This is a genomic window from Shewanella donghaensis (genome assembly GCF_007567505.1).
In the GTDB taxonomy this organism is placed as follows: domain Bacteria; phylum Pseudomonadota; class Gammaproteobacteria; order Enterobacterales; family Shewanellaceae; genus Shewanella; species Shewanella donghaensis.
In genome coordinates this window covers 4,844,398-4,902,068 of sequence record NZ_CP041783.1, presented here as the reverse complement: position 1 = coordinate 4,902,068, position 57,671 = coordinate 4,844,398, and the positions used below count along the sequence as shown (strand labels likewise).

General features: G+C 40.0%; 42 protein-coding genes (2 of these 42 only partly in view). 18 read left to right on the top strand and 24 right to left on the bottom strand.

Annotation, left to right across the window (positions count from 1 at the left end):
- The 14 genes from FPK91_RS20850 to fabB all read right to left on the bottom strand — a co-directional run.
- Nucleotides 1-476, bottom strand: partial view of a calcium:proton antiporter gene (locus tag FPK91_RS20850; protein ID WP_144214009.1) — the start only. It extends 616 nt beyond the left edge of the window; the window shows 476 of its 1,092 coding nt (coding positions 1-476); its start codon is at nt 474-476; its stop codon lies beyond the left edge, outside the window.
- Nucleotides 473-1,378, bottom strand: coding sequence for a protein translocase subunit SecF (gene secF / locus FPK91_RS20845; RefSeq protein WP_193559174.1), 906 nt, complete (start codon nt 1,376-1,378; stop codon nt 473-475). The genes FPK91_RS20850 and secF overlap by 4 nt, the downstream gene beginning before the upstream one ends.
- The gene (gene secD, locus FPK91_RS20840) at nt 1,378-3,183 is read right to left on the bottom strand and encodes a protein translocase subunit SecD (RefSeq protein ID WP_144214005.1); all 1,806 of its coding nucleotides are present in this window, start codon (nt 3,181-3,183) and stop codon (nt 1,378-1,380) included. The genes secF and secD overlap by 1 nt, the downstream gene beginning before the upstream one ends.
- Nucleotides 3,184-3,331: 148 nt before the next feature.
- Nucleotides 3,332-3,799, bottom strand: a complete 468-nt coding sequence (locus FPK91_RS20835; RefSeq protein ID WP_158638107.1) for a hypothetical protein — start codon at nt 3,797-3,799, stop codon at nt 3,332-3,334.
- 241 nt (nt 3,800-4,040) lie between these two features.
- Complete coding sequence (locus FPK91_RS20830) at nt 4,041-6,071, bottom strand: DNA topoisomerase III (RefSeq protein WP_144214001.1); 2,031 nt, start codon at nt 6,069-6,071, stop codon at nt 4,041-4,043.
- Nucleotides 6,072-6,271: 200 nt separating this feature from the next.
- Nucleotides 6,272-7,783 carry an amidophosphoribosyltransferase gene (purF, locus tag FPK91_RS20825; protein WP_144213999.1) on the bottom strand — a complete coding sequence of 504 codons (1,512 nt, stop codon included), beginning with the start codon at nt 7,781-7,783 and terminating at the stop codon, nt 6,272-6,274.
- 33 nt (nt 7,784-7,816) lie between these two features.
- Complete coding sequence (locus tag FPK91_RS20820; protein ID WP_144213997.1) at nt 7,817-8,305, bottom strand: CvpA family protein; 489 nt, start codon at nt 8,303-8,305, stop codon at nt 7,817-7,819.
- 115 nt (nt 8,306-8,420) lie between these two features.
- Nucleotides 8,421-9,011, bottom strand: a complete 591-nt coding sequence (locus FPK91_RS20815) for an SPOR domain-containing protein (RefSeq protein ID WP_144213995.1) — start codon at nt 9,009-9,011, stop codon at nt 8,421-8,423.
- Between the two features lie 4 nt (nt 9,012-9,015).
- Nucleotides 9,016-10,329: a bifunctional tetrahydrofolate synthase/dihydrofolate synthase gene (folC, locus tag FPK91_RS20810; RefSeq protein ID WP_227006643.1), complete on the bottom strand. Its 1,314-nt coding sequence runs from the start codon at nt 10,327-10,329 to the stop codon at nt 9,016-9,018.
- A gap of 96 nt (nt 10,330-10,425) precedes the next feature.
- Nucleotides 10,426-11,211, bottom strand: a complete 786-nt coding sequence (gene truA, locus FPK91_RS20805; protein WP_144213993.1) for a tRNA pseudouridine(38-40) synthase TruA — start codon at nt 11,209-11,211, stop codon at nt 10,426-10,428.
- 168 nt (nt 11,212-11,379) lie between these two features.
- The gene (locus tag FPK91_RS20800; protein ID WP_144213991.1) at nt 11,380-14,802 is read right to left on the bottom strand and encodes a FimV/HubP family polar landmark protein; all 3,423 of its coding nucleotides are present in this window, start codon (nt 14,800-14,802) and stop codon (nt 11,380-11,382) included.
- A gap of 194 nt (nt 14,803-14,996) precedes the next feature.
- The gene (locus tag FPK91_RS20795) at nt 14,997-16,013 is read right to left on the bottom strand and encodes an aspartate-semialdehyde dehydrogenase (protein WP_144213989.1); all 1,017 of its coding nucleotides are present in this window, start codon (nt 16,011-16,013) and stop codon (nt 14,997-14,999) included.
- A gap of 2 nt (nt 16,014-16,015) precedes the next feature.
- Nucleotides 16,016-17,149: a 4-phosphoerythronate dehydrogenase gene (locus FPK91_RS20790; RefSeq protein WP_144213987.1), complete on the bottom strand. Its 1,134-nt coding sequence runs from the start codon at nt 17,147-17,149 to the stop codon at nt 16,016-16,018.
- Nucleotides 17,150-17,383: 234 nt separating this feature from the next.
- On the bottom strand, nt 17,384-18,595 hold the full coding sequence (gene fabB, locus FPK91_RS20785) for a beta-ketoacyl-ACP synthase I (protein WP_144213985.1): 1,212 nt from the start codon (nt 18,593-18,595) through the stop codon (nt 17,384-17,386).
- Between the two features lie 136 nt (nt 18,596-18,731).
- On the opposite strand from fabB, the gene mnmC reads away from it, so the two are divergent.
- Entirely contained in the window at nt 18,732-20,846 is a 2,115-nt protein-coding gene (mnmC, locus tag FPK91_RS20780) for an FAD-dependent 5-carboxymethylaminomethyl-2-thiouridine(34) oxidoreductase MnmC (protein WP_227006642.1), read from the top strand.
- Nucleotides 20,847-20,938: 92 nt separating this feature from the next.
- Nucleotides 20,939-21,421, top strand: a complete 483-nt coding sequence (locus tag FPK91_RS20775) for a hypothetical protein (protein ID WP_144213983.1) — start codon at nt 20,939-20,941, stop codon at nt 21,419-21,421.
- Nucleotides 21,422-21,572: 151 nt separating this feature from the next.
- Here FPK91_RS20775 and FPK91_RS20770 read toward each other — a convergent pair whose 3' ends face one another.
- Genes FPK91_RS20770 through prmB form a run of 6 tightly spaced genes read right to left on the bottom strand, consistent with a single transcriptional unit; the run spans nt 21,573 to nt 26,789 of the window.
- The gene (locus FPK91_RS20770) at nt 21,573-22,115 is read right to left on the bottom strand and encodes an RNA methyltransferase (protein ID WP_405127376.1); all 543 of its coding nucleotides are present in this window, start codon (nt 22,113-22,115) and stop codon (nt 21,573-21,575) included.
- Entirely contained in the window at nt 22,112-22,387 is a 276-nt protein-coding gene (locus FPK91_RS20765) for a YfcL family protein (RefSeq protein ID WP_144213979.1), read from the bottom strand. The genes FPK91_RS20770 and FPK91_RS20765 overlap by 4 nt, the downstream gene beginning before the upstream one ends.
- Before the next feature lie 3 nt (nt 22,388-22,390).
- Nucleotides 22,391-23,530 (bottom strand): ATP-NAD kinase family protein, encoded by a 1,140-nt coding sequence (locus FPK91_RS20760; RefSeq protein ID WP_144213977.1) that lies wholly within the window; start codon nt 23,528-23,530, stop codon nt 22,391-22,393.
- Nucleotides 23,527-24,693 (bottom strand): MFS transporter, encoded by a 1,167-nt coding sequence (locus tag FPK91_RS20755; RefSeq protein ID WP_144213975.1) that lies wholly within the window; start codon nt 24,691-24,693, stop codon nt 23,527-23,529. Before FPK91_RS20755 ends, FPK91_RS20760 begins: the two co-directional genes overlap by 4 nt.
- Complete coding sequence (gene aroC, locus FPK91_RS20750) at nt 24,693-25,787, bottom strand: chorismate synthase (protein WP_144213973.1); 1,095 nt, start codon at nt 25,785-25,787, stop codon at nt 24,693-24,695. The genes FPK91_RS20755 and aroC overlap by 1 nt, the downstream gene beginning before the upstream one ends.
- Before the next feature lie 57 nt (nt 25,788-25,844).
- A complete protein-coding gene (gene prmB / locus FPK91_RS20745; protein WP_144213971.1) occupies nt 25,845-26,789 on the bottom strand; it encodes a 50S ribosomal protein L3 N(5)-glutamine methyltransferase in 945 nt (314 codons plus the stop codon).
- Nucleotides 26,790-26,869: 80 nt separating this feature from the next.
- Here prmB and smrB point away from each other — a divergent pair, with 80 nt between their 5' ends.
- A complete protein-coding gene (gene smrB, locus FPK91_RS20740; protein WP_144213969.1) occupies nt 26,870-27,397 on the top strand; it encodes an endonuclease SmrB in 528 nt (175 codons plus the stop codon).
- Nucleotides 27,398-27,518: 121 nt separating this feature from the next.
- Here the strand turns inward: smrB and sixA are convergent, their stop codons facing one another.
- Nucleotides 27,519-27,992 carry a phosphohistidine phosphatase SixA gene (gene sixA / locus FPK91_RS20735; RefSeq protein ID WP_144213967.1) on the bottom strand — a complete coding sequence of 158 codons (474 nt, stop codon included), beginning with the start codon at nt 27,990-27,992 and terminating at the stop codon, nt 27,519-27,521.
- A 313-nt stretch (nt 27,993-28,305) separates the two neighbouring features.
- Here sixA and FPK91_RS20730 point away from each other — a divergent pair, with 313 nt between their 5' ends.
- From FPK91_RS20730 to FPK91_RS21155, 3 genes are all read left to right on the top strand, one after another.
- Nucleotides 28,306-31,086: an insulinase family protein gene (locus FPK91_RS20730; RefSeq protein WP_144214644.1), complete on the top strand. Its 2,781-nt coding sequence runs from the start codon at nt 28,306-28,308 to the stop codon at nt 31,084-31,086.
- Nucleotides 31,087-31,394: 308 nt separating this feature from the next.
- Nucleotides 31,395-35,681 (top strand): EAL domain-containing protein, encoded by a 4,287-nt coding sequence (locus FPK91_RS20725; protein ID WP_144213965.1) that lies wholly within the window; start codon nt 31,395-31,397, stop codon nt 35,679-35,681.
- Nucleotides 35,682-35,783: 102 nt separating this feature from the next.
- Nucleotides 35,784-37,025, top strand: coding sequence for a hypothetical protein (locus tag FPK91_RS21155; protein ID WP_227006641.1), 1,242 nt, complete (start codon nt 35,784-35,786; stop codon nt 37,023-37,025).
- Between the two features lie 653 nt (nt 37,026-37,678).
- On the opposite strand, the gene fadJ is transcribed toward FPK91_RS21155, so the two are convergent.
- Both fadJ and fadI read right to left on the bottom strand, forming a co-directional pair.
- Nucleotides 37,679-39,799 carry a fatty acid oxidation complex subunit alpha FadJ gene (gene fadJ / locus FPK91_RS20700; RefSeq protein ID WP_144213959.1) on the bottom strand — a complete coding sequence of 707 codons (2,121 nt, stop codon included), beginning with the start codon at nt 39,797-39,799 and terminating at the stop codon, nt 37,679-37,681.
- A 5-nt stretch (nt 39,800-39,804) separates the two neighbouring features.
- The gene (gene fadI / locus FPK91_RS20695) at nt 39,805-41,115 is read right to left on the bottom strand and encodes an acetyl-CoA C-acyltransferase FadI (RefSeq protein ID WP_144213957.1); all 1,311 of its coding nucleotides are present in this window, start codon (nt 41,113-41,115) and stop codon (nt 39,805-39,807) included.
- A gap of 409 nt (nt 41,116-41,524) precedes the next feature.
- Between fadI and FPK91_RS20690 the strand changes: the two genes are divergently transcribed.
- The 10 genes from FPK91_RS20690 to FPK91_RS20645 all read left to right on the top strand — a co-directional run bounded on the left by FPK91_RS20690 (nt 41,525) and on the right by FPK91_RS20645 (nt 53,191).
- Nucleotides 41,525-42,481, top strand: a complete 957-nt coding sequence (locus FPK91_RS20690) for an AAA family ATPase (RefSeq protein ID WP_144213955.1) — start codon at nt 41,525-41,527, stop codon at nt 42,479-42,481.
- Nucleotides 42,482-42,499: 18 nt separating this feature from the next.
- A complete protein-coding gene (locus FPK91_RS20685; RefSeq protein ID WP_227006640.1) occupies nt 42,500-43,447 on the top strand; it encodes a DUF58 domain-containing protein in 948 nt (315 codons plus the stop codon).
- On the top strand, nt 43,448-43,987 hold the full coding sequence (locus FPK91_RS20680; RefSeq protein WP_144213953.1) for a DUF4381 domain-containing protein: 540 nt from the start codon (nt 43,448-43,450) through the stop codon (nt 43,985-43,987).
- Nucleotides 43,975-44,973, top strand: coding sequence for a vWA domain-containing protein (locus FPK91_RS20675; protein ID WP_144213951.1), 999 nt, complete (start codon nt 43,975-43,977; stop codon nt 44,971-44,973). The genes FPK91_RS20680 and FPK91_RS20675 overlap by 13 nt, the downstream gene beginning before the upstream one ends.
- Complete coding sequence (locus tag FPK91_RS20670; protein WP_144213949.1) at nt 44,973-46,976, top strand: vWA domain-containing protein; 2,004 nt, start codon at nt 44,973-44,975, stop codon at nt 46,974-46,976. Before FPK91_RS20675 ends, FPK91_RS20670 begins: the two co-directional genes overlap by 1 nt.
- The gene (locus FPK91_RS20665) at nt 46,970-48,592 is read left to right on the top strand and encodes a BatD family protein (RefSeq protein ID WP_144213947.1); all 1,623 of its coding nucleotides are present in this window, start codon (nt 46,970-46,972) and stop codon (nt 48,590-48,592) included. The genes FPK91_RS20670 and FPK91_RS20665 overlap by 7 nt, the downstream gene beginning before the upstream one ends.
- A gap of 106 nt (nt 48,593-48,698) precedes the next feature.
- On the top strand, nt 48,699-49,262 hold the full coding sequence (locus FPK91_RS20660) for a sigma-70 family RNA polymerase sigma factor (RefSeq protein ID WP_144213945.1): 564 nt from the start codon (nt 48,699-48,701) through the stop codon (nt 49,260-49,262).
- Nucleotides 49,255-49,959, top strand: coding sequence for a DUF3379 domain-containing protein (locus tag FPK91_RS20655; RefSeq protein WP_144213943.1), 705 nt, complete (start codon nt 49,255-49,257; stop codon nt 49,957-49,959). The genes FPK91_RS20660 and FPK91_RS20655 overlap by 8 nt, the downstream gene beginning before the upstream one ends.
- Before the next feature lie 153 nt (nt 49,960-50,112).
- Nucleotides 50,113-51,564 carry a sodium/proline symporter PutP gene (gene putP, locus FPK91_RS20650; RefSeq protein WP_144213941.1) on the top strand — a complete coding sequence of 484 codons (1,452 nt, stop codon included), beginning with the start codon at nt 50,113-50,115 and terminating at the stop codon, nt 51,562-51,564.
- Between the two features lie 370 nt (nt 51,565-51,934).
- Complete coding sequence (locus tag FPK91_RS20645) at nt 51,935-53,191, top strand: OmpP1/FadL family transporter (RefSeq protein ID WP_144214637.1); 1,257 nt, start codon at nt 51,935-51,937, stop codon at nt 53,189-53,191.
- 198 nt (nt 53,192-53,389) lie between these two features.
- Here FPK91_RS20645 and FPK91_RS20960 read toward each other — a convergent pair whose 3' ends face one another.
- Nucleotides 53,390-53,533, bottom strand: a complete 144-nt coding sequence (locus tag FPK91_RS20960; protein WP_158638106.1) for a pentapeptide repeat-containing protein — start codon at nt 53,531-53,533, stop codon at nt 53,390-53,392.
- A gap of 34 nt (nt 53,534-53,567) precedes the next feature.
- On the opposite strand from FPK91_RS20960, the gene FPK91_RS20640 reads away from it, so the two are divergent.
- Together FPK91_RS20640 and FPK91_RS20635 are read left to right on the top strand one after the other, a co-directional pair.
- A complete protein-coding gene (locus FPK91_RS20640) occupies nt 53,568-54,590 on the top strand; it encodes an efflux RND transporter periplasmic adaptor subunit (protein WP_144213939.1) in 1,023 nt (340 codons plus the stop codon).
- Between the two features lie 2 nt (nt 54,591-54,592).
- Nucleotides 54,593-57,671, top strand: partial view of an efflux RND transporter permease subunit gene (locus FPK91_RS20635; protein ID WP_144213937.1) — the 5' portion only. The gene runs 149 nt beyond the window's last position; the window shows 3,079 of its 3,228 coding nt (coding positions 1-3,079); the start codon lies at nt 54,593-54,595; the stop codon falls past the right edge of the window.

Below are 57,671 nucleotides of genomic sequence, written 5' to 3'. Positions count from 1 at the left end.
AAGCTTGGTAACACCAAACACAACATAGCAAGCGGAATAATGCCGATAATATATGACTTCAACCCATCAATATTATACTTTTGAGTCTGATATTTAATGCCGCCGATCAGTAATGTAATACCTACGAGGCCATTAAGCACTGTCATGATCACCGCAAACATGGTGTCTCTTGCTAATACAGGATTAGATTCCCCCGTGAGCATGATTGAAGAGATCATCACCACTTCTAAGGTGATTACCGAAAGCGTTAATATCAGGGTGCCATAAGGATCACCCAGTTTTATCGCCAATGCATCAGAGTGGCGAACAACAGCAAAGATAGTCGATAACACCACCACGAATAGTAACAATGAAGCAGCTAATCCAGCGGGTGACATCAAATCATGTTGTAACGTTTGATTTAAATTACCTTTGAAAAGCACCACACTAACAATACCAACTAACAGTAGCCACTCGCGTTTTAAAAACTTGATCATGAATAGGTTTCCTCTACATCAATGGGGGTAACGATGTAATCAGCTGGTTTTAAACCAAATAGTTGAGGCAGCGTCACCCCTAAAGCAACTGATGAGCATGTGCCGCAAACTATCCCGACACACAGCGCAATCGAAAAACCTTGTAAGCTTGCACCGCCCAGTAACCATAAACTAGAGACTGTTACTAGGGTCGTTCCTGATGTCACTAAAGTTCGTGAAAAAGTGGCTTTAACAGCATCATTAATAATCGTTTCCGTTTCGCCTTTTGGTTTTAACCGCATTACCTCACGTACTCTATCTGCAATAATGATAGAGTCATTAAGCGAGTAACCCAGCACCGCTAATAAAGCCGCTAAAACGGTTAAATTAAATTCCAATTGAAATACCGCAAATACACCTAGCACAATGATAATGTCAGTGAATAAGGCCAATATAGCTCCAGAAGCTAACCGCCAATCAAATCGTACGCTTAAATAGCACATAATCAATAACATACAGACGAGAACAGCCAAACCACCTTGTTCAACCATTTCTTGACCGACTTGTGGTCCCACAATGCTACTGCTTAAAATGTTCACAGTTTCACTTATTGGTGTTAAATAATCAGCAATACTGGTGTCACTGACCCCCTCATGATTATATCTAATTGTCCATTGGCCACTTTCCATCGACTTAATTAATTGAACATCTTGCCCAAGGGCTTGATCTAAATGCGACTTAATTTGACCATCAGCCAACTCCGTATCTAACTGTACTTCAGCAACAACACCACCAGTAAAATCAAGCCCCCAATTAAAACCTTTGAAACCAATAAATAGCACTGACATCATCAAGATTACAATTGAAAAAGCTGATAGTCCGAAACGCAATTGAGTGAATTTTTCATTTGATAAATGTTTCATTATATTTTCACCATACGACGCTTATCACGTCCCCAAACTAAGTTAATGATGGCTCTAGAAAGAAAAATGCCGGTGAACATACTTGTCAGCAAGCCTAGGCCTAAAGTTAATGCGAAACCCTGAATAGGACCATTACCAATTGAATATAATGCGATAGCGACAATCATGGTTGTGAGGTTTGCATCCAAAATAGAGGAGAAGGCACTGTCAAAACCAGTGTTTATCGATTGTGCAAAACTATACCCTTGCTTCATCTTATCTTTGACTCGCTCAAAAATAAGTACGTTAGTGTCTACTGCCATCCCAACTGTCAATACCAAACCTGCAATACCCGGCATGGTGAGCACAGCCCCGGGAATTAATGCCACTAAACCGAGCAACATCACCAAATTAAAACACAGTGCAGTATTAGCAACCCAACCAAGACGGCGGTACCAAAGTGCGATAAAACTTAAGGTGAATGCTAAACCCAACGCCAGTGCCGCAAAACCATTTTTAACGTTTTCAGCACCGAGTGATGGCCCGATGGTGCGTTCTTCAACGATTGTGACTGGGGCAGTTAACGAACCTGCACTCAATAATAATGCAAGCTCTTGAGCCTCAGCCAAATTGCCCGTACCAGTAATACGAAAACGACTGCCTAACTGAGCTTGAATCGTTGCAACACTGATAACTTTGCTTTCTTGAATACTAGCGCCATTATTTCCTTGAATGTATTCGTTATAAACCGTCGCCATTGGTTGGCCGATATTTGCTCTAGAAAACTGTGACATTTTACGGCCACCAACGGAGTCTAGCGATAGGTTAACCTCTGCCATCCCCATCTCATCTAAGCTCGCTCTGGCATCAATAATATGCTCGCCGCCAAGAATGGCCCTTCTATCTATCGATACAGGTACCCCATTATCGTCAGCAATGGTTTGTGATACAGCAGAACGAGTATCAACTAAACCATGAAAAGAGAGCGAGGCTGTTGCACCAATAACATGCTTAGCTGCAGCAGGATCTTGCACACCTGGCAACTCGATGCGAATACGGTTCTGACCTTGTCTTTGAACTGACGCTTCTGTGATCCCTAAATGTTCAATTCGACTGCGCATTATTTGTAAATTTTGTTGTACCGTAGTACTGCGAAGTGATTCAAGTTCATCTGAGTGTTGATTAAGTACCAGTGTGTTGCCATTCTTACTCATCTGCCAATCAGCAAAACGATCTTTTACAAAGGCCTCAGCTTTTTGTAAACCTTGGGTATCTCTAAAGGTGATTTGAACTTGCTGATCAACTTGTCTGCCTCTAGAACCTCTCACCTCTTGACCAATTTCATCAATGATCATTTGTCGATGCGCCTTGTATACTGGCTCCATATCAACATCGAGTAAGAACTGAACCCCACCGCGCAAATCCAACCCCAGTTTAATTGGCATAAGACCCATGGCGGTTAACCATTGCGGCGCAGCCGAATCCATAGCAAGAGCCACAGTAGAATCACTACCCAGTGCAGCTTCAACAATTGATTTTGCAGCGGACTGTTGAGTGGCATCTTCAAGTACCACAACGATATTGGCATCCGTTTGTGAAACACTTAATGTCTGAATGTCTGCGGTATGCAGCTGTTTAGCGACGACAGTGGCATCAATGACTGTATTAATAGAATCTGCATTACGATGATTAATGTGCAGTGCGGCATGTTCACCGTATAAAGACGGTAAGGCACTCAAACTCATAATCATCAGCGTGATAATTAGAATCGCATACTTCCAAGGAGCATAACGATTAATAGGGGCTGTACTTGGTGTTTTTTTCATATAATAAATCTCTGTAATCACTCATTACAGTGCTTAGATTTAATCAACAAACGACCACTAAAACCTTAATAGGTTAGTAAAATCGAAAATATTGAATCAAAGGCACTAAAAGTCTCCGAACAAGATCGGAAAAGCGAAAAACGAGCTTTTATACGAAGCGGGTGTGGTGGTGACTGTAAAGGCTATTGCCGTCTTTCCAGCCGGAAACGCGAGAAATAGAACTTGAGATCTGACTTGTCCAATGGTCAACAAACTTTGGAGTATCGACTGAAGTTGTAAATGAATGAAGAAAAACAGGTTCCATAAAAGCAACCAACAAGAAGTAGTTAGGTGTTCTACCAACACCTGCACGGTTATCACTGCTCACAACCCGTCTTGCATCATTTACAAAATTGAAATTATCAATTTGTTCTACTAGAGGTTGCTCTGTTTGCGGGGCTGCTATTGCTGAGTCGCCGCCATCAAGGGCTAACAACACTAATCTTTCCGATGCAATTTGGCTATCTTGTATCCCAACGTTTTGATTAAAAATAACCGACTGCTCATCCGCCATCACTGAGTATGAACTCAACGACAGAAGCAATAGCATCATTATTTTTAAGCTGCGAAGAAACAAAATTAATACCCTGCATTCAAAAGAGGTAATATTATAAACATAAATGAGGCCAACCTTTACATCTATAATTTACACCTCTCGTAAAAAGTAAAATAAAAACAGTTTAAAACGAATCAATTCAGTAACTTAAGTGGTATATTAATCTTTATTTAACTTGATGTTATTGGCTTATTTTTACGTGGTTTATTTTGTATAAATTTGATTAGTTTAGTTATGATTAACCTAGCCCAGTTAACTTTAGCTACTTTTTACCAGCAGTACGTTTTACCTTACCTGCACTCTTTGTAGCGTTATTACTTGTCGAGCTTTTAGCTGCTGAATTTTTAGTTGAGGTAGCTTTGCGCTTGTAACCATTATTAGCCGCACCGCGGCTCTTCTTATACTTACTTTTATATCCAGGCCCTGCGATCCCTTGTAAAGCAGTAGGCAATTGGTTGGAGGCTTGCTCAATCAATTGATGTAACTGAGTCAATAATGGCTCCATGAAGGCATCATATCTGAGCTGCTTTTGGCTTATCGCATCCAGACTACTTTCCCATAATGCCGTCATATCAGGTGTAGTAGCGCTCTCAGGTAAAGAATTAATCAATCCAACGCCTACTGGGGTGGCGATAATCGATTTACCCTGCCTCAATAAATACCCGCGATTAAAGAGTAATTCAATAATACCTGCCCGAGTGGCCTCGGTACCAAGGCCGTCGGTGTCTTTTAAAATTTTCTTCACTTCACTATTGGTAACATAGCGATTAATCCCTGTCATTGCGCCGAGCAAAGTCGCATCAGTAAAATGCTTTGGTGGTTGGGTTATTTTTTCAAGTAATTGCCCACGTTCACAATGCAGAATTTGGCCCTTAGCCAGTGGTGGTAATGTCGCTAGCTCATCATTTTCAGTTTCTTGTTTATCTGCATTTTTTGAAAACAGCACTTTCCAACCTAATGACAGTTCGACCTTGGCTTTAGTGGTAAATAGCCCACCAGCAATAGTGACTTCTACAACCGTCTCATCGTAAATATAAGCAGGATAAAACTGGGCTAGGTATTGTCTTGCAACATGAGAATATATTTGCGCTTCTCTGGTTGACAGATTTGAAAGGTTTGTTACTTTTTCCGTTGGAATTATTGCATGGTGGGCATCAACTTTTTTATCATTCCACGCTTTAGATTTAAGCTTAGCATTAGGCGAATCAGCCTTAGAAGTTAAGCCAGCATCATTGCTTAACACAGCACGAATAACTTGTGGTGCAAGGCCATGTTGTTCTGCAGGTAAGTAACGACTATCCGAACGAGGGTAGGTAATTAATTTATGTCTTTCATATAAGCTCTGACAGGTATCAAGCACTTCTTTGGCGCTCATACCAAACCGTTTTGCGGCATCAATTTGAAGACTTGATAAACTATAAGGCAACGGTGGGTTTTGACGTTTATTCTTTGATTCTAGCTTAGTGACTTCACCCGGTTTATTGGCAATACGCCCAACTACGTTTTCTGCTAAGCCTTTGGCTAATACTCTGCCTTCTTCATCCATATATGGCTGACAGGCTTCACTGGGTTTCCACTTAGCGGTAAAAGTTTGTTGTTTGTCTGTGAGTAAATGAGCCAAGACTTCATAGAATGCTTTAGGTTGAAAATGAGCAATCTCTTCATCTCGTCTCACTACCAACCCTAACACTGGCGTTTGCACGCGGCCAACTGACAGTACACCTTGATAACCTACTTTTTTACCTTGGATAGTATAAGCACGGGTCATATTCATACCGTAGAGCCAATCAGCGCGACTACGAGCTAAAGCTGATGTCGATAGAGGTACAAACTCTTTATTGGTTCGCATCTGCCCTAAGGCGCGTTTAACGGCTGATGGGTTAAGGTCACTAATCAGTAAACGTTGAGTTTGAGCAAGCTTGTCTGCCTTGACACCAGCATGGGATATCACTTCATCAACCAGTAACTGCCCTTCTCTATCAGGATCGCCTGCGTTAACTAAACTCGATGCCTGTTTGATGAGTTTTTTTAACGTACTGAGCTGAGTCCGAGTATTGGTTTTGGGTTTTAGCTTCCACTTAGCAGGCACGATAGGTAAATGGGCTAGTTGCCATGATTTATAAGCGGGATCGTAGGCATCTGGTTCAGCCTGCTCTAATAAATGTCCAATACACCAAGAAACACAATCACCATTTGCACTCATTATAAAACCATCACCTTTTTTATGAGGTTTTGGTAATACGTCAGCAATCGCGCGGCCTAAACTCGGTTTTTCAGCAATGTAGAGGATCATAAATTTATTATACTTTTAAAGCACTGTATGAAATTACAGTACAATTTAGCCCAGACCTTAATTAACTGCAACCGTTTTACTTTAACGCGAGAAGATATTTGGGTAAAAAATGGTAATTTATTAAGAACGACCAAAAGCTCAAAATGCAAAAAAGCCAGCAAACTGCTGGCTTTTCATCAAAAATCTAGCCTAGAAAACGTTTAAGGATGACACACGTTATGCATTTCTAAGTTAGTACCAATATCTTTACTATTGGCTTTTGCATCATCATTACGTAACTGAGTAAGGTGATCTAAGTAAGCTTGATCAACATCGTTGGTAATGTACTGCCCATCAAATACAGACGTTTCAAAACGCTTAATTTCAGGGTTTTCCATACCGACAGCATCAACCAAGTCCGTTAAGTCTTGGAAAATAATACCATCCGCGCCAATGATTTTAGCAATTTCATCTGCGTCACGACCGTGAGCAATTAGCTCATTGGTGGTTGGCATATCAATACCATAAACATTTGGGAAACGAATTTCAGGTGCAGCAGAAGCAAAGTAAACTTTCTTTGCGCCAGCATCACGTGCCATTTCAATGATTTGTTCAGAAGTGGTACCACGAACAATTGAATCATCCACAAGCAACACGTTTTTGCCTTCAAATTCAGTTTTGATTGCGTTAAGTTTGCGACGAACAGATTTCTTACGCTCTTGTTGACCCGGCATAATGAAAGTACGGCCAATATAACGATTTTTAACAAAACCTTGACGGTAAGGCAGTTCCATACAGCGGGCAATTTCAAGGGCGATATCGCAAGATGTTTCAGGAATAGGGATAACAACATCAATGTCATGATCTTCCCATTCTTTCTGAATTTTCGCGCCTAATTTAGCCCCCATATTTACACGGCTAGCATATACCGACATTTTATCGATAGTCGAATCCGGACGCGCAAAGTAAACAAATTCAAAAATACAAGGTGAGTAGCTAGGCTCAACAGCACATTGGCGAGTAAACAACTGACCATCAAGTGAAATATAAACCGCTTCACCTGGTGCTACATCGCGCATGACTTCAAAGCCAACAGCATCGAGTGCAACACTTTCCGATGCAACCATGTATTCAGTGCCCGTTGGTGTTTCATGCTTACCTAACACTAATGGACGAATACCAAATGGGTCGCGAAATGCCACTAAACCTTGGCCAATGATCATGGCTGCTGCTGCATAAGCACCGCGGGTTTGCGCGTGTACTTTTGCCACAGCATCAAATACTTCATCAGCGCTCAACGTTAAGCTGCGCGTTTCTTGAAGTTCATTAGCAAGTAAGTTTAATAACACTTCTGAATCAGAGGTGGTATTCACATGACGACGCTTTTTAACCAGCCCTTCAGCAAGTTCAACTGTATTAGTTAAGTTACCGTTGTGGGCTAAGGAAATACCAAATGGCGAGTTAACATAAAAAGGTTGAGCTTCTGATGCACTAGAGCTACCCGCAGTTGGATAACGAACGTGCCCAATACCTGCATTACCTTGAAGGCGCTGCATATGCTTAATTTCGAATACGTCTTTAACGAGTCCATTTGCCTTACGTAAACGAAATGCACTTTTGTCCACAGTCACGATACCTGCTGCATCTTGACCACGGTGCTGAAGCACGGTCAACGCATCATAAATGGTTTGATTAACCGATGACTGACCAACTATTCCGACGATACCACACATGGGTAAGCTTCCTCATTGTAAGATGTTTTATATTTATATTTTGGGTACAAAGCTGGAGGTGTTTTCCAAATAGTCAAAAAACCACTGAATAACCACACCAAATTGGGGTACAAGTTCTGAATCCGTCCACCAGTCTTGACTTGAAGCACCGGTAAAAGCATCCATGAAAAATAATAGTGCGCTGACGATTAACGCCCCGCGTATTGCGCCAAAACAAAGGCCAAGTACACGATCGGTACCTGATAAACCTGTTTTGGAGACTAACTGACCTAATACGTAGTTAACTAGGGCACCAAGTAGCAGTGTTGCGATAAATAAAATAGCAATAGCAACGCCGTTACGCAGCATCTCGTCGTTCATCTGAGTTAGGTGAACAGCAAGATCTTGATAAAATTGGCTAGCAATAAAAAAAGCAGCGAACCATACCACTAGGGACATGGCTTCTTTGGCAAATCCGCGTATCAAACTGATGACAGTTGATAGGCCGATAACGATGAGAATAGCGTAATCAATCCAAACCATTGAGAGAGGGATCCGGTATAGATGTTAAGACGGCGCGATTCTAACAGAGACAGAAAAGATTCTCACCTCTAGCAGAATAAATTGACTTTGCGCTGAAAAAAACAATGATGAATAGTTAGTTTTCTAAGGGATTGTATTGAACAATCTTGCCTTGAAGACCGGTTATTTTTTTAATTTTTTGTTGATATGATTTGAGTTTTTCAGCGGTTAATTCAGGTCCAACAAAGACTTTGGTTAATGAACCATCGATAGGTTTTGCTGGTAATGTGTATGCTGTAAAACCATTTTTTCTTAGTTGTTTAACTAAGCCATCAACATTTTGCGCATTGGTAAAAGCACCGAGTTGCAATGTAAAACCCGCTTTAACCGGCTGCACTTGCTTTACGGGTGCTGCAGTTGGCTTATTAACTGGTGCTTTAGCAACGGTTTCAGCCGCTTTGTTTGGGGCGGTATTAACTTGTTGTGATTTTGCTTCTTGTGCTAGGTCTTGTGTTGCGGCAATTTCTTCAACTTCAAACGTTTCAGGCGTGTAGCCATCACCAATATCATCACTGGTTTGTTCTGCGATAACGGGGCGCAATGGGATCTCGGTAAACTCTTCTACTTGACGTTGTTTTTTGCCATCTAATAGATCAGGCAAAAAAATCACACCCAATGCCACAATGACAACGGTGCCAACTAATCGATTTTGAAATTGACCAGACAAATGTTTATTCCCTTTCTAATAATTCATTAAATGCTGCCACAGTGTAAAATGAGCCAAAAACAATTACCACATCATCTGCGTTTAAATTTGCTTTAATGCTTTGCCAAGCATGATCCATGGACTCAAACTGTGACGATGACAAGCTTGCATCTAATTTGTTTACTAAGTCAGCAGCATTGCTGCCACGCTCGACGGTTAAGGTCGCAAAATTCCACTCATCAACCACAGCTTCAAGTTCAACTAATACTGCAGCAGCATCTTTGTCTTTTAACATGCCACACAATGCAATAATGCGAGCAGGCTTAAAACGCTGTAATTGGGTGGCTAAATATTTGGCAGCATGAGGGTTATGAGCAACATCGACCCAGACTTTGGCTTGATTCGGTTGATTTAAAACACATTCAAAGCGACCGGATAAACTTGCTTTCGCAATACCGATTTTTATATCAGCGTCTGAAATTTGTGGCCATGTTTGTTCGATAACAGCAATTGCCGTTGCCGCATTTGCAAGAGGAAGCTGCGGTAATGGTATCGCCTCTATAATGCGGTTACGACTTTGATATTGCCAAGTGTTAGTTTGTGTAGAGATTGACTCTTCATTGATCGAATAACTAAAATCTTTATTAACGCGATATTCATTAGCGTTAATTGTCTTAGCATAATCAGTAATAGTTTGTGGGGTGTCAGGTTCGCCTATCACCGCTAATTTTTTAGCTCTGAACACACCCGCTTTCTCTCTGCCCACTAACTCTCTAGTGTCACCTAGATACTCTTGATGATCGATATCAATGGAGGTAATGACACTCACATCAGCATCGATAATATTAGTCGCATCTAACCGACCACCTAAACCGACTTCAAGTAAAACGATATCTGGTGCTGCCAGCTTAAAGATATACAGGCCCGCTAAGGTCGCAAACTCAAAATAACTTAAGGATATTTCGGCTCGAGCAATTTCAATTGCGCTAAATGCCTCGATTAAAAGGCTATCTTCAACATCTTTATGGTCAAGCCTAACGCGCTCGTTAAAGTTCACTAAATGCGGCGAACTATAAACCCCAACCGTAAATCCCGCTTGTAAAAATACCGACTCTAACATCGCACATGTGGTGCCTTTGCCGTTAGTACCAGCGACAATGATAACTTTAGATTCAGATAGCGTTAATGCATTCAACCGCTTAGCTACTTCAGTAACTCGGGTTAACCCCATCTCAATTTCTGTAGGATGAATCGACAATAGATAATCTAACCATTGAGATAAACTTGCATCCGCTGCAGGCTTAGTGGTTAATTGGTTGTTATTATCAGTATTCATCATGTCCCTTTAGAATTGTCCAACATTATTCGTTTAAACGTCTGGCTAAGCTTACTGATACTTTGACAAACTCGCCTTAGACCAGCTAATAACTGAGAATTAATCAAGCATAAACAGCGGCCCCATAGGCGGCTTAGGTAAATTGTAATGCTCTGGGTAGGTTACATCCACAAGATATAAACCATGGGGTTTAGAGGTGGGGGCTGCAAACTTTCGATCTTTTAATTCCAGTAATTCATTAACCCATTCAACTTTTTGATGGGACTGACCAATTTCAAGTAATGTCCCTACAATGTTACGCACCATATGATGTAAAAAAGCATTCGCTTTGATATCAATAACGATGAATGAACCTTGACGAGTAATATTAATAAATTCAATGGTTCTTACAGGACTATGAGCTTGGCATTGAAGTGCTCTAAAGCTAGTAAAATCATGTTTGCCAACGAACAATTGTGCACCTTGATGCATCAATTCGTGGTCGAGGGGATATTGGTAATGTGTTATACCATGAGTCAGGATACCAGGTCTGAGGGTACTGTTACTAATAATGTAACGATATCGGCGCGCTGTAGCTGAAAAACGAGCATGAAATGTCTCATCGACTTCCTGTGCCCATCGAATAGCAATATTGTTGGGCAACTTAGCATTGATACCTAAGGTCCAAGCTGACATTTTTCTAATAGCTTGAGTGTCAAAATGTACGACCTGTCCAGTGCCATGCACACCTGAATCAGTACGGCCTGCACAGATGATTTCAATGGGTTCATTGGCGATAGATGATAAAGCTTTTTCTATTCGAGCTTGTACTGAATCAACATCTTTTTGTCTCTGCCAACCGAAATATTGACTACCATCGTACTCGACGCCTAAGGCCACACGCATTGACTAATTCCTCTAGATTTAAGAGCGCGCATTTTATAACAAATTAACTAAAGATGTAATGTAAAAGCAATGACCGTCGTCTTAGTTTGCATACAGCAAACAAAAACGGCGCAGTATCTGCGCCGTTTTCAAAAAAATCATATAAAGCTAATCACACAAAACTTGTTCTTATTTCATATCACTAAGTAGTTTTGTTGCTTCAACTTGTTGACGTTCATTACCATCAATATTCACTTCTGCAAGTAGCGCTTTTGCTGAATCTTCATCTTCAATTTCAATATAAGCACGTGCTAAATCTAATTTGGCATTAACGGAGTTTTCTTCATCATCAACATCAATCATTTCGGCGTTGCCGATGAGAGCATTAACTTCGCCCACATCAACTTCAACATCTTTATATTGATCACTGACATCAACGACTTCGTCGGCATCATTTAACAAAGCATCTATATCGATATAATCGTTACTTTTTTCAAAGCTAGCAAGTGCATCTTCAGTGGGTTCGCTGGGTTTACTTTCTTTAGCATCAAGCGCTGCAAGCGCTTCCTCAACAGTCAAATTATCTTCAATTAAACTGTCATCGATTAACTGGTCTTCATTTGAATCATCAGCAGGATTAACAGAATCTTGATTACTCGCTTGTTTGAATAATTCTGCTTCCCAGTCTAACGATGCTGAATCAGTCTTAGTTGATTTTAAATCGTCAAAAAAGCCCGACTCTTTAGCTTGGAAATCGACCTGACCATCGAGCGACTCATTTTCATCAACCAAGTTTAAATCAGTTTCATCTGTCGCTGACAAACCCGCTAACATGGTATCAAACTCAGCTTCAGATGCATTATTGTCATCTGCGGTGAATAATGGCTGCTCATCATCTTCTAACTTATCCACATCAAAATCAGCCAGCAAAGCGTCTAAGTCATCAATGTCAGTATTAGTCTCTTTAGCGCTATCCGATTCGATGGACTTCTCAGCAGCTAATAGCTCATTAACCAGAGGGTTATCTTGGGCATCATCTTCAATGTCTAGCGTGGCTTCATCGCCAGTGGCAAATGTTAGCCCATCTGTTGATGTTTCACCTAAATTCGTATCGTTAGAAACAGGTTCTGGTGTTGTATCAAGATCGGCAAGTAGTGCATCTAAATCGGTATCAAGTGTTTCCTGATCATCTTCTTGCTCTAATTCCGCTGCTATTTGGGCTGCAAAATCATCGGCACCTTCAAATGACTCTTCGGCTTTATCTGGCACTTCGGTTTCTAAATCAGAAATCAATGAATCAATGTCGGTATTATCGGTATCAATTTCAAGGTCTGACTCAATTTGTTCAAGCTCTGAAGTCAGTTCCTGTTCAACATTTTCAGGGACTAACGGTGAAAACTCTTTATCTGTATCAACTTCAGCGATTAGCTCATCGATATTATCTGTTTCATCTAACGTAACAGCGACATCATCCTCTAATTCAGCTGCTATCTCTGCAGTAAAATCATGTGGAACTTCGGCGTTATCTTCTACATCAATAGATGCTAATAAGTTGTCGATATCATCTTGCGAATCGCTAACTGATGCTTCAGCAGCTTTAACTTGGATTTCGCTGTCTTCAACTACAGGTTCTTCTGCTGGTAGATCAAAGTCAGCTAATAAACTGTCAATATCATCCTGTGGATCACTTACTGACGCTTCAGTAGTAGATTCAACTTCGGTTTCACTATCTTCAATGACAGGTTCTTCTGCTGGTAAATCAAAGTCAGCCAACAAACTATCGATATCATCTTGTGGATCACTTACTGACGCTTCAGTAGTAGATTCAACTTCAGTTTCACTATCTTCAATGACAGATTCTTCTGCTGGTAAATCTAAGTCAGCCAACAAACTATCGATATCATCTTGTGGATCACTTACTGACGCTTCAGTAGTAGATTCAACTTCAGTTTCACTATCTTCAATGACAGGTTCTTCTGCCGGTAAATCAAAGTCAGCTAATAAGCTGTCGATATCATCTTGGGGATCACTTGCTGGTGCTTCAGCAGCGGATTCAACTTCTGTTGCACTATCTTCAACGACTGATTCTTCTGCCGGTAAATCAAAGTCAGCTAATAGGCTGTCAATATCATCTTGGGGATCACTTGCTGGTGCTTCAGCAGCGGATTCAACTTCTGTTGCACTATCTTCAACGACTGATTCTTCTGCCGGTAAATCAAAGTCAGCTAATAAGCTGTCGATATCATCTTGCGGATCTGCCTTAGGCTCTGAAACTGCAGGTTCTTCAGCAGGCATGTCGAACTCAGCTAATAGACTATCTAAATCTTCTTCGTCAGTTTTATCGTCATTAACATCAGCGGGTAATTCATCAAGACCATCAAGTAAACTATCAAAATCTTCTTCATCTGATTCGAGAGGCTGCAAGTCATCTTCTTGCTCTTCCATGGCTTCAGCCCATAAATCATCTAAAGAAGTCCCTTCATCTTCTTCAGTCGCTATGTCTTCATTTGCTTCTTCCTCGACAATATACATCTCTGCATTATCTGGTTCATCTAAAGTTAGCTCATCGCTACTTTCATCATCGTCGAGGTGAATTGCAAGACTTTCTATATCGTCTAAATTGTCTAAATTGTCTAAATCATTAGTTTCAGCTAAAGCTTCATTCGACTCTGCGTTATTAATAGGTTCTTGCACATCTTGAGAAGATTGATTGTTTTTACGACGCATTAACCAGAAAATAAATAGGAAAATCAGGATGAGTGGCAATGCAGCAGCAATAGCTAACAACAGCATATTGTCAGAAAGTGAACGCCAGAAATCAGCAGGTTCTTCTACCACTGCAGGTTTGCTGGTTTCTTCTATTAATTGTTTATGGGCAGTTTCAAGAGCGACCTGCTTTTCAGACAGTAATTGAAAGTCTTCTTGTAACATTGATAACTGCAGGGTTAGCTCTTGGATTTTAGACTTTAACGCTACATTGTCTGCATCCTTAATCATTAGCATATCTTCAGAACGTGCTAATTCATCCGTCAAAGACAAACTCTTATTTTGCTCATCTTCTAATTTAATCGTTAATTCATCAATCATTGGCTGACTGGCATTAACGGTTTCCTTGGGCTTTTCGGCGATAATCTGCAACGGTTTTTGAGGCGAGACAGCTTTTGGTTGCACTGCTGGAGTAGTAACCGTTTGTTGCGAATTTGGGGTTTGGTTAGCATTAGGCAGACGTTTATCGTTATTTTCGGCTCTAACTTTGGCATCAACTTTAGATATTTGTCCCATAACATCAGCAGAAGGGACTAACAGGGTCATGCCACGTTCTAAAGAATTATAATTATCGCTACTAAAGGCATGCGGATTAGCATCAAATAATGCCGCCATCACTTGGTAAATAGAAATATTACTATTCGGTCTTACTTTTTGAGCAATACTCCAAAAAGTGTCTGCTGATGTTGTAGGTCCATATTGACGTGCAACGGTTGAATTGACCTCACCATTAGGCCCGGTGATTTTTAGAGTCTCTGCATGGGCAGGTTCAATAAATGAATAAGCAGAAACAGCGACCAGTGCACAGGCCATTATGCCAACAAAATAAGAATTACGAAGCATCATCAATCTTTCCCTTTTAGCGCTATGGGGTTGTCATCATGACAACTGGCTTTAGGCAATTGTATTTATTAGTTTTAGTATTAAGACTATAAACCAGATTTAATTACCCTGCTACTGCGAACAACGGTAAAACGAAAAAAGCCTACAGGCTGCAGGCTTTTTAATCTAAATAGCTCTATTTGTAGAGATATATCGTCTTAATAATAATCTCTAATTAAGACTTCAGCTATTTGAACACTGTTTAAAGCAGCACCTTTACGTATGTTATCGGCTGTAACCCACAAATTTATACCATAATCATGAGAAATATCTTTTCTCACACGGCCAACAAATACAGGGTCGGTACCCGCTGCATCAGTGACTACAGTAGGGTAATCTTCGTCATTTTCAAATAACACAATGCCTTCTGCATCTCGTAAAACCGCTTTAATTTCTTCAGCTTCAGCAGGTTGACGTGTTTCTAGATGTACAGCTTCTGAATGACCGTAAAAAACAGGTACACGCACTGCTGTTGGATTAACCACGATATCGTGATCACCAAAAATCTTCTGGGTTTCCCACACCATTTTCATTTCTTCTTTGGTGTAGCCATTATCCATAAATACATCAATTTGAGGTAATACGTTAAAGGCAATTTGTTTAGGGTATACCTTGTTTTCAGCAGGTAGACCTTGTAATAATTTTGATGTTTGACCCGCTAGTTCATCAATTGCTTGCTTACCTGATCCAGACACAGATTGGTAAGTTGCCACGTTAATACGCGAGATACCAAATGCGTCATAAATAGGTTTTAAGGCAACTAACATTTGGATAGTTGAGCAATTAGGGTTTGCAATGATATTTCGGTTACGGAAATCTGCAATGGCTTCAGGGTTAACCTCAGGTATGACTAATGGCACATCGATGTCATAACGAAAGTGAGAGGTGTTATCAATAACAACACAACCTTGTTCACCTGCTATAGGAGCCCATTTAGCAGAAACATCGCCACCAGCTGAGAAGAAACCAATTTGAGCAGTGCTCCAATCGAACGTTTCCACATCAAGAATTTCGACTTGTTTACCATTAAAGCTAACCGTTTCACCTGCACTGCGGCTACTGGCTAATGGGTATAAGTTTGCTACCGGAAACTTTCGCTCTTCGAGGATCTCAATCATAGTTTGACCCACTGCGCCCGACGCACCTAAAACAACAACATTAAATTCCTGTGACATAATTAACGCTCGACTCCTGAAAATCCTAATTTATAAATACAATTTACCTCACTATGCCCTGTGTTGACTAGCGACAATGCACTAAATTCGCGTCTATGAGTGTGATTTTTTCTCATATGATCGAACCCATTGTTATTAAGGAAAGTTTTTCTAAACAATTCATCGTCATCTTTAAGTGAATAAACCAATCTCGCAATGGTTAATAATTGACTTTCGGTTAATTGCTCAGAAGAAGATACCTGATTAATGAAAAATGCAGGTAATAAACCCGATACCGATTTATCGTTGGGGATGGCTAAAATGTTGCACAATTTATCAAACAACATGAATGTGCCTTTCGCTTTGCCCTCTAAGCTATAACCGGCAATATGTGGCGTTGCAAATTCAGCTAATGGCACCAACTCTTCCATTGGGTTTGGTTCGCCTTCCCAGACATCTAATACTAATTTTAAATCATCACGTTGGCGCTTTACTTTTATCAAGGCTTTATTATCAATAACCTCACCACGACAACAGTTTAATAGCCAAGTATTGTCTCTTAACTGCATTAATCGAGTTTCATCGAATAAATACCAGGTTTGATCAATGCCATCTTTGGTAATCGGCACATGTAAACTGATGATATCGGCTTGTTCAATAATGGTATCTAATGACACGAATTGGCGTTTATCCGAATCGCTTTTTTCTAGAATCGGATCGCATAACAACACTTTCATACCATAAGCTGTTAAACACTTTTCTAAAGCCGAACCGGTATTGCCGGCACCAACAATGCCAACAACTTTGTTTTTAATGGGTTGATTAAACCGTTTGCCCAGCTCAAGCATGGCAATGAAAGCATACTCACCTACCGCGGTTGCATTGCAACCTGGTGCATTAGTAAAAGGAATATTTTTCTGAGCTAGATAATCTAAGTCGATGTGGTCAGTGCCAATGGTTGCACTGCCAACAAACATTAACTTGTTGGCTTTGGACAATAGTGCTTTATTCACTTTGGTCACAGAGCGCACTAACAATACATCGACATCGATTAATTGCTCTGACGCTAATGTTCTACCATTAACTCGTTCAATACTTCCTAAATGTCCAAATAATGCTTCCACATAGGGCATGTTTTCATCCGCAACGATTTTCATAAGTGCAATAAGCCATAAATACAGTGAATATGAACTTATTCTATCAAGTTATTAGAACCTATAGGTACCTATGAAATAGAAATATTGTTTTCGCTATCCATTGATTAACTTTGTTAAAAATAGCAATTAACCTATTTAAAAGCCATAAAAAGTCACCCACAAAAAAGCCTTCTAATCTGTCGACGAGAAGGCTTTAACTACTTTACAAACGACTCAGAAAGTCGAGGTAAAAGCTTATTTATACTTACGCATAACCAAAGTTGCGTTTGTACCACCGAAACCAAAGCTGTTACTCATGACTGTTGTCAGTTCTGCATCACGGTATTCAGTTACGATAGGAACACCTGCTGCTTTTTCGTCTGGCGTATCAATATTGATACTTGGAGCGATAAAACTGTTTTCCATCATCATCAAGCTATAAATCGCTTCATGAACACCAGCAGCGCCCAGTGCATGCCCAGTCATTGATTTAGTAGAAGCAACAGGAGGCATGTTTTCAGGGAAAACTTCATGCAAAGCTTCAAGCTCACGTACGTCACCTACAGGTGTAGAAGTGCCATGAGTATTGATATAATCAATTGGAGTATCAACATCAGCTAAGGCCATTTGCATACAACGTACAGCACCTTCACCTGATGGAGCAACCATGTCATAGCCATCAGAAGATGCACCATAACCAATGATTTCAGCATATATTTTAGCGCCGCGTGCTAACGCATGCTCTAATTCTTCAACCACCACGATTCCGCCGCCGCCAGAGATAACAAAACCATCACGGTCAGCATCATAAGTACGTGACGCTTTTTCAGGAGCGTCATTGTATTTCGTTGAAAGCGCGCCCATAGCATCGAAACCCATAGTTAGGGTCCAATCTAATTCTTCAGCACCACCAGCAAATACCATATCTTGCTTACCCATCTGGATTAGCTCAGCGGCATGGCCAATACAATGTGCAGAAGTGGCACAAGCTGAACTAATTGAATAGTTCATACCTTTAATTTTGAACGGTGTCGCTAAACATGCACTCGCTGTACTCGCCATAATGCGCGGTACAATGTAAGGGCCAACACGTTTAACGCTTTTTTCACGTAAAGTATCTGCGGCTTGAACTTGGTTTTTAGATGATGCACCACCAGTACCGACCACTAAACCCACACGATGATGAGAATATTGCTCCTCTGTCAAATTGGCATCACTAATAGCTTCTTGCATAGCGATATAAGCATAAGCGGCTGCATCGCCCATGAAGCGTAATGCTTTACGGTCAATATGGTCAGCAGGATTTAATTTAATTTCCCCCCAAACATGACTACGTAATTTCATTTCTTCAAATTGATCTGAATGGGTAATACCACTACGTCCAGCTTTTAATGACTCTGTCACTTCTTGCTTGTTATTACCGATGCTAGAAACCACACCTAAACCTGTAATTACGACTCTTTTCATTTTTTGCTATCCATTTTGTACATGTCAGTACCTAATTTTGCTGAGGCAATGATATCCGCTTTAGATGAATAAAGTGGTCAGCTTTCAGCAAACACAGGTAAAATAATCTCAATTGAATCATTTTGAGTAGCGAATTTTGACCAAATTAACCACTGACTTCCTTTTTGTTGACCGAGATTGTGCAACATTATCGGCCAAATATCCAAGTAGTTACTGTCAAAACCCTGATTATGCAGCAAGCATAAGGCATTATTATGAAACTGTCTTGTCAGACAATGCAGTCTCTAATAAAACTGTCTCAATTGCTCAAATAGGCTTAGGTATTGGTATGGAGCTGATGCAAGTTGGGCATTTAGCTAAAAAACATCAGCAAAAAACCCATTTAAGTTTATTTGAAACTAATTCAATAAATTCTGATGAAATAGCTTTTTTACAACAACATATTGATCAACAACACCCATTTTATTCGTTTGCACAGCAACTTAAAAATGCCTGCATAGCCAAAATTTCTGGCTGCCAACGACTTATTCTGAATGAAGGTTTATTCACCGTAGATCTCTATTTCGGCTCTTTATTAGTAAACTGTCAAAGCATTCCGAATGCTAAAGCCATGTCGATATCACATTGGCATTGGTTACCAAATACGATTACCCCATCATTTATAGATCAAAATATAAATGAAAAACTATTGTGGCAAATGGGTCGACTCAGTAGCGATGATGCCACGATTCACTTCAATAACAGTCATTTTGACAGTGAGTCAGCGCAGACAGCAAGCCTGAAATTAAACGAGTTAGCTGATAAAACAGGCTTTAATGTCAAATCTGACAACAATGTAAGCGCCATTGAAACAATGGATACCATTGCCATACAGGAGCGACAAGCACTGCGACATTCCAGTGACGCTATGTACGCCTATTGTTTAACACCCACCAATTCAATTAATCAAGTTGATGACTCCGTGGCGATTATCGGCGGCGGAATAGCTGCCGCGCACCTTGCCTTATCACTGATTGAGCGAGGTCAAAGTGTCACGATATATTGCAAAGATGACAAAGTTGCAGATGGCGCATCAGGTAACAAACAAGGCGCTATATATCCCCTATTAACGCCTGATAACAATCTAATGAGTCAGTATTTTCAGCAAGCCTTTTTATTTAGCCGTCGCCGTTTACAAGCTTTAACCCATTTAGGTCACCACGTTGATCATCAATTCTGCGGTGTTCTTCAAACAGGATTTGATGAACGCAGCGATGCCCGACTTGATAAAATAATGCTTGGACAAACGTGGCCAAAAGAAATCGCTTTTAGTGTTAATCCTCAAGAAGCAAATCAACTGGCCAATATTGACATCGATAAGCGCGCATTTTATTACCCTTGGGCTGGTTGGATTTGTCCTTTCGAGTTTGCGCAAGCCGCCTTAGATCATGCTTCAACACTTGCGACTAAAAACGGTTGTCAGCTAGACATTAAATTGAACACTAAAATTGATAAGCTTGAACCATTTGAAACTAATGAACCAGAATGCCACCAGAGTGGCTGGTATCTTGAAGTTAATAATTCAAAAGAAAGTAAACGTTTTGAACATTCAAAAGTGGTGGTTGCTTCTGGGGCTCAGTTAACGGAGTTTAGTCAAACTAAGTCATTGCAGGTCACTGGATTTCGCGGGCAAGTCAGTCATATCCCATCACAAGGCGAGCTTGCTAAGTTATCCACTGTAATTTGTGCTCACGGTTATCTCACACCTGAAAATAACCAACACCATTGCGTTGGAGCGAGTTATGTAAAGTCTCCTGAAAGCTTGGAATATTGCCCTACTGAGCAGCAAGAGAATGCTCAGAAAATGCATCATAGTTTTCCAGATCGTAATTGGCTTGCTGATATTAATGTGTCTGATGAAAAAGCGAGAGTAGGCGTAAGAATGGTGACGAGAGATCATTGCCCAATGATGGGATTAGCGCCCAATGTTGAAGCTATTTTCACCCAATACAACCAAGCACCGCTTGAGCAACACCAACACACTGTCGCTAGCCGAAAATTTTGGCAGCAGCACCACGCACCGAGTTATGATGATTTGTTTGTTCTTGGTGGACTAGGTTCTAGAGGGCTTAGTTCAGGCCCACTCGCCGCAGAAGCACTAGCTGCGATGATTTGCCAGCAAACATCACCGCTAAGCTATGACATGCTGGCGATGCTTAACCCTAATAGAATGTGGTTACGAAAGTTACTTAAAGGCAAAGCGTTAAACTAGTTTGTTCAAATTGAAGATGCCAACGATAAAATGCTTTAAATAGTCACGCTTCTACTGATGTCAAAACTAATGTCGAAATAGATGAGAGAGAAATGAATAATCTAATCCACCAAGCTTATGAAGGCGAGGTTTACGGCATTGCATTTTTTAGTTACTTTGAAAATGTAGATGACAATAACGAACAAATTAAGCTTTGGTCAGCATTAGTTGCTGTAGAAACGCTCACTGCAGAGTTATTACTTAAGCACCTTTTGAAACTAACTCGCAGATATGAGTTTAAAACAGCTGAGATGACAGAAAAAGGTGATAAAGAGGCTAAGAAATGGAGCCACTTACCTTGGCCTGAACTAATGCTAACATTAAGCCAATGGGTTGAACCCTATGAAATAAAATATAGAGATTGGTTACTTCAATGTCAGCAACAGCATAATCAAGAAAATAAACAGCTAGAACCTATATTCAAACTTATCGCTGAACATGAAACAGCTATTTATCAGTGCTTTAAAGCAGAATTGAATCAACAAGATGGGCGAGCTCCTTTAACTTCTTTCTTAGATAAATACAGTCAAGCGTAAGCCGTATAGTGAACAAAAGTGAGAACGACGGAATATATTCATTTATTTATAGCTATAGCCAACGCGTTATAGATACAAAAAAGCTCAATAAGAAATCATCTTATTGAGCTTTCATTATAAAGGCTGTTTAAAACGAGACAAAGTTAGCTAATTATTTCTTCAACCAAGTTTTCACTTTAGTGCGATTGTTATTATCTCGACTTTCTCGAATCAACTCATCGTCTGCAGCCATTTGTGAGTTCTTTGATAAACGGTCATAAAGTAATACATTTACCGAAGCTGCCAAATTCATACACCCTACTGTCGGAACATACACCACGTCATCCGCAGCATCAATAATTTGCTGTGGAATGGTGCCATCTTCAGGGCCAAATATATAAAAAGCATTCTGTGGATGCTCAAACAAAGGTAATGGCGTCGCACCAACCACTAAATCGACACAAATAATTTTTGCGCCTTGTGGTACTTGTTCAAGTAAAGACTCTACGCCCGTAAGCGGTATGGTATCTGCGGCATTTTGGGTATCAATATCATATTGCGCTTCACCTGAGCGTGAAGCTAACGCATATCGATTACCGGTATAGAAGACCGAATTTGCACGATAACAACCTGCGGCGCGCATAATGCCGCCCACATTGACAGGTGTTTTAGGGTTAACTAATCCGATCGAAACTGTTTGTTCGGTCATTGTTATTTAATTTCGCTAATAATTTGACGAAGTTGCTGCCAGGCATCATTCACTAAACTAAAATCAGGCTCTTCTAATTCGTCATTTGCTAGCGCTAAACAATCAACCATTTTATCGTCTAACGCATCAATTCCAGAAAGCTGTTCCTGCTCAAGCTTTGATAGCACAACAGCAATATGCCCTTGCAAGTAACCACTGGCAAATAACGCATCATCATCGCCATGGGCAACTTTACTTTCGATCCACGATTCTAATGCAGCATCATACTTCTCTAACATGGTTTAGCTCTCCGATAAATCTGGATTTGCAACTTGGTACATCACGTAATCGTGATAGCCAGTTACAATTTTATAATAGCCCGTAAGCTCTCTATCTAATTCTGGGTCGCCACTATCCACAATTAGTGGCCTTCCTTCAAGTGCTTTTAACTTAGTTTTTGTGGCAAGGATGATAATATTCTCTTTACCTACCTGTTTTATAAGCTCAGGAGACAACTGCTGATTACCTCTACCCAGTATGTGACCTTGTCCACCTATGAGTGTAATCACCAGCTTTGTGGGTTTATTATTGGTCAGTTCTACTAGTTGCTTTGCTGTTACATCTGCAGCAACCAATGTTTTATCTTGAATGACATCAACACCTAATAAGGTGTTATCAATATTTAAGTCTTCCATTAACGCGGCAACAGTAGAGCCACTGCCAATGATATACTGCTCATCTTCCATCTGATTAATCACATCAGCTGCGATATCAGCTAAAACCAATTCATCGACTTCTTTGCCGCCCATTTTTACTGCTTGAATATATCTAGGCTCTGCAGGTACTTGCATTTCACCGTATCGTTTCGCTTTAACCACGCCTTTTCTGAAAGCGACTTCATCAATATCCATTACATCGGCGTCCATCAAGCTAACAAGCTCACGCTTTAATATCATGTCTACAACGACACCTGCAGCATGTGGCGTTATAGCATAAACACCTGAGTGAATTTTAACCCCTGCAGGAACACCTAACACAGGCAAAAGTACCGAATCATCTTGTTCAATGACACTATAAATATCTCTAGCAGTACCATCACCACCGGCAAATAACAGTAAATCTAACGATTCATTGATCAGTGCTTTAACGGCTAATTGTGTGTCTTTAGCTTCAGTTATATCTGCCGAGTGATAAACACACGCTGTATTAAAACCAAGCTCTTGAGCTAAATTTTGCCCCATGGATCCGGACGCGGTAATAATATCGATTTGCTCTTTGAATGGCAGCACAACCTCTAAAGCTTGTTGCATTCTAATTTGAGCTTTGGGTTCAGCGCCTTTGGCAATTGCTTGCGCAGCAACACCATCAGAGCCTTTTAAACCAACACTGCCACCTAATCCTGCAAGGGGATTAATAATCAAACCTAATCGAAAACGCTTCACGAAATAACGTCCTTTTTTTTCTCTGAAATAGCCAACACAGCAAACATAGACAATAACGCGCAAATTGCCGCAAAAATCCAAGTATGGGTTGAACCAGAGCCATCGCCCCAAATAATGCCACTTATCCAAGTCCCTAACGCGCCACCAAAACCAAAGCTAATGCTGGCATACAAGGCTTGGCCTTTGCTGCGATGGGCGATATCAAAATTTCGGTGAATAAACTGAATTGATGCTGCGTGAGTTAAGCCAAAGGTAAATGCATGCAACGCCTGGCTAATTGAAAGCAGCAAAATGCTATCTACGCCGTAGGCTAACAGTAACCAGCGCACTGCGGTTAATATTACACTTACTAATAACAGTAACTTAACCCCAAACCGACCCAATAACCTAGGGGCCAACATGAACATAAGTATTTCAACCACCACCCCAAAGGCCACAAACAAACCTGCAACCGCTTCAGAATAGCCTGCTTGTTTTAAATACAGCACGAAGAAGCCATAAAATGGCCCGACACTCATTTGTAATAGTAAAGCCGAGACTAAAAACCAGAAAATAGCAGCGGTAATTTTTAAAGGTGGCCGCAGTGATGCATCTGCAACTTTGACGCGGTTATTCGGTAACGCCAAAGAACACAAAAACATACCAATAAATAATGCCATTCCGATTGAAGGTATTATTTCAGCACCAAACTGACTGATAGCAAAGCCACCAGCAATAACTAAGCAAATATAACCGACACTGCCCCAGCTTCGAATAGCGCCATATCGATGAGCTTCATCACCCAGGCTTTCAAGAGTTATGACTTCTAATTGCGCCAGAATGGCATTCCAGAAAAAGGTATAAATGAACAAGCTAATAGCAAGATAAACCATGCCACCATCAAAAAAGAAACTGATGTAACTAATCGCAGCTGCCGCGGCGCCAAATTTAATAAGCTGGCTGCGCATGCCCGTTTTGTCTGCAACAAATGCCCAAACGTTAGGGGCAATTATTCGCGTCCCCATGAGTATTGCCATGAGAAAACCAATTTCTTGCGCATCAAAGCCACGGTTATCAAAAAAGACACCGAGATAAGGAACCATTAAGCCGAGGATGGAAAAGAAAAAGAAATAACAAGCACTGAGCCAAAATGCTTTTGGCTCAGTGCTTAACAAATTAGGCATTACTTCATTCCGATAACAGGGGTTTGAGAAACCACATCCTGGTTTTGCGCTCTATGACGAAGCAAGTGATCCATTAACACAATGGCGAGCATAGCTTCAGCAATTGGCACTGCACGAATACCGACACAAGGGTCATGGCGACCTTTAGTCACCACATCAGCGGTGGTTCCCTGTGCGGTCATACTCTGACCAGGAACTGAAATACTTGAAGTAGGCTTTAATGCAATATGCGCAACAATGGGTTGGCCAGATGAAATACCACCCAATACACCACCAGCATGATTAGATTCAAACCCAGCCGGTGACATTAAATCACGACCTTCTGAACCTTTTTGCGTGACCACACCAAAACCATCGCCGATTTCAACCCCTTTAACAGCGTTGATACCCATTAATGCGTGAGCAATATCTGCATCTAAACGATCAAATACTGGTTCGCCTAATCCGACGGGTACGCCTGTCGCAGCAACGGTAATTTTGGCACCGATTGAATCACCAGACTTCTTCAAATCACGCATGTATTCGTCTAATTGCTCAAGTTTACTGGCATCAGGGAAGAAGAAAGCATTTTGCTCTATTTCATTGAAATCAACTGATTCAGCACAGATTGGACCAAGCTGTGACATGTAACCATGAATTTCAATACCGTGAACTTGTTTAAGGTATTTTTTCGCCACTGCGCCAGCAGCGACACGCATTGCAGTTTCACGGGCAGAAGAACGCCCGCCACCACGGTAATCACGAAATCCATATTTTTGCTGATAAGTGTAATCAGCATGACCAGGTCGGAATAAGTCTTTAATATTTGAGTAGTCTTGACTGCGTTGATCGGTATTTTCAATTAATAAACCAATCGAGGTACCTGTCGTTTTATCTTCAAATACACCAGATAAAATACGCACTTCATCTGCTTCGCGGCGTGCAGTTGTATATCTTGATGTTCCTGGACGACGACGATCTAAGTCGTGCTGCATATCTTCAACTGTGAGTTCAAGACCTGGAGGACAACCATCAATGATACAACCTAACGCTACCCCATGGCTTTCACCAAAAGTAGTCACTACAAAATTTTGACCTATGCTATTTCCTGACATGCTATTTGATTACCTCAAGCTAATTTATTTGCTAATGCCTATTAATCACAATGCCTATTATTCACTATCTTTGTAGATGGCGAATAGTGATTCATTTTCAACTAGCTGATCGTAGGTCAGCACAAAAACACCGTCACCGCCATTTTCGAACTCTACCCAAGTAAATGGAACATCTGGGAATTGCTCAATTAAATGCACCATTGAGTTACCCACTTCAACCACTAATAAACCATCTTTAGTTAAATAATCTGTGGCATTGGCTAAAATTCGTTTTGTTAAATCTAAACCATCACGACCAGAAGCTAAGCCAATGGCAGGTTCATGATGATATTCATCTGGCATATCGCCAATATCTTCTTCATCTACGTAAGGCGGGTTCGATACGATCAAATCGTATTGCGGTCCTTTTGGGATTGCAGAAAACAAATTAGATTGAATTGGGAATACGCGATCTAACACATCTAATGACTCAATGTTGATTTGCGCTACTTCTAACGCATCTTCACTGATATCTAGTGCATCGACTTCAGCATCTTCAAATGCGTAGGCACAAGCGATAGCGATACAGCCACTGCCAGTACATAAATCCATAACGCGATTAACAGGTTTGTTATAAAGCCAAGGGCTAAAGTTATTATGTATCATTTCAGCAATTGGAGAGCGTGGCACTAACACACGTTCATCAACATAAAACTCTAAATCAGCAAAACGCGCTTTGTTAGTCAAATATGGAACCGGTAAACGCTCACGTACTCGACGAATAATTAATTCAACGATTTTATGTTTTTCACTACTGGTTAAGTTTGAGTGAACCACTTGCTGACCGATTTCTTCAGGTAAGTGCAATGCATAGAAAACCAAAGAAATAGCTTCATCCCATGCGTTATCAGTCCCGTGCCCATAATAAATGTTGGCATCGTTAAAACGACTTACAGCCCAACGCAACATGTCGCCAACGGTTCTTAACTCGGTGACAGCTTCATCTACAAAGATTTTATCCAAAACATCGCTCCTGAAAAATTGTTCCTGACCATTGTAACTGAAGTCTATTAAGATGACCTAGAATTCAATACAATAGGGGTATGAATAAAGAAAATAACCCTGACTTAGCACTGTTTTCAGAGCACTTGGATGGTATTAGGCCATTAAAGCAAGATAAGCATCATTTTAAACAGTCAGTCAAAAGCAAACAACAAGTCGAAATCAAAGAACAACAGGTTTATGCCGACAGTTATTTTTCCGATAATTATCAACCGCTCCTCCCTGTCGAAGGGCCAATGCGTTGGCTAAATGATGGTGTTGAAAAAATTGAGTTAAAACGTCTGCGCCGCGGTGATTACCAGCCTGACCTATTACTTGATTTACATGGAATGCGACAAGCTGAAGCAAAACTTGAACTCGCAGCGCTACTACAAGCATGTGTTAAGCAGCATATTCTTTGTTGCTGCGTAATGCATGGTTATGGATCAGGCATTTTAAAACAACAACTGCCAATGTGGCTTGCCCAGCACCCTAAAGTGAAAGCCTTCCATCAAGCGCCTAAAGAATGGGGCGCTGATGCGGCTTTGTTGATTTTAATTGATATTGGCGATCATGCGCATCGTAGGTAAACACCTGCTAACCAAATCCTCATCCCGTTTATTAAGAAATAAGTTTATTAATGTCTGCCAAATAAAAAAGAGCCTCTAGGGCTCTTTCACAACCTTAATTTCTTACTGTTACAAAATATATTTAAGCACTCATTTGGGTCGGTGTCTGCATCAACTCAAATTGAAAACCATGCTCGTTTTTTTCTATTGTTGCGATTGCTGATGTGGCAAAAATTGGCGGTTCTATACCTGCAACTAACTCACTAACCATGTAACCCAGTATCGGCATGTGAGCAATCACTAACACTTTGTTGGCGCTGTATTGTTCTGCGTAAGCCAAGATGGCATCAACAGCTATTTGAGGGCTGCCAGAGGGAGTAATATCATCTAAGACTAACCATTTATTAGGTTCTGGAAGATGCTTAGCCACTTCTTGCCAAGTTTGCTGAGCCCTTAGGTAAGGACTTACTATCACCAAATCAACACTACTGACCTTTTCGGTCAACCAATTGGCCATAGCATTTGACTGGTTACGTCCCAACTGGGACAACATACGCTCTCTGTCTGACGGGGCATCAAAACTTGCTTCGCCATGTCGCATTAAAAATAGCTGCATACTTCTCTCGCTACTCAATTATTATTGTGTTTATTTGCTAATTGTAGCCTTAAATAACTCATCTACAAAGAAACTATGAAGTAAAATTAATTAGCCTTTAGTCGAGTTTTTTATCAAATTTATGCTTATTATTCTGAAAAGCTATTAAACTCTTTCTAAAAGTTGCTAAAAATAACTAACAAGATCACTATATATCTTCAACCTACTTAATGTATCAGCTGTAACTGAGCAAAGTATCGCTCAAATTAAGTAACAAGCCTTAAAGCGCCTTCTCATCTGGAGCATTATCTTGACCATAAAACCAGACACAAAAATGCCCGACATAGTTAAAAGTCCCAATGACCATCGTCAATATCGTTATATTGTTTTGGCAAACAAACTGCGGGTACTTTTAGTCGAAGATTCATCAGCAAGCCAGTCGGCGGCGTCGATGACGGTTTCCGTGGGACATTTTGATGATCCAGCCACAAGACCGGGGATGGCCCATTTTTTAGAACACATGTTATTTTTGGGTACTGAGAAGTTTCCTGATTCAGGTGAGTACCATCAATTTATTAATCAGCATGGTGGTACAAATAACGCTTGGACAGGCACAGAGCAAACGAATTTCTTTTACAGTATTGATGCCAACCATTTTGAAGAGTCGCTAGATCGTTTCAGTCAATTTTTTATCGCACCAAAATTTGATTTGGAGCTGGTCGATAGAGAAAGACATGCCATTGACTCTGAGTACAGCTTAAAATTAAAAGATGATATTAGACGTGTTTATCAAGTCCAAAAAGAATCCATAAACCCTGCGCATCCATTTAGTAAGTTCTCTGTGGGTAACCTACAAACATTAGCAGGTAAAAAAACTGAAGTTCGTGAGGAATTACTCACCTTTTATCAAGATAAATACAGTGCCAACATTATGACATTGTGTTTGATATCAACACTTACATTGGATGAACAGGCGCAAAAAGCAGCGCAATACTTTGAGCAAATAGATAATAAGAATTTGATCAAAGATTACCCTGACACGCCTTACCTAAAATCTGATTCAATGCTTAAAAAAATTAATATCATGCCTATTAAAGATCAAAAAAGGCTCAATATTAGTTTTGTACTCCCTAGTATCGAGCGTTTTTATAAACGAAAACCACTCACTTTTATCAGTCACTTGCTTGGAAATGAAAGCCCTGGAAGTTTGTTGGCGTACTTAAAAGAACAAGGTTTAGCGAGTAACTTATCAGCAGGTGGAGGGGTTAACGGCTATAACTTTAAAGATTACAGCATCAGTGTTCAGCTGACAGATAAAGGTCTAGCGCAAATAGACGACATCATTGAATGTGTCTTTGAATATATTCAACTAATACGTGAATCTGGACTTGAGTCATGGCGATATGATGAAAGAGCCAATTTGCTATCTACCGCGTTTAAATTCCAAGAACAGATTAAAAACCTCGATCTTGCCAGCCATCTCAGCATCAATATGCAACATTACGATATTGAAGATTTAGTCTATGGCGATTACAGAATGGACCAACTCATTGAGTCGGAGACAATCGAACTACTAAACTATTTCAGACCGAACAACCTTCGCATTCAGCTAGTTTCAAAGGAAGTAAGTACTGACATTCAAGCCTCTTGGTACTTTACGCCTTATTCGATTGAATCAATCCCGACTGATAAGTTATCTCGTTGGGAAAAATCATCACCAAGAACAGAATTACTGTTACCGGCTAAAAATCCGTTTATTGTCAAAGACCCACAATCTAGAAACGAACCAAGTAACAGCAATGTTCCTGTGATAGTGGCAGAAGATCAAGGTTATCGTATTTGGCACCGTAAAGATGATGAGTTCAACGTCCCAAAAGGACATATCTATTTATCACTCGATTCTGAAAATGCAAGTCCAACACCGAAACATGCAGCGTTAACCCGTTTGTATGTTGAGATGGTTTTAGATTACCTCACAGAGTCAACTTATCAGGCAGAAGTCGCAGGGTTAAATTACAACATTTACCCTCATCAAGGTGGGATAACACTTCACATCACAGGATTTACTGGTAACCAAGAAACCTTGCTTGCTCTCGTCATAGAAAAGGCCCGTGAGAGACAATTCACCCAAGACCGATTTAAACTGATAAAAAAACAGCTGATTAGAAGTTGGACTAACGTTGCTCAAGCAAAACCCATAGCGCAATTATTTACCAGTCTTACAGTAACTCTACAGAAACGCTCTTATGAACCAACCAAAATGGCGGAAATGATTGAAGACGTCACCTTAGATGAACTGCATGATCATGTCAGTGCATTTTACGAGAAGATATATGTAGAAGGTCTTGTTTATGGAGATTGGCTTGTCAGTGAAGCCCAGCATCTCGCCAAACGATTAAAACAAATTCTTTCATTGGTGACTAAACCGAGTAATGAAGCCAGTCGTGAGCTAGTTAACCTTTCTGCTCAAGGTACATTGATGCGTGAATTAAATATCGAACATCAAGACAGTGCAATTATCATTTATTACCAATCTAACGACACTTCAGCTCATCACATCGGTTTGTTTAGTCTACTGAATCATACAATGTCATCGACATTCTTTCATGAACTTAGAACTGAGAAGCAATTAGGCTACATGGTTGGTACTGGCTACCTACCATTAAATAGGCACCCAGGGATCATTTTTTATATTCAGTCACCTACCACAGGTCCGAGGAAATTACTCGAGGCTATCGATGAGTTCATTGCGGATTTTAACTACGCTGTAATGCAGATTACTAAAGAGCAATGGGAATCAACAAAGCTTGGTCTAATTAATCAAATTTTAGAAAAAGACACCAACCTCAAAGGACGTAGTCAACGTTATTGGGTCTGTTTAGGTAATCGTGACTATAATTTTAATCAAAGAGAAAAAGTCGTAGAGGAAATTAACAAGTTCACTCGTGCTGACTTGATTAAATTTATTGTCAGTAATATGCGTTCAAAGCACAGTGATAGGCTCATTGTATTCAATTCTGGTGAGCAACATAATCAGTTTGGACAGTTACCTAACACCAAAATTATTACCGATTTAAAAAGCTTTAAAGAACAAGCTGAAAAGTTTTATTTTTAGCTGCTATTTGAGCATTTTAAATATTTTTTAACTTCTGACCTTACAATTGTAAACATTTACAAATTTTGTTTAAAGTGACGATTTTACAAAAAAACAGCTGGATCAGCTGCTTTTACATCATAACCCAGTATATTTATCATTATTAGCAGTCTATTAAGTTAATTAATGCCTAAAAATCATGAATAATATTACGCAATAAATATTGATGACCACATGAAATAGCACCATTTTTTGACAAAGCATTAACTTTCTGAAAAAGTAGTGTTTTATTGTAAATAATTCTCGATTACAAAAGACAAAATACTTATATGCAATTGATAAGACCGTTTATAATTTGTGCACTTTTTATCCTATATAGTTTATCGTCTTCGGTATCCGCTAAAGCTGTAGGTAATAACTACGATCTCACCCTCGATACTAAGGTTTACAACACTGAACAAGGTTTATCTCAAGTCACCGTAACTAGCATAGCCGAAGACAGTGATGGGTTTGTGTGGTTAGGTACAATTAATGGCTTAAATAGATTCGACGGGACAAACTTCAAGCATTACTTTGCGGAAGACTCTTCATCTAAACTGCCTAGCTCATTCATCAAGAGCTTACTCATTGATGAAAAAAATAGACTCCTTGTTGGAACAGATCAAGGTATTGCCATATACGATAGAGAAACAGATTCTTTTAGCAAAATAACCATAGATTCCCATGAATTATCTGAGCCTATTTGGTCAATATCGAAATCAACTGAAGGCATCACTTTAGGTTTAAATAACCGTATATTAATGCTCAATAATGACTTGAATAGAGTACTGTGGGAATTCAAAAGCGACGTGCTCCAGGAAATAAAAAGAGTTATTGATATTGATAAGACAATTTACATCCGAAACTATAACGGCATGGTATTTAAACTAGAAGATAATATTTTATCTACGGTGGTATACAAATCAAACGATATAGGTTTTATTTCAGGAAACTTAATAATATCTACATCTGATGGAATATTTAAAATAATAAAAAATAATATAATTAAAGTTTCAGATGTAATACTAACTTATTTAGAAGAGTCTAAAAATGGAAATGAACTTACATCTATCATTGATTCTGATATTGTCAGAATCAATGATAAAAATGTTGTAACAAAAATTGGTTTCATTGCACATGACGCATCAAGAAAAAGACCTTATATAAAAGAAACCAAGTCTGCAATTTTCATATCTGATGTGAACTTAGGTGTTATAAAAGTAGATAAAAGCCGCAACTTAATTAAAAATTCAAAATACATAAATGATAACATATGGTCTATTGCAACTAATGACAATAAGATAATCATTGCAACAGATTCTGTTAAACTAAAAGTTCTTGATAAATCTTTAAAGTTTTTATACTCGATTGATTTAAAAGAATCCGCAGGCCCAAAATCTCTCGAAATACATGATGGTTTTTTGTATACAGGAAATATAATTGGACTCACAAAAACAAACTTAAATACACTAGAAACCGTAAAAATTCTAAACCGACATATTAGTAATGTAAAAGCAAGTAAAGAAAATAACATTATATATGCTTCTACCATTAATGGAAAAATATTCGTAATTAAAGACGATATTGTCATTAATACTTTAATGACAGGTGAAAGGTATCCAATTTTCGATCTGATTGAGAGAAATGATTATATTTGGGTTGCTTCACAAGGTGGTCTATTTAGATTAAAAGATGGTAAAGCGGAAAAGTTGTATGGTGAAAGTATGGTCACTACCATAAAGTTTGATGGTAATGACTTATATTTTGGTACGAGAAACTCTTTGCTCAAGCTCTCAACTGACACAAATGTTATAAAAGAAATATATAACCACAACAAATTAATTTATTCTATTGAAATTTTTGATAACTTTATACTTTCATCGTCAGCGATGGAATTAAACATTACAAATAAAAATAACTTTTCAAACCTAAACTTAGCAACTAGGAATGGGGCCCAGGTAGATTATAACTCATTAGCTTCTATAACTATTGGAGAGTATTCATTATTTGGCGGTTCAAATGGCCTAAGTATTGTTAACCCAAATGACATATATAACGAAGTTATAATGTCTGGCAGTACGAATGTGGCACTTATTGATTTTTCTTTATTTAATATATCTCAAAAGGTAGGGGGGGAAGTCCTATCAAAACCAATAAACAATCAAGAAAAAATAACATTAAAGTATTCTGACTACCCTTTCTCATTCACATTTATTACACCTGGTCAGGCATTAAAAGAGTTTGATTTCTTTTATCAAATGGATGGTCTTAGTGAGGATTGGTTACCCTCACCTAATATTAACTCTGCAACTTATACGAACCTTTCTGCCGGTGATTATCATTTCAATGTGTATGCCGTTAACAAGTTATCAGGTAAGCGTGGCGCAACTAAATCAATAAAGGTTGTCGTAACACCACCTTGGTATTTATCTCTAGAAGCAAAATTATCTTATGGTCTTGTCGCATTAATAGTATTACTTATTATAACCAAGATAATTTTACGTAGGCGTGAAATTCAGAAACAAATTGCCCTGAGTGAAGAAAGATTAAAGTTATCACTTTGGGGCAGCGGCGATGAAATGTGGGATTGGGATATTGAAACGGGTAAGATTTATCGTTCTAATATTTGGGGAACTCTAGAGTTCCCTCAGGACGGGCAACGTTCAGGAAAACTAGGGGAAGAAAGCAATATTCACCCACTAGATCAAAACAGAGTAAAAACAGCACTAAACAATCATTTCAAAGGCTTAACAGATCATTTTGAAGTGACTTACCGTGTAAAAAATCGAGATCATAAGTGGATGTGGATCTTAGATAGAGCAAAAATTGTAGAAAAAGATCACAAAGAAAACCCGCTACGTATGACAGGAACTATCAAAAATATTAATAATATAAAGCAAACGGAAGAACAATTAAGATTGTTTGAAAGAGCAATCGAAAATATCTCTGAAGGTATGTTCATCCTCGATGAAAAATATCGGTTCGTTGAGGTTAATGATGCATGTTGTGAAATAACAGCACAAAGTCGAGAAGAGTTCTTAGGCCAATTATTTAATTTTGGCCGCTACCCAGCCACTTACTCAAACCAAATACATGCCACATTGTCGCAGCAAGGTTGCTGGAGCAATGAACTAGAAGCAAACAAAGGCGATGGAAGCCATTTTCTAATGGAACTCACCATTGACGCCATATACAACGAACAAGGTGAAACAAGTCATTACGTAGGGGTATTTTCTGATATTACCCGTCGAAAACAGCAGGAAGAAGAACTGCGTAAACTAACTAATAGTGATTTACTTACAGGTTTACCTAATCGTTCAAGCTTGCAAGTGACGCTAAATAATCTTGTTAAAAAAGATATTCACCACACTTTAATGGTACTGGATTTAGACAATTTTAAACGTATTAATGATTCACTAGGCCATCAAATTGGCGATGAACTACTTATCGATGTGGCCCGCCGTATTCAAAGCAATGTTCCTAAGCATGTCAGTTTATATCGCTTAGGAGGAGATGAGTTTGCATTATTAGTCGATCATAATCCTGACATTGGTTCTTGTGCAGCTATCGCTTCTAGAGTTATCGACTCATTAAAAGAAGAATTCAAAATTGATAATGAATCCTTAGTTGTTGGATTGAGCATTGGTATTGTTCTCTATCCTGAAGATGAACAAAATGAACAAGCATTATTAAGAAAGGCTGACATAGCTATGTATCATGCCAAATCAAGCGGCGGTAATAGCTACCAATTTTATTCAGAATCATTAAATAAAAATGCCCTTCGTCAATTAGAAGTAGAAAACTTAATTCGAGAAGGTTTAAAAGAAGACTTATTTGAAGTTTATTATCAACCCAAAGTCGATTTAAAGAGTGACAATTTGGTAGGAATGGAAGCATTAGTTCGGTTAATACATCCAGACTTTGGTGTTATTGGTCCTAATGAGTTTATTCCTTTAGCTGAAGAAAATGGTTTGATTGTCGAAATTGGTGATCTCGTATTACGCAAAGCATGTTTTGCTGCGCAGAAGTGGCGCGAAGAAGGCATATTTAACGGCCGTGTTGCTATTAACTTGTCTTCAAGACAGTTTGCCCTTCCCGATCTACAACAACGTATTACCAATGTTCTACAACTAACTAAGCTCCCTGCTTGTCACCTTGAGCTTGAAATAACAGAAAGCACCATAATTAAAAACCCTGAAAATGCCATCAAGGTAATGAATCAACTTGCTGAAATGGGTGTCACTTTGGCTCTTGATGATTTTGGAACAGGGTATTCTTCTCTTTCTTATCTTAAACGATTCCCAATACATTGTTTAAAAATAGACAAGTCATTTGTAGATGACATAGATAAATCCGATAGAGATCTTAAAATGGTCGATAGTATTATTACCATTGCTCACAATATGGGATTATCAGTTGTTGGTGAAGGCGTAGAAGATACTGCTCAATTAAATATACTGAAAGCTTTAAAATGTGAAGAAATCCAAGGTTACATATTTAGTAAACCGGTACCAGAAAAAGAATTTACACAATTACTAAATACCAACATGGAGAAAAAAGAAAAGAAAGCACAATAGAATTAATATTGGCACAACAAGTGCAACTCTCTATTCAAACGTCAAATAAACGTTATCAAAACGTTAAATAGTTTAATTACCCTGAATAGAGAGAATAACAAAATGATTAATGGAATTATCGTAGCCGCAATTATGTCTTCAACTTCTAATGCCGCTATTAATACAATGGAAGTTCTTCCTAAAATTCACCCTGAACAAGTTAAAACAGTTGGTTTGCCAAATGTTAAGTTTATAAATACTCAATATGTAGGCTTACCAAACGTTAAGTTTATTGACACTCAAGTTGCTGGACTGCCAAACGTTAAGTTCATCGACACTCAAGTTGCTGGCCTACCGAACGTTAAGTTCATTGACACGCAAGTTGCAGGCCTACCAAACGTTAAGTTCATTGACACGCGAGTTACAGGTCTTCCAAATGTGAAGTTCATTGATACGCAAGTTGCAGGTCTTCCAAACGTTAAGTTCATTGACACTCAAGTTGCAGGTCTTCCAAACGTTAAGTTCATTGACACTCAAGTTGCAGGTCTTCCAAACGTTAAGTTCATTGACACTCAAGTTGCTGGCCTTCCAAACGTTAAGTTCATCGACACTCAAGTTGTTGGCCTTCCAAACGTTAAGTTTATTGACACTCAAGTAGCAGGTCTACCAAATGTGAAGTTCATTGACACTCAAGTTGTTGGCCTTCCAAACGTTAAGTTTATTGAAACTCAAGTAGCAGGTCTACCAAACGTTAAGTTCATTGACTCGCAAGTAGCAGGTATTCCAAACGTTAAGTTCATTGACTCGCAAGTAGCAGGTCTTCCAAACGTTAAGTTCATTGACACTCAAGTTGTTGGCCTTCCAAACGTTAAGTTCATTGACACTCAAGTAGCAGGTCTACCAAATGTGAAGTTTATTGACACTCAAGTAGCAGGTCTTCCAAACGTTAAGTTCATTGACACTCAAGTTGCAGGTCTTCCAAATGTGAAGTTTATTGACACTCAAGTAGCAGGTCTACCAAACGTTAAGTTCATTGACACGCAAGTTGCTGGCCTTCCAAATGTTAAGTTCATTGATACGCAAGTAGCAGGTCTTCCAAACGTAAAATTCATTGACACTCAAGTTGCTGGCCTTCCAAACGTGAAATTCATCGACACTCAAGTTGTTGGCCTTCCAAACGTTAAGTTTATTGACACTCAAGTAGCAGGTCTACCAAACGTTAAGTTCATTGACACTCAAGTTGCTGGCCTTCCAAATGTTAAGTTCATTGACACTCAAGTAGCAGGTCTTCCAAACGTAAAATTCACCGATACTCAAGTCGCTGGTCTGCCGAACGTAAAATTTATAAATTCAAGCATCGCTTAAGGAGATTGGAATATGTTTAATTCTCTAAAAAAAGTACTAGGCATTGCTAAACCACAACGCAAGAAAGTAAAACTTCCAGAAGGCTTGGAGCATTTAGAAGTGATTCAAGCGAAATCATGGTGGAGTTAATTTTTGGTGAAATGAAAAATAAACAATAAAAAAGGGAGCAATTGCTCCCTTTTTGTTGGTTTTAATATCTTAAAATAATTTTTGTTGTTCATTCTCACAAGCAAGTTTACGTACTAATAAAAACTTATGACTATTAAATAATGGATACGCTAATGGACCCATTAGAAAACCTGCAAATGACCATCTTTTAACAGCCATTCCTTGAGAAAAAGCACAATTACCCAGGAAAACTCCCGATAATATTGAAATCATAACCACTAGAAATATCACTGAAACCTCAACAATTCATTCAGCTAACGTCATTCCTTGATACATAAACACCTAGCTTTGCTGCTTGGTGCGTCTGATTGGCTCATATTATAACCAAGCCTAAAATTCAAAGCTATTGTCTTTTTTAAGATTACTTGTATTTAAAACTACAACATCTGTACATTTAACAGGCAACCAAGTGCCACTTTAGAATGATAAAGCGGCAAAGTGTTGCCGCTTTGTTAATTTTCAAGTGCCAAAAGTATGAATATTGGCTAATAAAAGGTAGCCCCTTCGTCAGCCATTTTGACTAATCTTTCACAAGGCGCAAATCTATCACCATGTTGCTGCTGAAACTGCTGTAATTTTGACACTACATTTTTAATACCCATGCTATCCATATGACGGAAAGGGCCACCTAAGAATGGTGGAAAACCAATACCGAAAATAGCGCCAATATCGCCATCTCGTGCACTTGCAATAATACCTTCATCTAAACAACGAACAGCTTCATTTAGCATCTGCACTACACAGCGCATAGCAATGTCGCTTTCGCTACCACTTGACTGATTATTAATACCTAGCACTTGATAAACACTTTCATCGACAAGTTTGGCTTTGTTTTTCTTGTTGCCGTATTGATAAAAACCTTTACCATTTTTACGGCCTTTACGGTCATCAGCAAGTAACTTATCAAATGCACTTGGGGCTTCAAAGCGCTCACCAAGTTCTTTGGTTAGAATTGGAGCAATCTTAGCTCCTACATCTATACCGACTTCATCAAGTAATGTAATTGGCCCTACAGGAAAACCAAATTTAACTAATGATTTATCTAAATCCTCTATTTTTTGCCCTTCAAGTAATACTTGCGCTGCTTCATTCATGTATAACGCTAAAATACGATTGACATAAAAACCCGCACCGTCTTGAACGACAATGGGCGTTTTACCTTGCTTACGAGCAAAGGCCACTGTAGTAGCAATCGTTTCAGGAGAGGTTTTCTTGTGCGCAATAACTTCAACTAAAGGCATTTTCTCAACAGGAGAAAAGTAATGCAGTCCAATCACATTTTCAGGCCTGCTTGCAGCTTCTGCAATTTGGCTAATAGGCAAAGAAGACGTATTTGAAGCGAAAATAGTATTTTCATGACATTCACGTTCAACATCTTTCACCATCTGATGTTTTAGTGCTAAATCTTCAAACACTGCTTCTACCACGATATCAGCATCTTTTACGCCGCTATATTCAGTCGTTGTAGTCATTAACGCCATTAGGCTATCTCTAGCTGCCGGAGTCATATGGCGACGCTTAACACCTTTGGCTAGTAACTTATAAGCATATGCTAATGCATTACTTAAACCTGTTTCATTGATATCTTTAACACGGGCTGGAATTTTAGCTTTGGTTGTCGTTACAGAAGCTATACCGCCACCCATTAAACCACCACCAATCACCAATGCTTTATTGACCTTGCGAGGCTCAGCCCCTGCTGCCCCAGTTTCTTTTTTCATTTCGGTAGTAGCAAAAAAGATGCTACGTAATGCTTCAGATTCCGGTGACATAACTAATTCAGCGAAATGGCTGGCTTCAACTTCTAAGCCTTTGATCATGCCTTTATTCATGCCCTGCTTTACACAATCAATAATCTTAGCCGGAGCTGGATAGTTGCCTTGAGTCTTTTTCAATACTTGTTTTGCAGCTTGATTGAAAATAATGTCACGTGTTGTGCTGGTAGATTCAAGCATCTTATTCAGAGCAGATTTCTTGATGATTTTTGCTGCTGACTTACCTTTTTTAGCCATCGCGATGGCTGTTTCAAGTAAGATTGATTCTGGAACAACATCATCAACTAACGCCATTTTAAGCGCTTGCTTAGGACGAAGTTGCTTACCGGTTAACATCATATCTAGCGCAGTAGTAATACCGACTTTTCTGGGCAGACGCTGTGTTCCGCCACCACCAGGTAATAAACCAAGCTGTACTTCAGGAACACCCATAATGGTTTTCTTGCTATCAGTACAGACTCGTAAATGACAGGCTAACGCCAATTCTAAGCCGCCGCCTAAACATGCACCATTGATAGCTGCCACAACCGGAATAGTTAGATTTTCAAGTTCATTGAAAACCACATGCCCTTGCTGCGAAAGCTCTTTCGCTGCAGCGACACTAGTGCATTCATCTAACATTGTGATGTCAGCACCGGCAACGAATGAATCAGCTTTACCGGAAATAACCACAACACCTTTAATACTGGCATCTGTTTTTATTTCAGTAAGAATGTCACTAATTTCTGGACCAAATTCAGCTTTCAATGTGTTCATGGTTTCACCAGGAACATCCATAGTCAGAATCGCAATTCCGTCTTCACGACGTTGTAAGTTAAATGTCTTTTCCATCAGAATTACTCCACTTCTACTATCATTGCTGCGCCAAGACCACCTGCCGCACATGCTGTTGCTAAACCTGTTCCACCACCACGACGCTTAAGTTCACGACAAACTTGGGTGATCAAACGTGTACCTGTAGCTGCAAATGGATGACCATAGGCTAATGAACCACCCAGTACGTTAAATTTACTCATGTCGATTTCACCAATCGCACGATTTTGACCTAATTTTTCTGCGGCAAACTTTTTAGAACCAAACATTTGCATGTTAGCTAATGTTTGCGCGGCAAATGCTTCATGCATTTCAATCAGGGTTAAATCTTCTAGCTGCATACCAGCACGTTTAAGTGCAAGTGGTGTGGCGTAAGATGGACCCATTAGCATGTCTTGCCATACATCAATGGCAGTAAAGGCATAACTCTTAATGTAACCAATGGGTTGATAGCCTAGCGCTTTGGCACGACCTTCACTCATTAGAATGACTGCTGATGCTCCGTCCGTTAGCGGCGTACTGTTAGCAGCAGTAACTGAACCATGTTTACGATCAAATGCTGGACGTAACTTTGCGTAAGACTCTAAAACTGAGTTTTCACGAATGTTATTATCACGGTCAATAAACTTCTTATATGGCGGTACGTGCGCAGTCATGACTTCATCGCGCAAGTTGCCTGAGTTCCATGTTTCTGTGGCTAAAGTATGTGAGCGATGGGCTAATGCATCTTGATCTGCACGGCTAATAGAATAGGTCTTTGCCATTTGCTCAGCGGTTTGCCCCATAGACAGACCGGTTGAATACTCAGCAACTGCTGGCGGCACTGGCAATAGATCTTTAAAACCTAAACGGCGTGCGATAGCAAATTTCTGCTTAAAGGTACGCGCCTTATTTAAATCAACTAATGCGCCAGCTAAGTTCTTTGATACACCGATAGGGACTACAGAAGAAGAATCAGCACCACCAGCGATACCTATTTCAACATTACCTGTCATGATTGACTCAGCAACATTGACAGTCGATTGAAAACTCGTCGCACAAGCACGAGTCACACTGTATGCGTCAGTTGATACGTCCATACCCGTACCCAACACAATTTCGCGGGCAATATTTGGCGCTTCAGGCATTAGCACGACTTGACCATAAACTAACTGTTCAATGGTTTTAGGATCTAACTCTGAACGAGAGAGCAATTCATTAACCACCATTTTGCCCATCTCTAATGCGGAAACGCCATGAAATGCGGTCGCCTGCTTCGCAAAAGGAGTACGTAAACCCGCTACGATAGCGATACGCTCTCCGCGGGAATTGGTTACTTGTTGTCTATCACTCATTGTTCACCCTCTTGTAATTGTTTAGCCTTTAGGCTTTTCAGTGAAATTTTATTTTGTCAGATATATCTGGTCTGACCATAAAAGTGTGATCTGATTCTAACTTTTAATTGTGCAGTTTTAAACATCCGTATGAAAATAAGCACATATAATCAGCAAAAACTTTATAACATGTTTAGTTAATAACTTTTATTTCAACGACTTACAAATTAGAGTTTTAACTTTATTTTTATTAACACGTAAGCTGAAGGTGAATTTAAGCCCAAATAGGCAATGCTTATACCTATTCATTTTTAGGGACAAATTAATTAAAGATGAAAATCTGTTAATCATACTAGCCAAACCCTTATGAAATTCATTAACATAGAATTAATTAGTTAAACTTCATCAGTTAATAAATTTGAGTATCATCATGCCTTTGAGTCGATTTCATTCTTTACGCGCTTATTTAGATAATGTCATTTTAGGACAACCAGTTTTAACAGAAAATATGCTTATCGCCTTGATAGCTGATGGCCATTTGCTTGTTGAGGGTCCTCCAGGTTTAGCCAAGACCCGAGCGGTAAAAGCGCTATGTGATGGCGTTGAAGGCGACTTTCATCGTATTCAATTTACCCCTGACTTATTACCTGCAGATTTAACAGGTACCGATATCTATCGAGCGCAAACAGGTACGTTTGAATTTGAAGCTGGGCCGATATTTCATAATTTAATTCTTGCCGACGAAATTAACCGTGCGCCGGCAAAGGTTCAGTCAGCATTACTTGAAGCCATGGCTGAAGGACAAGTGACCGTAGGTAAGCACAGTTACCCTCTTCCGAAGCTATTTATGGTCATGGCAACACAAAACCCATTAGAAAATGAAGGTACTTACCCTCTACCTGAAGCCCAATTAGATCGCTTTTTAATGCACTTAAGCTTAGATTACCCAAGTGCAGATACAGAACGTCAAATATTACGTCAATCACGTAAAGAAGCACTGACGGATGAGCTACCAACCATTGATCCTGTAGCGCAATCAGATGTATTTGCAGCACGTGAACAAGCAATGGAACTGTATTTAGCTGAGCCACTAGAAAGCTATATTGTTGAAATCATTATGGCAACTCGTCAACCTGAACGTTATAGCCCAGAACTGGCAAAATGGCTTGAATATGGCGTGAGCCCACGTGCATCTATTTCATTAGAGCGTTGCGCTAGAGCAAGAGCATGGCTACACCAACGTGACTTTGTTTCTCCAGAAGATATTCAAGCCGTGGCACCTAACGTACTAAGGCACCGCTTATTACTGAGCTATCAAGCTGAGGCTGAAGGCATCACTGCCGATCATGTAATCAATCATATTTTAAGCCAAGTGGCTGTACCTTAATCTTGAGTTATAACCACAATGTCAGTAAATGCTATGTCAGTTGAACATGAATTACCGCTATTCAGTAATGGCATCAATCTTAATGAGCAAGAGCTTATTGCTTGTCAAAGTATTGCCCGTGCCATGCCTGAAAAACGTAGCCGCGCAAAAGCCAATCTTGCAGGCCATCGAAGCAGCCTAATAAAAGGTCGTGGAATGGAGTTTGCTGAAGTGCGCCATTATCAAAATGGTGATGACGTTCGAACTATAGACTGGCGCGTAACGGCTAGAACAGGTAAAGCGCATACTAAGCTGTTTGTTGAAGAGCGCGAACGGCCTATCATTTTATTAGTCGACTTAAGTCATAGTTTATTTTTTGGTTCAAGTTTACTTTTACAATCAGTGCAAGCAGCTCATATTGCTGCCACGTTAGGCTGGAATGCAATTAATCATGGTGATCGTTTAGGGGCTTTAATTGCAAGCGAAACCGAACATGTAGAATTAAAACCGCGTAGCCGTCGCCAAGGTATATTACAACTGACATCAGCATTAATTAAAGTCCATCAAAACCAGTTAAATCATTTTGATGAACTACCACAAGATCCTCAACATATTCTTCGAGCCTGCCAACGATTACAAAGAATTGCAAAGCCAGGTTCGTTAGTTTGGATCATTACTGATGGTCAGCATTTCACAAAAGAATGTTTAGCTGCGTTAACGGAGCTTAAGCGACATTGTGATGTTGGTGCATTTGTTGTCAGTGACCCACTTCGTCAAGGCACACTGACATTGCCGAAAAAGTTTTCTTTACCTGTGCGTGATGGTAAACAACAGCTTACTTTAACTCGACATAGTTATAATGCCTGGTTAAATGAGCAATTAGCTAACCAACAACAATTTATCGAGTTGATGAAAATGATCAAAGTGCCCACTCGCTTTATTGACGCAGGTAAAAGTCTTAGTGCCCAACTGGAAGTATTACGTTAGATGAATACCACTCAAGCTAATCCCGCTTTAATGCAAATGGAAGATATCGTGCTACCACCACCGATATCTCAATTCCCTATAGCTGCCGGTTATTGGATACTGTTAATTGTTATCATCGCAGCAATAGTCATCTTGTATATAAAGTGGCGTAAATCAACTCAATATCATGCGCCACGAAAAGCCGCCTTATCGGAACTGAAACAGCTTGATATTAATGATAAACAGTATGCGAGTCACATTAATACTTTGCTCAAGCGAACGGCATTAACTTATTTACCAAGACAAGACTTTGCCAAGCTGGATGGCGAGCAATGGTATACCTGGCTTGAGCGAAGATTGCCTGTATCTGATCATTGCGTAATAGGAACTCTATTAGCTAAGCGATACCAAGCTTGCGGTTTAAGTGCAGCAGAAAGTCAGCAATTATTTGAATTAACTAATCTCTGGTTAGGTAAGAAAACACATTTTGAACCTATTAGTGCAGTTAAAAACGTTAACAGCAAACAAACTAGCACTAAGGAGGCTACATGTTCTCAATAGCATGGCCTTGGTTACTGCTTTTATTACCACTACCTTGGTTATTCAAGTCCAAAAAAGTTGCCAAAAGTAGCGGTGGCCACCTGCAATTACCAGGTATTGCCGATGCAGAAAATGTCGTAACCGCAAGCCCTGATAAACCTTCGAGAAAACTCTATTGGATAATGTGGCTTTGCCTCTTGTGTTCTTTAACAAGACCTCAATGGCTAGGCGAGCCGATTGAGCTTCCTTCTGAGGGCCGCGACTTGATGTTAGCCGTAGATTTATCCGGCAGTATGCAAATTCAAGATATGGTCGTAGAAGGTAAAACTGTTGATAGATTAACGCTAATTAAACACGTTATTGGTGATTTTATCGAACGACGGAATGGCGATAGGCTTGGCTTAATTTTGTTTGCTGATCATGCTTATTTACAAGCACCACTGACTCAAGACAGACGTTCTGTAGCAAAATTTCTTGCTGACAGCGAAATTGGGCTTGTGGGTAAACAAACGGCTATTGGCGAATCAATTGCATTAGCAGTAAGACGTTTTGATACTGTCAATGACAGTAATCGGGTATTAATTTTACTAACAGATGGCTCAAATAATGCCGGTAATATTGAACCTGAAGTCGCAGCCCGGATTGCCGCTGAACGTAATGTCACTATATATACCGTGGGCGTTGGCGCCGAAGTTCTCGAAAGACGCAGTATATTTGGCACCGAAAAAGTAAACCCATCGCTTGATCTTGATGAAACCCAATTACAAAAGCTTGCTGACATGACTAATGGGCATTACTTCCGTGCACGTAATAGCGAAGAATTAGCTCAAATTTATCAAAAGATTGATGAACTCGAACCCGTTAGCCGTGACCAATTAACTTATAGACCTAAAAACGAGTTATTTTACTGGCCATTGCTTTTAGCCTTATTAGCAAGTTTAGTCATTAGCTTACGTGGACAGATTACTATGCTAAATAATACCAAGACAACTAAGGAGGATAAATAATGGATTTGCATTTTATCCGCCCTGAATGGTTATTAGCATTAATACCTTTAATCTTGATTGGCCTTTATCTATGGCGACATACTCAAAAGCAATCAGCATGGCAAAATTATATTGCTCCACACCTTGCAAGCACCTTAATCAGTGAATCAGCACAAATCAAAAAGCAACCTAAATGGGTATTAATACTGGGTTGGTTTATTGCTGTTATCGCTATTTCAGGTCCTGCAGTTAATAAGCAAAGTTTACCCGTATTTGCCAGCGAACAAGGCCGTGTATTGGTTATGGATATGTCACTGTCAATGTACGCGACAGATCAAAAGCCTAACCGCCTTTCACAAGCAAAATACCGTGCGACCGACTTTTTAACTAATTTAAAAGAAGGTGAAACTGGACTGATAGCTTTTGCAGGTGACGCTTTTACGATTAGCCCGCTAACCCGAGACAATTCAACCTTATTGAACCTACTGCCGACATTAACACCAGATATCATGCCTGTCCGCGGTTCCGATTTAGCGGCAGCGCTAACCCTAGCACAGCAGTTATTAGGCCAAGGTGGCCATATCACTGGTGATATTATTGTCATGACGGATGGTGTTAATGCTGCGCAATATTCTGACGCTGTAAAAGCATTAAGTGGCAGTCGATATCGCGTCTCTGTGATGGCTTTTGGCACTCAGCAAGGCGCAGCAATACAACTACCTGATGGGCAATTAATGCGTGATAATGGTGGTGAAATCGTGGTTGATAAAACAGATTTTTCATTACTTGAAAAATTAGTTCAACCAACTGGTGGCTTAATGCTGCCAGCAAGAGCTGATGGTGCAGCGTTAAGCCAGCTCGAATCATGGCTTTCAAATGATGGCAGCGCTAAAGCGACTGAACTTGAAGGTGAAGCTTGGCAAGATCTAGGTCCTTATATCGCACTGTTACTTATCGTACCTGTTTTATTGAGCTTTAGATTTACCTTAATTCCAGTATTTAGCCTGTTTACCTTAGGCTTAATGATGCAACCTAGCCCTGCACAGGCAAATACTTGGGATGATTTATGGCAAACAGCCGATCAACAAGCAAGCGAGCAATATAATCAGGCTCAGTCAGAAGAAGACTTCACCAAAGCTGCTGAGCAGTTTAATCAACCCTTATGGCAGGCTAGTGCCCAATATAAAGCGGGAGATTATGAAAATGCGTTAGCCGGATTTGAGCAAGATGAAACAGCTAATGGCCTATATAATCAAGCTAATAGCTTGATGCAGCTAAATAAAATTGACGATGCTATTGAACGCTATCAACAAGCCTTAACCAAGCAAGCTGACTTCCCACAAGCACAAAAAAACCTCGCCTTAGCTGAACAAATTAAACAGCAGCAAGAACAGTCTGATCAAAACCAGCAAGGTGAAGACAATCAGTCTGACGAAAACCAGTCCGATGAAAAGCAGTCTGATGATAAATCAGAGCAAAATCAATCTGAAGGCGAACAGTCGAAAAGCGACCCATCACAAGATGACACATCTCAAGATCAGCAGTCAGAAGGCGAACAGTCTAAAGATAATCAGCAGCAACCGAGTGATGAGCAATCAAAAGACACTCAACAAAATGACGCCCAAGATAATGACTCAAGCGACAGCGAAGATAACTCACAGAATCAATCCCAACAAGACGAGCAAGCAGCGGCAACGAATGACGCTGAAATGCAAGCTGACAGCCAAGAGAACCAACAGGCTGATGCACAAAAAGATGATAAAGCAACGGATGCAGCTCAAACCAAAGGCCAATCTCAACAACAGCCTCAAGAGCAACCCGTTGAGCCGACTGATCAGAAACCTGAATCAACACAAGCTGTTGCATCTTCTGAATTATCTGAAGAACCGCTTCCTGCAGACTTAGAAAGAGCGCTTCGTGCCGTCAGTGAAGACCCACAAGTGTTAATCAGAAACAAAATGCTATTGGAATATCAAAAGCGTCGTCAAAACGGCCAACTTCCTAAGGACAAACAACAGTGGTAAATAGAATCCTTTTCGCCCTACTCGCAATTTTCTTTGTAGGGCAAGCTAACGCGGTCAGCAACATACAGGCTACCGTTGATAGAAACCCAGTAATGCAAGGTGAATATTTTGTATTAAATGTCACTGCAGATGATGATCTCAATGCGGGTTTGCTCGATACCTCTATATTGCTCAAAGACTTTATCGTCGGTAGAACCAGTGTAGGTAGAAGTACTCAAATCGTTAATTTTGATTCAAGTAAAGAAACCCGTTGGCAAGTACTTTTATCGGCCAAGAATGCCGGAACCGTGACTATCCCATCTTTTACTATGGAAGGCGTTAAATCTAATCCCATTAACTTAACCGTCGCGAATGCTGGATCCCAGCCACAACAGATGAAAAGTTTATTTGTTGAAGGTATTTTAAGTACCAATGAAGCTTACGTAGGGCAACTGGTCACTTATAAGGTGAAACTTTTTCTAGCCGCTGAACTACAACGTGGCGTCATTAGCGCACCAGAAATAGCTAATGCTGATATAAAACAATTAGGTGATGATAAAGACAGTGTTGAAATTGTTGATGGACGCCGCTTTCGAGTGATTGAACGGACCTATGCCATGATCGCTGATACTCCGGGTAAACTCGCGATTAAGGGTGCCAGTTTTTCTGGCGATATCTTGGTAGAGGCCCCTAGACGCGGTGGTATGTTTGGCTTTAATGAAAGCAGGCCGATGCAAGCGAAAGCTGAAGATAATCAAATTGTCATTAAGCCCATTCCTGATGCCTACCAAGGTGATTGGTTAGTGAGTGACTTACTCATAGCCAAAGAAGTATGGCCAGAAGACAGCAGTGAATTTGAAGTGGGTAGTCCAATTACTCGCACCATTAATATTATCGCCTCTAATGCTGACAGTAATAGCCTTCCTGACATTGAACTATCAATGCCCAATGAGCTTAAATCATATCCAGAAAAAGCAGTTAGACAAACGGTAGTAAGAGATAACCAAGTTATTGCACAATACAGCCTAACCACGGCAATCGTGCCTACAAAACCGGGAACTTATACCTTACCTGAAATCACTATCCCATGGTGGAATTCACAGCAGCGTAAACAGCAATATGCCACTATCGCAGCAAGAACAGTGACGATAACAGGGACTCCCGATGTATCTCCAGCACCGGTAATTCAAGACAATAATACCCAAACAAATGATCCAGGCTTTTGGCCTTGGTTAACCTTGTTATTCGCCACGTTATGGATAATAACTATCGCATTGTGGCTAAAGGCACGAAGTAATAAGTCCAATATTATGGTTACAGCGGCCAGTAATAACATTATCATTCCGTCGATTATTTCAGTGGATGATATTGCTAATGCTTGTGACAAAAATGATGTTTCATTAGTCATCTCATTACTGCAAAAAAGATTTACTCAGCAATGCAATAAACCGATGAGTTTATCTGATATAAGCAAGCTGTCAGCATTTCTTGCTAAAGCGATAAGTCAGTTACAGCAGGCAAAATATAGCCAAGAAACCACAAATATTGATAAAGCGGCGCTCATTGGCGCACTAAATGATACAAGTAATAAACTGGTGGTAAACTCGCCATCAGTGCTGAGTTCACTCAACCCTTAACAGCCCTGCCCCAAACTGACTGATTGAATAGCAAGCATAATTGTACTTGCTATTCATCAGTAACCTTTTAAGCTATCGAACATAATATTTTTAAGAAAAGATAAAAATGTTCGATAGCTTGCGAAATAAAAAGTCCGAACCCACGGTCATATCTGACATGCTAACTAAACAGCGACGATACGACAGCCTCGTCAAGGCACTTCACACTGATATCTTCCGATATGCCTACTGGCTAATCGGTGATAAACATGTTGCTGAAGACGTCACCCAAGAAACCTTTTTACGAGCATGGCGCGCACTTGATTCTTTAAAAGATGATAAAGCGGCCAAAGCATGGCTGATTACGATTTTACGCCGTGAAAATGCCCGTAGATTTGAACGTAAACAATTTGATTACAGTGATGTGGAGCAAGAATTGCTCGAAGATGAAAAATCTTCAACCACCGAAGACAAAACTGAACAATATTGGCTACGTAAACAAATTGGGTTACTAGAGGTCGAATATCGCGAACCGTTACTGCTACAACTTATTGGTGGTTTTAGTGGTGAAGAGATTGCTGATTTATTAGAGCTAAATAGAAATACCGTCATGACGCGATTATTTCGCGCCCGTAATCAATTAAAAGACGCTTTAGAGTCTCCTGAAGTTAGAGGTCAATCAAATGGATGATCTACAATTTCGTCGCCATGCCTATGGTGACCCAAACAGCCAAGATGACGATTTCTTGGAACAGATTGCTGCGTCTGAAACAGATGCTAAATTAGTCAGTGAACTTAAATCATTAGACAGTAAGCTCACAAATGCACTCAATATTGATGTGCCTAATGATTTAGCGGATAAGCTATTACTGCGACAGCAGTTGAATAAACATCAAGAACAGAAGAAACATACTCGATACCTGATGGCAATGGCAGCGTCTGTTGCATTAGTGATCGGATTAAGCTTCAGTATGCTGAGATTTACCCCGGTAGATTTAGCTGAACATGCCCTTGCTCATGTTTATCATGAACCTAAATCGATGATGGTTGATCAAAATGTCGGTTATGAAGATGTAAACTTCAAACTTGCGGGTATCAATGGTTTAGAAAATGCCAAGTTTATCAATCAACCTGGTAAGGTTTTTTACACCTCTTATTGTGATTTTCAAGGGGTCAAAAGTCTTCATTTAGTCATGGAAAGTGAACATGGAAAGGTCACGCTGTTTATTGTACCAACAGAAAACAGAATGGTGACTGAAGAATCTTTTGCTGACCAAAACTATCAAGGTATGGGTTTCCAAACGGCAGGTGCATTTATGTTGTTAGTTGGTGACCAGCAAGACGACTTAGAATATGTTAAGTCGGAGATAGAGCAAACTTTCATCTAAACTGTCAACATTTACAACACAATTAACCAACAACCAGCTAGTGTAATTTCATTAGCTGGTCAATAACTATCCGTTTTCCCTTTCAAAACTGTGCACTAGCTCTTACATCTGCTAGCATGTTCCGCACTATAAAGAGAATAAAACGGAAGTAACATGGCAATAGAAACACCAATTTTAATCACTTTTATCGGCTATCTCGCATTAATGATGGGGATCGGCTACTGGGCTTATCGTAAAACAGACACTGTAGATGACTATATTCTTGGCGGCCGTAAAATGGGCCCTTCGGTCACAGCATTAAGTGTCGGCGCATCGGATATGTCGGGTTGGTTACTGCTTGGTTTACCTGGTGCTGTATACCTAGGTGGCTTAGGTGAAGCTTGGATAGGCTTCGGTTTAGTATTTGGCGCCTGGCTTAACTGGTTATTTGTAGCAAAACGTCTACGAATTTATACAGAAGCTGCAGATAATGCCCTCACCTTACCTGACTTTTTTGAAAAACGTTTTGAAGACAAGCAAGGCATATTAAAACTTGTTTCAGCAGTTACCATATTAGTATTCTTCACTTTCTATACTTCTTCAGGCATGGTTGGCGGCGCAATCTTATTCGAACAAATCTTCGGTCTAGATTATACCGTTTCACTTATGATTGGCTCTGTCATCATCGTGGCATACACCTTTGTGGGTGGCTTCTTTGCTGTCAGCTGGACAGATTTCTTCCAAGGCTGCTTAATGCTCATCGCATTACTCATTGTCCCTATCGCTATTTTTTCTCAACCAGAGACCCAAACATCACTTGAAGCTTTAGATCCGGCAATGCTGTCGTTCTTCCATGACAATATGACTACGATTGGCTTAGTGTCACTTCTTGCTTGGGGCTTGGGGTACTTTGGTCAACCACATATTTTGTCTCGCTTCATGGCAATCGGCAGCCCTGATGATATTCCATTATCACGCCGCATCGCCATGAGTTGGATGGTAATAGCATTAATTGGCGCTCTAGCCACTGGTATTGCGGGTACGATTTACTTCGCTGATGCAACATTAGCTAACTCTGAGACCGTATTCATCCATTTAGCCCAAGTGGCATTTAACCCATGGATTGGCGGGATCTTAATTGCGGCTATTTTATCAGCCATTATGAGCACCATCGATTCGCAATTATTGGTGTGTTCAAGTGTTATCACTGAAGACTTCTATCGTAAATGGCTTCGACCTGAAGCTAAAGATAAAGAACTGATGCTAGTGGGACGTTTTGGTGTTTTAGCAATTGCTATCATTGCAATAGTTATTGCGTTAAACCCAGACAGCAAAGTACTGGATTTAGTGAGCTATGCATGGGCAGGTTTTGGTGCTGCATTTGGTCCAGTAGTGCTTATGTCACTATTCTGGCAAGGATATAGCCGTAACGGTGCAATCGCGACAATTCTTGTTGGCGCTGTTACTGTTGTTGTTTGGAAACAACTTAGCGGTGGAATATTCGATCTTTATGAAATCCTTCCAGGCTTCATATTTGCAACCGTTGTAGGTGTTGTCGTCAGTAAAATCTCGCCACCAGCAGATGTCGTTCAAGCACAATTCGCTAAATTTAAAGCCTCGCTTTAACTGAAAAATAAGTTTGATTACGGTGTTAAAGCCGTAATCAAACCTTTCAGCGTACATTTGTACTCTTTTTTACAAATCTTTCATGTTACCTAGTTGTTGCCACCGCCAGTGAGATAGATCACACCCTTATATCCCTAAGCCTATGCTGGTTATCACTTTTTCTAACCTTTGTGACAAGCGTTACGATCTTAATACAACGTCAATATCGCAAATTAACCTAATGTTAACAACGACTAGCAACTGGTCGGAGTTGCAGTTATCACAGCTGTTACCTAATATGCTCGCATTATTAAAGTTGGTGTTAATTGGGGACTTTGGTGTTAGGCACTGAAGAAATTAATAAACTGACGTACAACGATGAGATAAAATGATGACTAAGTTTAACAAGACTCTACTCGCAATGGCTGTAACTTTAGCCAGCACACAAACAATGGCAGCTGGTTTTCAATTAAACAGCCAATCAGCTACAGGTTTAGGCCGTGCAATGGCTGGTGACGCTATCATCGCTGACAATGCTTCAGTTTTAGCCCGCAACCCTGCTGCAATGGCTTTATTCGATGAAAAAACACTTTCAATTGGTGCATCTTATGCTGACGTAAACGTTGAAGTTACTGATGTTCAATATGGCGATAATCATTTAGGAAGTATGGATAATGCTGCTGAAGCTAAGATTATCCCTAATTTTTATTACATTAGCCCAATCAACGATCAATGGGCTTATGGTGTAGCAGCCTTCTCGAATTATGGCACTGGTACTGATCTTTCATCACTAAATAGTGGTCACGACTTCAATACACCAATTGATTTATTGGGTAATACTGAAGTCACTACCATTAACTTTAATGCTAGTGTTTCATACCGTATTAACGATTCTTTGAGTTTAGGTTTAGGTCTTGATGCTGTATATGGTTCAGGCACATTAACCCGTAACGGTGATATTGATATAGGCTTCGGTGATATGCCACTAAACCTAGTTGACGTTGAAGCTGACGGCTGGGCTGTTGGTGGAATCGTTGGTTTAGCCTACGAGTTTAATGAAAATAACAGAATTGGTTTAAGCTACCGATACAGTCCACAAATGGATGCTAGTGGCGACATCATGTATAACCCTAGTGTTATCCTACCTCAAAGTTTTGATAGCATTGAAATCCCAATTGCTGATATTGCTCAAATCGCTGGTTTTCATCAATTAACTGAACAATTTGCGATTCACTATACTGCGCAATGGACACAATGGAGCTCATTTGACAACATTAGTGTCGTCGATGGTAATCTAGGCACTCCAAGTGATGTAATTAAACATTATAACTGGAAAGACTCTTGGTTCTTTAGCTTAGGTGGCACATACGATATCAATGACACTTGGACTGTGCGTGCAGGTATTGCAAGTGATGAAGGTGTTGTTGGTGAAGTGTCTTCATTATCAATTCCTGATTCAGATCGCATGTGGTATTCAGCAGGTTTCACGTATAACTTAAGTGATAAATCGAGCATTGATTTTGGTTACACTTTAGTTGCTGGTGAAAAAGTTCATGTTTTAGAGGATAGCGCACTAGTAGGGCAAGTCAGTGCATATACTGAATCAGGCGCGAACTACTTCTCATTGCAGTACAACCACACTTTCTAATTAGCCTATTCAATAGTTTAATTTTATCGATGAAAACCGCCATGATTTCCATAGGCGGTTTTTTTGTCGTTGAAATTTGAATATCTACACCTTTCATTAGATTTTACTCATAAAAGAATTGCAAAATAGCCCAACATCTATTAGAATTTTCTTATAGATAGTTAAATTAAGTTGGTGCCTCATGTCATTCCCAAATACTCATCGCATATTTAAAAATGCTGCATTTTTAAAAGCGCCAATAATCACATCAACAAAATTACCCTCGATAAAGTTAGCTTCGATAAAGTTAGCTTCGATAAAATCACCCTCGATAAGATTCGAATCAATAACAAGCCAATCCATAAAGATTAGATCGCTCCATCTTATATTCGTCTTAATGGGCGCTTTTATTGCCACTAACGTGAATGCAAACACGCCAGTAAAAACCATCACTGTGACACCTACCTTAGAAGCCCAACAACTATTTTTTGATGGCAGGATTGAGGCGGTTAAAGCCGCGACAGTGTCAGCGCAAACCGCCGGAAGAATCATCAAACTTAACTATGACATTAACGACCTTGTTCCTGAAGGAGCACCATTACTGGAAATAACCAGCAAGGAACAAGGTGCAGGATTTGCTTCCGCAGAAGCAGAGTTAGCCAGAGCGAAAGCTAAAAACATTGAATCCCAGGCTCAGTTTTTACGCTACCAAGCGTTATTTCCAAAAGGCGCGATTTCAAAAGGCGCAATGGATGAAGCAACAGCGAATGCTTCCAGTAGTTTACAAGCCGTCAGTGCTGCAAAAGCCGCATTAATTAAAGCCAGAGAAACCTTAAACTATACCATTGTGAGTGCACCTTTTAGTGGCCGAGTTACTGAGCGCTTTGTTGAACTTGGTGAAACCGTGGCCGTTGGGCAACCGTTACTTTCAGGTTATGACACCAGCGAAATGCGCGCGGTATTTCAATTGCCACAGCAACATAAAAATCTCATTAGTCCTCTAAACAGTTCAGATAAACAAGTGTCTAACTTAAAAGTGAAGCTAGATGGCGACACTTATTTACCAAAGCAAAGCGTAACGGCTTTTGAATTTATTAATCAAAATAATCATAGTTTTCAAGCAAGGGTCTACCTTTCTCAGTCTGAACATAATGTCATTCCTGGACAATGGGTAAAAATCATTATCGATAGCAATGTTGAGCCTAGCCTTTATATCCCGGTAACTGCCATCACTAAACGAGGTCAGCTTAGCGGTGTATATCGTCAAGTAAACGATCAAACCTTGTTTACCCAAATTAGAACAGGACAACAGCAAACAGACCAAGTAGAAGTGCTTGCAGGATTACAAAGCGGCGATGTCATTTTAGAAGATGCACTAGCGTTTTTGATTAACCAAAACGTTAATAAGCAAGAGCAATAGATATGAATAAATTACCTAATGATCTAGGCTTCTCTGGTCGTATTGCCGCGGCATTTCAATCTAATGCCATCACCCCACTTTTGGCACTATTAGCTCTATTACTTGGTTTGTTTGCCGTAATGGTGACGCCAAAAGAAGAAGAACCGCAAATTGATGTCACTTTTGCTGATGTATTCATCCCTTATGCTGGTGCCACTCCTGCTGAAGTAGAAAGGGCTGTGACGATTCCCGCTGAGCGACTTATATCTGAATTAAAAGGACTCGATACGCTTTATTCTTTTTCGATGAATGATGGCGCATTAATCATTGCAGTTTTTGATGTAGGTGTTCAGCGAGATCACGCTATTGTGAGCCTCTATAATCAGTTTCAATCAAATCGACAGGTGTTTAACTCAGCAGCAGGTATTGGCCAGCCATTAATAAAGCCACGGGGAATTGATGATGTACCGATCCTTGGGCTGACATTATGGTCAAAAGACTCAAACGTTGACGCTGAGTCTCTGACTATTGTGGCAACAGAACTTGAGAATGAATTCAAACGAATTAAAGGCACTAAAGAAATCTATTCTTTAGGTCGACAAGAATTAGTCGCCAACGTAAGAGTTGATCCCCTTAAAATGAATCACTATGGCATTAGTTTTTCACAATTAAAGCAGGTGTTAACCGATAATAACCACATCTCGATGCCGGGTTCACTGATCCAAAACAATCAAGAAATCAAAGTAAAAACAGGGCAATTCCTCAACAGTATTGAAGATATAAAGCAACTTATCATCACTGTATACAATGACGCTAATACAGCAGGCGATCCTGTTTATTTATCTGATATTGCCGATATTAGTTTAAAAAGTGATATCCCATCGCAACATGTTTGGCACGCAGACAAACAAGGCATATACCCTGCCGTGACGTTAGCTATTGGTAAGCAAGCTGGCGAAAATGCTGTCGAGGTTACCGCTAAAGTACTTAAACGCTTGGCTAAAATCGACAATGTGCTAATCCCACAAAATATTGAAGTGACCCTTTCGCGTAATTACGGCGAAACTGCAGGCGATAAAGCCAATACCCTAATACTTAAATTGATGTTTGCTACCGCAGCGGTGGTGTTATTAGTGCTGATCACGATGGGAAGCCGCGAAGCATTAGTCGTTGGTATCGCTATCATCATCACCTTAGCCGTGACCTTATTCGCGTCATGGGCATGGGGCTTTACCCTCAATAGAATTTCATTATTCGCATTAATTTTTTCTATCGGCATATTGGTTGATGATGCCATTGTAGTGGTTGAGAATATCCATCGTCACATGGCAATGGGCACCACGGAGCTTAAAAAGTTAATCCCAATCGCTGTCGATGAGGTTGGCGGACCAACAATTTTAGCCACTTTCACTGTAATAGCAGCGCTTATGCCAATGGCCTTTGTTTCTGGCCTTATGGGCCCTTATATGAGCCCTATACCAATAAATGCCAGCATGGGAATGCTGATATCCTTAGTTGTCGCCTTTGTCATGACACCTTGGCTCAGTTTGAAGTTTTTAAAACATCAATCCGCAGCAACACCAAATTCAAACACAAGTGCGGTTACTTCAAGTTCAGACTCTAAATTACAAACCTTGTTTGAACGTATCATGTCGCCATTTCTCATAGGTGAAAAAGCCGCCAAAGCTCGCAAAGGTTTAGCCGCTTTTATCATGTTACTAATTGCTATCGCTGTTGCCTTACCTATTGGGCAATTGGTGGTGTTAAAAATGCTGCCATTTGATAATAAATCTGAATTTCAGATCATTGTAGACATGCCAGAAGGCACCCCTCTAGAGCAAACACAACGTGTACTCACTGACTTAAGTACCTATCTGACCAGTGTAGATGAAGTTGAACATGTGCAGCTTTATGCAGGAACCCATGCCCCCATCAACTTTAACGGTTTAGTCCGCTACTATTTTATGCGTGATAGCCAGGAGTTGGGTGATATTCAGGTCAACCTAGTCGATAAAGGAGACCGGAATCGAGACAGTCATGAGATTGCTCAATCCATGCGTGAACCATTGAACAACATAGGTGCGCCTTATAAAGCGAATATTAAGATTGTTGAAGTACCACCTGGACCACCAGTCTGGTCTCCAATCCTTGCTGAAGTATATGCACCTAATGAGCAACTTCGTGAGCAAACAGCCAATGCGCTAATGCAGCGCTTTGAACAAACTGAACATGTTGTCGATGTAGATATTTATTTACCCACACAGCAGCAGCAATGGCAGCTCACCATTGACCGCACTAAAGCCAGCTTAATGGGGATTCAATATCAGCAGATTGTTGATACGGTAACAACCGCGGTTAATGGTGCTGATGTAAGTTATTTACATGATTCTCAATATCAAAAACCGGTGCCAATTCGGGTGCAAGTAAAAGATGTGGCAAAGTTTGACCTACAGCAAATTCTGTCTTTAACGCTGACAAATTTTGTGGGTGAATCAGTTCCTTTGTCTGAGTTGATTACCATCAAGTATGGCAACATTGATACCCCTATTATTCATAAAAATATGGTGCCAATGATCATGGTGGTTGCCGATATGGCCGGACCTACTGATAGTCCGTTATATGGCATGTTTTCTATGGCGTCAGCAATTGAGCAAGATAATATTGACGGAAATAACCCCTTCCCAATAAAACAACACTTTATTAGCCAGCCAGATGGACTTTCAGATGTGGCAATTTTGTGGGATGGGGAATGGAAAATAACCTACGAAACCTTCAGAGATATGGGCATTGCTTATGCCATCGGTATGATTGCGATTTACTTATTGGTTGTTGGTCACTTTAAATCTTATTTAGTACCGTTAGTCATAATGGCACCCATTCCACTTACTATTATCGGAGTAATGCCCGGCCATGCACTACTTGGGGCACACTTTACTGCACCATCGATGATTGGAATGATTGCGCTAGCCGGCATTATAGTCAGGAACTCCATTTTATTAGTTGATTTCATCAAGCTTCAAACCGCTGCTGGCATGCCACTAGAAAAGGCGGTGATTCAATCTGGCGCAGTACGAGCAAAACCGATTATGTTAACGGCCTTTG

Coding starts and splice junctions, on each gene's coding strand:
- smrB (WP_144213969.1), top strand. CDS start 26,870: ATGAATAAAGAAAATAACCCTGACTTAGCACTGTTTTCAGAGCACTTG.
- FPK91_RS20675 (WP_144213951.1), top strand. CDS start 43,975: ATGTTCTCAATAGCATGGCCTTGGTTACTGCTTTTATTACCACTACCT.
- fabB (WP_144213985.1), bottom strand. CDS start 18,595: ATGAAAAGAGTCGTAATTACAGGTTTAGGTGTGGTTTCTAGCATCGGT.
- FPK91_RS21155 (WP_227006641.1), top strand. CDS start 35,784: ATGATTAATGGAATTATCGTAGCCGCAATTATGTCTTCAACTTCTAAT.
- FPK91_RS20755 (WP_144213975.1), bottom strand. CDS start 24,693: ATGCCTAATTTGTTAAGCACTGAGCCAAAAGCATTTTGGCTCAGTGCT.
- FPK91_RS20645 (WP_144214637.1), top strand. CDS start 51,935: ATGACTAAGTTTAACAAGACTCTACTCGCAATGGCTGTAACTTTAGCC.
- FPK91_RS20830 (WP_144214001.1), bottom strand. CDS start 6,071: ATGATCCTCTACATTGCTGAAAAACCGAGTTTAGGCCGCGCGATTGCT.
- putP (WP_144213941.1), top strand. CDS start 50,113: ATGGCAATAGAAACACCAATTTTAATCACTTTTATCGGCTATCTCGCA.
- FPK91_RS20690 (WP_144213955.1), top strand. CDS start 41,525: ATGCCTTTGAGTCGATTTCATTCTTTACGCGCTTATTTAGATAATGTC.
- FPK91_RS20775 (WP_144213983.1), top strand. CDS start 20,939: ATGAATAATCTAATCCACCAAGCTTATGAAGGCGAGGTTTACGGCATT.
- FPK91_RS20765 (WP_144213979.1), bottom strand. CDS start 22,387: ATGTTAGAGAAGTATGATGCTGCATTAGAATCGTGGATCGAAAGTAAA.
- aroC (WP_144213973.1), bottom strand. CDS start 25,787: ATGTCAGGAAATAGCATAGGTCAAAATTTTGTAGTGACTACTTTTGGT.
- FPK91_RS20660 (WP_144213945.1), top strand. CDS start 48,699: ATGTTCGATAGCTTGCGAAATAAAAAGTCCGAACCCACGGTCATATCT.
- folC (WP_227006643.1), bottom strand. CDS start 10,329: ATGATGAATACTGATAATAACAACCAATTAACCACTAAGCCTGCAGCG.
- secD (WP_144214005.1), bottom strand. CDS start 3,183: ATGAAAAAAACACCAAGTACAGCCCCTATTAATCGTTATGCTCCTTGG.
- FPK91_RS20820 (WP_144213997.1), bottom strand. CDS start 8,305: ATGGTTTGGATTGATTACGCTATTCTCATCGTTATCGGCCTATCAACT.
- FPK91_RS20725 (WP_144213965.1), top strand. CDS start 31,395: ATGCAATTGATAAGACCGTTTATAATTTGTGCACTTTTTATCCTATAT.
- fadJ (WP_144213959.1), bottom strand. CDS start 39,799: ATGGAAAAGACATTTAACTTACAACGTCGTGAAGACGGAATTGCGATT.
- FPK91_RS20685 (WP_227006640.1), top strand. CDS start 42,500: ATGTCAGTAAATGCTATGTCAGTTGAACATGAATTACCGCTATTCAGT.
- FPK91_RS20670 (WP_144213949.1), top strand. CDS start 44,973: ATGGATTTGCATTTTATCCGCCCTGAATGGTTATTAGCATTAATACCT.
- FPK91_RS20680 (WP_144213953.1), top strand. CDS start 43,448: ATGAATACCACTCAAGCTAATCCCGCTTTAATGCAAATGGAAGATATC.
- FPK91_RS20790 (WP_144213987.1), bottom strand. CDS start 17,149: ATGAAAATCGTTGCGGATGAAAACATGCCCTATGTGGAAGCATTATTT.
- FPK91_RS20960 (WP_158638106.1), bottom strand. CDS start 53,533: ATGGATTGGCTTGTTATTGATTCGAATCTTATCGAGGGTGATTTTATC.
- truA (WP_144213993.1), bottom strand. CDS start 11,211: ATGCGTGTGGCCTTAGGCGTCGAGTACGATGGTAGTCAATATTTCGGT.
- FPK91_RS20730 (WP_144214644.1), top strand. CDS start 28,306: ATGCCCGACATAGTTAAAAGTCCCAATGACCATCGTCAATATCGTTAT.
- FPK91_RS20655 (WP_144213943.1), top strand. CDS start 49,255: ATGGATGATCTACAATTTCGTCGCCATGCCTATGGTGACCCAAACAGC.
- sixA (WP_144213967.1), bottom strand. CDS start 27,992: ATGCAGCTATTTTTAATGCGACATGGCGAAGCAAGTTTTGATGCCCCG.
- secF (WP_193559174.1), bottom strand. CDS start 1,378: ATGAAACATTTATCAAATGAAAAATTCACTCAATTGCGTTTCGGACTA.
- purF (WP_144213999.1), bottom strand. CDS start 7,783: ATGTGTGGTATCGTCGGAATAGTTGGTCAGTCATCGGTTAATCAAACC.
- fadI (WP_144213957.1), bottom strand. CDS start 41,115: ATGAGTGATAGACAACAAGTAACCAATTCCCGCGGAGAGCGTATCGCT.
- FPK91_RS20640 (WP_144213939.1), top strand. CDS start 53,568: ATGGGCGCTTTTATTGCCACTAACGTGAATGCAAACACGCCAGTAAAA.
- FPK91_RS20800 (WP_144213991.1), bottom strand. CDS start 14,802: ATGATGCTTCGTAATTCTTATTTTGTTGGCATAATGGCCTGTGCACTG.
- FPK91_RS20795 (WP_144213989.1), bottom strand. CDS start 16,013: ATGTCACAGGAATTTAATGTTGTTGTTTTAGGTGCGTCGGGCGCAGTG.